The organism is Geminocystis sp. (assembly GCF_041753295.1).
Lineage (GTDB): Bacteria > Cyanobacteriota > Cyanobacteriia > Cyanobacteriales > Cyanobacteriaceae > Geminocystis.
The window spans coordinates 1-53,090 of the sequence record NZ_JBGSUU010000091.1 but is presented as its reverse complement, the minus strand read 5'-3'; the positions used below and the strand labels follow the sequence as shown (position 1 = coordinate 53,090).

The 53,090-nt window shown below is 31.6% G+C and carries 44 protein-coding genes, 1 tRNA gene and 2 pseudogenes; 22 read left to right on the top strand and 25 right to left on the bottom strand.

Translation table 11 applies throughout. From position 1 onward, the window contains the following. Positions 1–174: 174 nt before the first annotated feature. Positions 175–1,341, bottom strand: a complete 1,167-nt coding sequence (locus ACEW8E_RS10585) for a branched-chain amino acid ABC transporter permease (RefSeq protein ID WP_373480311.1) — start codon at positions 1,339–1,341, stop codon at positions 175–177. 151 nt (positions 1,342–1,492) lie between these two features. Here ACEW8E_RS10585 and ACEW8E_RS10580 point away from each other — a divergent pair, with 151 nt between their 5' ends. Beyond that, a complete protein-coding gene (locus ACEW8E_RS10580; protein WP_373480310.1) occupies positions 1,493–2,023 on the top strand; it encodes a DUF4330 domain-containing protein in 531 nt (176 codons plus the stop codon). Positions 2,024–2,082: 59 nt separating this feature from the next. Further along, a pseudogene (locus tag ACEW8E_RS10575) lies at positions 2,083–2,565 on the top strand (Tic20 family protein); the annotation flags it as partial. Between the two features lie 27 nt (positions 2,566–2,592). Here the strand turns inward: ACEW8E_RS10575 and ACEW8E_RS10570 are convergent. Beyond that, a complete protein-coding gene (locus tag ACEW8E_RS10570) occupies positions 2,593–3,378 on the bottom strand; it encodes a fumarylacetoacetate hydrolase family protein (protein WP_373480309.1) in 786 nt (261 codons plus the stop codon). 179 nt (positions 3,379–3,557) lie between these two features. Between ACEW8E_RS10570 and rpsF the strand changes: the two genes are divergently transcribed. From rpsF to ACEW8E_RS10545, 5 genes are all read left to right on the top strand, one after another. Further along, a complete protein-coding gene (gene rpsF, locus ACEW8E_RS10565) occupies positions 3,558–4,022 on the top strand; it encodes a 30S ribosomal protein S6 (RefSeq protein ID WP_373480308.1) in 465 nt (154 codons plus the stop codon). Between the two features lie 322 nt (positions 4,023–4,344). Next, positions 4,345–4,701 carry a DUF1818 family protein gene (locus ACEW8E_RS10560; RefSeq protein WP_373480307.1) on the top strand — a complete coding sequence of 119 codons (357 nt, stop codon included), beginning with the start codon at positions 4,345–4,347 and terminating at the stop codon, positions 4,699–4,701. A gap of 47 nt (positions 4,702–4,748) precedes the next feature. Further along, positions 4,749–4,822: transfer RNA gene (locus ACEW8E_RS10555), tRNA-Pro, on the top strand. A gap of 564 nt (positions 4,823–5,386) precedes the next feature. Next, positions 5,387–6,778 (top strand): NAD-dependent malic enzyme, encoded by a 1,392-nt coding sequence (locus ACEW8E_RS10550; protein WP_373480306.1) that lies wholly within the window; start codon positions 5,387–5,389, stop codon positions 6,776–6,778. Positions 6,779–7,051: 273 nt separating this feature from the next. Further along, complete coding sequence (locus tag ACEW8E_RS10545; protein ID WP_373480305.1) at positions 7,052–7,357, top strand: hypothetical protein; 306 nt, start codon at positions 7,052–7,054, stop codon at positions 7,355–7,357. Positions 7,358–7,404: 47 nt separating this feature from the next. On the opposite strand, the gene ACEW8E_RS10540 is transcribed toward ACEW8E_RS10545, so the two are convergent. After that, positions 7,405–8,205, bottom strand: coding sequence for a creatininase family protein (locus ACEW8E_RS10540; RefSeq protein ID WP_373480304.1), 801 nt, complete (start codon positions 8,203–8,205; stop codon positions 7,405–7,407). A gap of 151 nt (positions 8,206–8,356) precedes the next feature. Between ACEW8E_RS10540 and phoU the strand changes: the two genes are divergently transcribed. Together phoU and ACEW8E_RS10530 are read left to right on the top strand one after the other, a co-directional pair. After that, complete coding sequence (phoU, locus tag ACEW8E_RS10535) at positions 8,357–9,001, top strand: phosphate signaling complex protein PhoU (protein ID WP_373480312.1); 645 nt, start codon at positions 8,357–8,359, stop codon at positions 8,999–9,001. A gap of 312 nt (positions 9,002–9,313) precedes the next feature. Further along, on the top strand, positions 9,314–10,915 hold the full coding sequence (locus ACEW8E_RS10530) for an iron uptake porin (protein ID WP_373480303.1): 1,602 nt from the start codon (positions 9,314–9,316) through the stop codon (positions 10,913–10,915). 83 nt (positions 10,916–10,998) lie between these two features. Here ACEW8E_RS10530 and priA read toward each other — a convergent pair whose 3' ends face one another. Both priA and ACEW8E_RS10520 read right to left on the bottom strand, forming a co-directional pair. Next, entirely contained in the window at positions 10,999–13,614 is a 2,616-nt protein-coding gene (priA, locus tag ACEW8E_RS10525) for a primosomal protein N' (protein WP_373480302.1), read from the bottom strand. A 37-nt stretch (positions 13,615–13,651) separates the two neighbouring features. Next, positions 13,652–14,833 (bottom strand): response regulator, encoded by a 1,182-nt coding sequence (locus ACEW8E_RS10520; protein WP_373480301.1) that lies wholly within the window; start codon positions 14,831–14,833, stop codon positions 13,652–13,654. A 161-nt stretch (positions 14,834–14,994) separates the two neighbouring features. Here ACEW8E_RS10520 and glyQ point away from each other — a divergent pair, with 161 nt between their 5' ends. The 3 genes from glyQ (at position 14,995) to mscL (ending at position 17,600) form a co-directional block, all read left to right on the top strand. Continuing rightward, a complete protein-coding gene (glyQ, locus tag ACEW8E_RS10515; RefSeq protein WP_373480300.1) occupies positions 14,995–15,897 on the top strand; it encodes a glycine--tRNA ligase subunit alpha in 903 nt (300 codons plus the stop codon). A 70-nt stretch (positions 15,898–15,967) separates the two neighbouring features. Next, the gene (locus ACEW8E_RS10510) at positions 15,968–17,098 is read left to right on the top strand and encodes a histidinol-phosphate transaminase (RefSeq protein WP_373480299.1); all 1,131 of its coding nucleotides are present in this window, start codon (positions 15,968–15,970) and stop codon (positions 17,096–17,098) included. A 52-nt stretch (positions 17,099–17,150) separates the two neighbouring features. Next, entirely contained in the window at positions 17,151–17,600 is a 450-nt protein-coding gene (gene mscL / locus ACEW8E_RS10505; RefSeq protein ID WP_373480298.1) for a large conductance mechanosensitive channel protein MscL, read from the top strand. Between the two features lie 154 nt (positions 17,601–17,754). Here mscL and ACEW8E_RS10500 read toward each other — a convergent pair whose 3' ends face one another. Both ACEW8E_RS10500 and ACEW8E_RS10495 read right to left on the bottom strand, forming a co-directional pair. Beyond that, on the bottom strand, positions 17,755–18,396 hold the full coding sequence (locus ACEW8E_RS10500; RefSeq protein ID WP_373480297.1) for a class I SAM-dependent methyltransferase: 642 nt from the start codon (positions 18,394–18,396) through the stop codon (positions 17,755–17,757). 12 nt (positions 18,397–18,408) lie between these two features. Beyond that, positions 18,409–18,702 carry a hypothetical protein gene (locus ACEW8E_RS10495; RefSeq protein WP_373480296.1) on the bottom strand — a complete coding sequence of 98 codons (294 nt, stop codon included), beginning with the start codon at positions 18,700–18,702 and terminating at the stop codon, positions 18,409–18,411. A 373-nt stretch (positions 18,703–19,075) separates the two neighbouring features. Between ACEW8E_RS10495 and menD the strand changes: the two genes are divergently transcribed. Beyond that, positions 19,076–20,821 (top strand): 2-succinyl-5-enolpyruvyl-6-hydroxy-3-cyclohexene-1-carboxylic-acid synthase, encoded by a 1,746-nt coding sequence (gene menD / locus ACEW8E_RS10490; RefSeq protein ID WP_373480295.1) that lies wholly within the window; start codon positions 19,076–19,078, stop codon positions 20,819–20,821. A gap of 71 nt (positions 20,822–20,892) precedes the next feature. Here the strand turns inward: menD and ACEW8E_RS10485 are convergent, their stop codons facing one another. From ACEW8E_RS10485 to hmpF, 5 genes are all read right to left on the bottom strand, one after another. Beyond that, positions 20,893–22,323, bottom strand: coding sequence for a sensor histidine kinase (locus ACEW8E_RS10485; RefSeq protein ID WP_373480294.1), 1,431 nt, complete (start codon positions 22,321–22,323; stop codon positions 20,893–20,895). Between the two features lie 120 nt (positions 22,324–22,443). Beyond that, positions 22,444–24,045: an FHA domain-containing protein gene (locus ACEW8E_RS10480; protein WP_373480293.1), complete on the bottom strand. Its 1,602-nt coding sequence runs from the start codon at positions 24,043–24,045 to the stop codon at positions 22,444–22,446. Positions 24,046–24,065: 20 nt separating this feature from the next. After that, positions 24,066–25,745 carry a transglutaminase family protein gene (locus tag ACEW8E_RS10475; RefSeq protein WP_373480292.1) on the bottom strand — a complete coding sequence of 560 codons (1,680 nt, stop codon included), beginning with the start codon at positions 25,743–25,745 and terminating at the stop codon, positions 24,066–24,068. Between the two features lie 379 nt (positions 25,746–26,124). Beyond that, on the bottom strand, positions 26,125–26,805 hold the full coding sequence (locus ACEW8E_RS10470; RefSeq protein WP_373480291.1) for a hypothetical protein: 681 nt from the start codon (positions 26,803–26,805) through the stop codon (positions 26,125–26,127). A 56-nt stretch (positions 26,806–26,861) separates the two neighbouring features. Continuing rightward, positions 26,862–28,457, bottom strand: coding sequence for a pilus motility taxis protein HmpF (hmpF, locus tag ACEW8E_RS10465; RefSeq protein ID WP_373480290.1), 1,596 nt, complete (start codon positions 28,455–28,457; stop codon positions 26,862–26,864). Positions 28,458–28,717: 260 nt separating this feature from the next. Here hmpF and ACEW8E_RS10460 point away from each other — a divergent pair, with 260 nt between their 5' ends. Then, positions 28,718–29,503, top strand: a complete 786-nt coding sequence (locus ACEW8E_RS10460; protein ID WP_373480289.1) for an ABC transporter ATP-binding protein — start codon at positions 28,718–28,720, stop codon at positions 29,501–29,503. Positions 29,504–29,531: 28 nt separating this feature from the next. Here the strand turns inward: ACEW8E_RS10460 and ACEW8E_RS10455 are convergent, their stop codons facing one another. Next, the gene (locus tag ACEW8E_RS10455) at positions 29,532–29,888 is read right to left on the bottom strand and encodes a hypothetical protein (RefSeq protein WP_373480288.1); all 357 of its coding nucleotides are present in this window, start codon (positions 29,886–29,888) and stop codon (positions 29,532–29,534) included. Between the two features lie 262 nt (positions 29,889–30,150). Here ACEW8E_RS10455 and ACEW8E_RS10450 point away from each other — a divergent pair, with 262 nt between their 5' ends. Together ACEW8E_RS10450 and ACEW8E_RS10445 are read left to right on the top strand one after the other, a co-directional pair. Further along, positions 30,151–30,795 carry a histidine phosphatase family protein gene (locus tag ACEW8E_RS10450; RefSeq protein WP_373480287.1) on the top strand — a complete coding sequence of 215 codons (645 nt, stop codon included), beginning with the start codon at positions 30,151–30,153 and terminating at the stop codon, positions 30,793–30,795. A 95-nt stretch (positions 30,796–30,890) separates the two neighbouring features. Continuing rightward, positions 30,891–31,577, top strand: coding sequence for a lysophospholipid acyltransferase family protein (locus ACEW8E_RS10445; protein ID WP_373480286.1), 687 nt, complete (start codon positions 30,891–30,893; stop codon positions 31,575–31,577). A gap of 22 nt (positions 31,578–31,599) precedes the next feature. On the opposite strand, the gene ACEW8E_RS10440 is transcribed toward ACEW8E_RS10445, so the two are convergent. From ACEW8E_RS10440 to ACEW8E_RS10395, 10 genes are all read right to left on the bottom strand, one after another. Further along, a complete protein-coding gene (locus tag ACEW8E_RS10440) occupies positions 31,600–31,761 on the bottom strand; it encodes a hypothetical protein (protein ID WP_373480285.1) in 162 nt (53 codons plus the stop codon). A gap of 44 nt (positions 31,762–31,805) precedes the next feature. After that, entirely contained in the window at positions 31,806–32,633 is an 828-nt protein-coding gene (locus ACEW8E_RS10435; protein ID WP_373480284.1) for a CIA30 family protein, read from the bottom strand. 239 nt (positions 32,634–32,872) lie between these two features. Continuing rightward, positions 32,873–33,901 carry a pyruvate dehydrogenase (acetyl-transferring) E1 component subunit alpha gene (pdhA, locus tag ACEW8E_RS10430; protein ID WP_373480283.1) on the bottom strand — a complete coding sequence of 343 codons (1,029 nt, stop codon included), beginning with the start codon at positions 33,899–33,901 and terminating at the stop codon, positions 32,873–32,875. 92 nt (positions 33,902–33,993) lie between these two features. After that, positions 33,994–34,536 (bottom strand): rhodanese-like domain-containing protein, encoded by a 543-nt coding sequence (locus ACEW8E_RS10425; RefSeq protein ID WP_373480282.1) that lies wholly within the window; start codon positions 34,534–34,536, stop codon positions 33,994–33,996. A gap of 25 nt (positions 34,537–34,561) precedes the next feature. Further along, the gene (locus tag ACEW8E_RS10420; RefSeq protein ID WP_373480281.1) at positions 34,562–35,029 is read right to left on the bottom strand and encodes a DUF2214 family protein; all 468 of its coding nucleotides are present in this window, start codon (positions 35,027–35,029) and stop codon (positions 34,562–34,564) included. A gap of 465 nt (positions 35,030–35,494) precedes the next feature. Then, the gene (locus ACEW8E_RS10415) at positions 35,495–36,331 is read right to left on the bottom strand and encodes an FkbM family methyltransferase (protein WP_373480280.1); all 837 of its coding nucleotides are present in this window, start codon (positions 36,329–36,331) and stop codon (positions 35,495–35,497) included. Between the two features lie 265 nt (positions 36,332–36,596). Next, a complete protein-coding gene (gene aroA, locus ACEW8E_RS10410) occupies positions 36,597–37,925 on the bottom strand; it encodes a 3-phosphoshikimate 1-carboxyvinyltransferase (protein WP_373480279.1) in 1,329 nt (442 codons plus the stop codon). Between the two features lie 336 nt (positions 37,926–38,261). Further along, the gene (locus ACEW8E_RS10405) at positions 38,262–39,629 is read right to left on the bottom strand and encodes a DUF1822 family protein (protein WP_373480278.1); all 1,368 of its coding nucleotides are present in this window, start codon (positions 39,627–39,629) and stop codon (positions 38,262–38,264) included. A 109-nt stretch (positions 39,630–39,738) separates the two neighbouring features. Next, positions 39,739–41,157 (bottom strand): hypothetical protein, encoded by a 1,419-nt coding sequence (locus ACEW8E_RS10400; RefSeq protein ID WP_373480277.1) that lies wholly within the window; start codon positions 41,155–41,157, stop codon positions 39,739–39,741. 75 nt (positions 41,158–41,232) lie between these two features. Next, a complete protein-coding gene (locus ACEW8E_RS10395) occupies positions 41,233–41,520 on the bottom strand; it encodes a hypothetical protein (protein ID WP_373480276.1) in 288 nt (95 codons plus the stop codon). Between the two features lie 169 nt (positions 41,521–41,689). Here ACEW8E_RS10395 and ACEW8E_RS10390 point away from each other — a divergent pair, with 169 nt between their 5' ends. The 3 genes from ACEW8E_RS10390 to hemH all read left to right on the top strand — a co-directional run bounded on the left by ACEW8E_RS10390 (position 41,690) and on the right by hemH (position 44,845). Beyond that, entirely contained in the window at positions 41,690–42,646 is a 957-nt protein-coding gene (locus tag ACEW8E_RS10390; RefSeq protein WP_373480275.1) for a PhoH family protein, read from the top strand. A gap of 182 nt (positions 42,647–42,828) precedes the next feature. Next, entirely contained in the window at positions 42,829–43,428 is a 600-nt protein-coding gene (locus tag ACEW8E_RS10385) for a DedA family protein (protein ID WP_373480274.1), read from the top strand. A gap of 253 nt (positions 43,429–43,681) precedes the next feature. Further along, on the top strand, positions 43,682–44,845 hold the full coding sequence (gene hemH / locus ACEW8E_RS10380) for a ferrochelatase (RefSeq protein ID WP_373480273.1): 1,164 nt from the start codon (positions 43,682–43,684) through the stop codon (positions 44,843–44,845). Positions 44,846–45,004: 159 nt separating this feature from the next. On the opposite strand, the gene lpxB is transcribed toward hemH, so the two are convergent. Beyond that, positions 45,005–46,183: a lipid-A-disaccharide synthase gene (gene lpxB / locus ACEW8E_RS10375; RefSeq protein ID WP_373480272.1), complete on the bottom strand. Its 1,179-nt coding sequence runs from the start codon at positions 46,181–46,183 to the stop codon at positions 45,005–45,007. Between the two features lie 322 nt (positions 46,184–46,505). On the opposite strand from lpxB, the gene ACEW8E_RS10370 reads away from it, so the two are divergent. The 3 genes from ACEW8E_RS10370 to ACEW8E_RS10360 all read left to right on the top strand — a co-directional run bounded on the left by ACEW8E_RS10370 (position 46,506) and on the right by ACEW8E_RS10360 (position 51,943). Further along, complete coding sequence (locus tag ACEW8E_RS10370) at positions 46,506–47,063, top strand: adenylate kinase family protein (protein ID WP_373480271.1); 558 nt, start codon at positions 46,506–46,508, stop codon at positions 47,061–47,063. 153 nt (positions 47,064–47,216) lie between these two features. After that, positions 47,217–50,459: an efflux RND transporter permease subunit gene (locus ACEW8E_RS10365; RefSeq protein WP_373480270.1), complete on the top strand. Its 3,243-nt coding sequence runs from the start codon at positions 47,217–47,219 to the stop codon at positions 50,457–50,459. 230 nt (positions 50,460–50,689) lie between these two features. Next, positions 50,690–51,943, top strand: a complete 1,254-nt coding sequence (locus ACEW8E_RS10360) for an aspartate aminotransferase family protein (protein WP_373480269.1) — start codon at positions 50,690–50,692, stop codon at positions 51,941–51,943. Positions 51,944–52,071: 128 nt separating this feature from the next. Here the strand turns inward: ACEW8E_RS10360 and ACEW8E_RS10355 are convergent. Beyond that, a pseudogene (locus tag ACEW8E_RS10355) lies at positions 52,072–52,942 on the bottom strand (type ISP restriction/modification enzyme); the annotation flags it as partial. Between the last annotated feature and the right edge of the window lie 148 nt (positions 52,943–53,090).

The window sequence follows — 53,090 nt, the reverse complement described above, 5'->3', positions numbered from 1 at the left end:
TCCTAACTCCTATCTCCTAACTCCTATCTCCTAACTCCTAACTCCTAACTCCTATCTCCTAACTCCTATCTCCTAACTCCTAACTCCTAACTCCTATCTCCTAACTCCTATCTCCTAACTCCTATCTCCTAACTCCTATCTCCTAACTCCTATCTCCCAACTCCTATCTCCTAACTATAATTCAGCAGTACGACCTTTTTGAGGAAAAATCCCAGAGGGTTTTATTTGTAAAAAGGCGATAATTAGCACAAATACTAATACTTTTGCCATACTGGTAGTTGCAAAGAAATTTATGACATCCACTATGGGAGTTAAAGAATCTTGAGACATAAGCACTAATCCTAAACTACCAGAACCAATGATATAAGTTACAATACCGATGGCTAAAGCCGCAATAATTGAACCTAATAAATTACCAACTCCCCCCACAACTACCACCATAAAGGTATCAACAATATAGTTTTGCCCTGTATTTGGTCCCACTGAACCCAGTAAGCTAATAGCTACACCAGCAATACCAGCTAACCCCGAACCTAATGCAAAAGTAAGAGCGTCAACGGTAGCGGTAGGAATACCTAAACATGAACTCATGGTACGATTTTGGGTAACTGCCCTAATTTTTAATCCCCAATCTGAACCATTTAAAAACCAATATACGGCTAAAATACATAAAATGGTCAAGATAATAATAAAAACTCGTGCCATAGGAAATTGAAATGCACCTAATGGAATTCCTCCTCTTAACCACGATGGAGCGGTTACATCTACATTTCTCGCACTAAACCACGCTTTTGTTAAGGTTTCGTTTTTACTGTTGTTAATTAATATTCCTGTTAAAACAGCGATGGCACTAGCTAAGGGTAAGGAAATATAAAAAAACTTAGGGCGGATTTGTTGCCAATTTTGTTGACGGGATAAAAACCACATTCCACCGAAAAACAAAAGAGAAAATAAAAGTAAGCTAATAGTCATTGACCAACTTACGCTACGCACGAATTGACGCAGAATTAAACTTACTCCCCATGTGGCTAAAAGGGTTTCTAATGGCCTTCCATAAAGAAAACGGATTACACCCCTTTCTAAAATTATCCCAGCTATAGCAGCAACGACAAAAGCCACAGGAATAGCTACAAATATATAAATATTAAACCAAGGTTCGCCCAATGGCTTAAAAATATTCTGAACAACAAACGTGCTATAAGCTCCTAACATCATCAATTCACCATGGGCGAGATTAATAACTCCCATTAAACCGAAGACGATAGCCAATCCCAGAGCGGCAATTAATAACACTGAACCAATACTGATACCATTTAAAAAGCCTTCTATTAGAGGTAACATTTTTTCTTAAGTTATCTTTTAAAAAGATTATGACTATTAATTACCTTTACTATTAGTATCAAAATTAACATTTATCTTTGACGGTTAAACTCTCCAGTCTCTCCTATTTGGTGCTATATTTTGAAAAGTCTATTTTTATCACAAAATTTCTATGAAAATTGTTGACTCTAAAGGTCGTTTATTCGGAAAAGTAAATATTTTAGATTTAGGTGCGATCGCCGTTATTATTCTTGTCTTAATTGGTATTTTTGTTGTACCCGGTCCGAAAGGTTCTATCGCTCAAGTCGGTGCAGGTAATACTGACACCATCGAATTAAATCTATTAGTTAGAGGTTTAAGTGTTAAAGATCCTGATAGTTTATTAAAACAATTTAATCAACAAGCTAATATTAATATTATTGTCCGTAACGAACCAGCAGGTCAATTAACCGTTGAATCTGCCGAAAGATTAAAAAATTATGTCATTGTTCCTCAACCTGATGGTAGTGTAAAAGCATTATTAGATCCTCGTCCTGAAACCTTTAGTCTTGATATGATGCTATTATTGACTGGTAAAGGACAAATGACTGATGATGGTGCAATCTTAGCAAACCAAAAAATTAAAATCGGTACAGTCTTAGAGTTAGATGGTACTAATTATAATTTCAGAGGTAGCGTTATCGGTGTCAATAAAAAACAATAAACAAAAAACCACCGTGCTTTTAATTAAAAGATCTAAAATATAGTTTACTCAATAAATTTAATTATATGAATTGGCGTAATACAACAAACTGGAAAGATAAACTATTTGCCGCTCTTGTTTACCTTTTTCCCCTATATTCAGCATTACAATTCGGAGTTTTTTTATTCCGACAATTCCCTGTACTGCAATTAATTACTATTCCACTTACTCCCCTAATCATTATCAATCAAATTCCTTTTGGTGGTTTTATTCTCTTTATTGTCTTATTTTCCGCCGTTGTTAGAAACTCTAATATCAGTCATTTTATTCGCTTCAATACCATGCAATCAATACTCATGGAAATCTTATTAATTTTAGTTAGTCTAATTTTTAATATCTTTTCTGGAGTATTAGAAGGATCATTAATTATGGAAACCATTTTTAATACAATCTTTATCGGTACTCTCGTTGCTTGTCTTTATGGCATGATACAATCCGCTTCGGGAAAATATCCAGAGATTCCCCTCATATCTGAAGCAGCTTCAGGTCAAGTTCCTTGGTAATCAAAAACTAACAATTAGTAATTAATTTTATTCTATATCTGGACTGGCTTCTACTTCATTTGTTAACATTCCAATACTTTCAATCTCCACCGTCACAGTATCCCCTATTTTTAAAGGTGCAATACCTTCTGGTGTGCCTGTTAGAATTACATCTCCGGGTAATAAAGTCATAATCTGAGAGATATAGGCTACTAATTCTTCGGGAGAAAAAACCATATTAGACAGTAAACTACACTGTTTTGGAGGATACTCTTCGTTAACAATTGTTTTTAATTTTGCCTCAGAGGTTAATTCTCGCACAATCCAAGGACCTAAAGGGCAAAACGTGTCAAATCCTTTCGCTCTTGTCCATTGTCCGTCTTTTTTCTGCAAATCTCTAGCTGTTACATCATTAGCAATAGTGTAACCCCAGATTTTTCCATGAGCTTCTTCTACAGTACATTTTTTTGTGCGATCGCCAATAATTAAAGCCAATTCTCCTTCAAAATCCACGCGCTGAGATTGTTTAGGGTAAATAATTTTTTGCCCATGAGCAATAACCGCCGAAGAAGGCTTCAAAAAAATTAAAGGCTCTTTTGGAACATCTCCACCCATTTCCGCCGCATGAGCCGCATAGTTTTTCCCTACAGCTACAATTTTAGACGGGGCACAAGGTGCTAATAAATGATACTCAGACTCGTTTAAAACTTGATCAGTAATCTTTCCATTTAACCAAGGAGGTGCATCTAATATCCCTACCGTGCGATTAAGTTGCAACTTACCATAATAAATTTGTCCACTGGTAGTTTTGACCCTTACATAACGTTGTGCCATAATAATAAGTTTTATTAATTATAAATAATTTTGCAATAATTACTTTTTCTGTTATAAATATATAAGCACTATTGCCAAAAAGTATCAATCAATTTCTTTGAAGAAATACTCTCAGGCATTAAAAACCTTGCTTCTCAAACTGTGGGAAGCCATTTTAGTCCAAAAGGAGAAAAATAGAAATGTCCAATACTTATGAAATGATGTTTATTTTGCGTCCTGATTTAACCCATGACCAAGTAAATAAACAATTACACAAATATAATAATTTGCTCAAACAAAATGGAGCTGGAAAAGTCTCTATGGAAATTTGGGGTAAACGTCGTTTAGCATATCAAATCAAAAAATTTCAAGATGGTATTTATATCTTGACTTATTACACTGGAGATGGTACTCAAGTAGCTATCATTGAAAGAGATATGCGTCTGAGTGATGATGTAATTCGTTACCTCACAATGAAACTCGATAATAAATTTCAATTTGAAGAAAAAGACATTCCTGAATTACAACAATCAACTCCTGTAATCTCTCCTGTCGAATCCTCTGAGGAAGAAGTTTCTACTCCCGAAGTAGAAGAATCTATAGTAAATGAAGACTCAACTACCGAAGTTCATGAGGAAACTCAACCAGTACCTGTAGAAGTATAATATTTCTATTTAAGAAACATAAAATAATGTATTAATATATCGTTAAATTTTCTACATTATGTTATTATCTTAAGGATAAATAAATTCAATTTTTATTAAGTTAAAAATTATTATTGGTAAATATTTACCAATGTTACTCATATTTTAATTAATTAAAATAAAGAAAGAAGTAACAAAAGTAGTTGGGAACTTTACTAAAAACTTTAGTAAAAACTCAATATTGAGGCCTGTAGTTAGCCCAGTAAGATTATCCTTACAGAGCTAGAAATATTTGACTATATTTTTAGTAACTATAAAATATGGTTGATTGAGGATAAATAGCTTGATCAAAAAAGGTAAGGGATGGCGTATTGGATGGCAAGAAAAAGCAGTTACTTACAAAGGCTTAATCGGTTCTGATGATTGGGCTTTTGAATTGACTGCTATTGAAATGCAAGATTTTTGCCGTCTTCTCTTACAAATTCATCAAGCAATAATAGACATCAATGAACATCTCATGGAAGAAGAAACTATCACCTGTGAGATGGAAAGTGATTTAATGTGGCTTGGAGCGCAAGGATACCCTAATAACTATTCTCTAAGCATTATTCTTCATCATCATCGAGGATGTGAGGGTACTTGGAAAGAAAATATAACCAAAGATTTCATTCAAGCTACCCAATCTTTAATGCTTTTTTAACTTGACAATTACTTAAAATATTGCTATGATAGATGATTGTTGAATAACGGGGCGTAGCGCAGCTTGGTAGCGCACCACTTTGGGGTAGTGGGGGTCGTGGGTTCAAATCCCGCCGCTCCGATTTTTTGTTTTCGTTGTTTTGATTAAGGTTTACCCCTTTTTTCACTTTTGATAATATTGATAATGCTACTGACAACATCGGCAAAAGTATTCTTATTCTCATTTCTTCCTGTCAGTTTACTTAATGGCATTTTCTCCACCCAAATAATAGACCTCTTGCAAAATAAAAAGTAAAATCTATTTTAGGATGGAAAACGTTAATTTCTTAACTCATTACTCATTACTCATTACTCATTACTCATTACTCCACTTCTGCAAGAAGTCTAATCCATATTGCACTAACAAATCTTAAATAATTCTCATCATTCAAGATTTGTTTTAATGCCACTTCTTGAATTGTACCAGTTATGCTAATTGTCGTTCTCTCAAGGAAAATATTACTATCTTCACTAGCACGGGTTTTGATTAATGGTTTACCTTTGCCATAAGAGAGGTTAATTTGTGTACAAAGGTTTTAAACCCAAAATTTTTTGATAAAAAATAGTGATTTCGTAACAAATAGAGTCAAATGCTAGTCATGGTTCACGATACAATTTAAACGATATTTATATTTATATTCTCAAAAATGGCAGATTTAACTCCTAATTCTAGTTTTAGTTTAACAGTCCGCTTAGAATTATTAAACCGTGCAGGTACATTAGCCAAAGTTACCAAAGCCATTGCCGAAGTTGGTGGTAGTTTAGGGCAAGTTTCCCTGATTGAGCGTAATTTGAAAACCATCAAACGAGAATTGACTATTGATGCTTTCAGTACTGAACACGCAGAAAAAATTGTGGCTGCCATTAAATCTGTTGCGGAAGTTAATATTTTGAATGTAAGCGATCGCACTTTTGACATTCATAGAGGAGGAAAAATTCATATTCAAAGTCGAATCCAGATAACTTCTTCCTCTGATTTAGCTATGGCTTATACCCCCGGAGTTGGTAGAATTTGTAAAGCTATTCATGAAGATCCTGAAAATGTATATTCTTTGACAATCAAAAGTAATAGTGTTGCAATTGTTACAGATGGTAGTGCAGTATTAGGATTGGGTAATTTAGGTCCAGAAGCCGCTTTACCCGTAATGGAAGGAAAATCAATGTTATTCAAAGAATTTGGAGATATTGATGCTTTTCCCGTGTGTTTAGCTACTCAAGATGTAGAAGAAATTATTAAAACCGTTAAAAATATTGCCCCTGTTTTTGGTGGTATTAACCTCGAAGATATTGCTGCACCCCGTTGTTTTGAAATTGAAAAAAGATTACAGGAAGAATTAGACATTCCCATTTTTCATGATGATCAACATGGTACTGCTATTGTAACTATTGCTGCTTTAATTAATGCTTTGAAACTTGTCAAAAAAGAAATAGAAACTATCCGAGTTGTTATTAATGGTGCTGGTGCGGCAGGTATTGCCATCGCCCGTTTATTAAATAAAGCCAATTGTAGTTATATTACGATTTGTGACTCTAAAGGTATTATAAGTAAAGATCGAGAAAATTTAACTAACGAAAAACAATTTTTTGCAGTGGAAAAAGGCGGTTTATTGAAAGATGCTTTAATAGACGCTGATGTGTTTATCGGAGTTAGTGTTCCTAAAATTCTAACACCTGAGATGGTCAAAACTATGGCAAAAGATCCTATTATTTTTGCTATGGCTAATCCTACTCCTGAAATTCAACCTGAATTAATCCAAGACATTGCCGCCGTCATTGCCACTGGTAGAAGCGATTATCCTAATCAAATTAATAATGTTTTGGCTTTCCCCGGTTTATTTCGAGGTGCTTTAGATTGTCGTGCCACTGCTTTAACTACCGAAATGTATCTCCAAGCTGCTAAGGCGATCGCCTCTTTAGTATCTCCTAATGTATTAGATAAAGAGCATATTATTCCCTCGGTATTTGATAATCGAGTGGCAACAACAGTTTCAGCAGCGGTACAACAAGCCGCTAGGGAAGCAGGGGTTGCCAAACTTTAAATAATTCCAAATTAGATTTTTTTTGTTATTTTTACTAATTGAAAATAAAGCCAATTTTTTTTAGAAAAAGGGTTGACAATTAAGATTATTTTTTGTTATAATAGAGTTAATAAACAAAGCCACCTTTTCTTGACCCGTTGCGGTCGGGGAGGGGTCTCTTGTGTCTATTTGTAAAAAATTATTAGAAAAAAGAAAGTATAAATAAGTATTGATAAGGAAAATTGATGATCTCTTAATTGAGATCAAATATACAATTAACTTTATTTACCTAATATGAAATATTTTTTTTTGGCGGATGGATGGACTTATAATCGTATTTGGGAAAGAGGCGGAATTTGGAATGAAAATGCTTGGCGCAGAAAACCTCATATTCAATGTTTACCTTTAGGGATGATTGAAAATAATCAAGTTTTATGGTTACATGAAGTAGAAGACACCATTATCATGGTAGAGGTTATTCCCATAGATGAAAATGCCAAATTATCTTCAACGATAGGTCAAGTAATGCTAAAAAGATTAATAGACACCGAACAAGTAATTCAATCTCTTCTCAAAGCACAACAAATTTTTAAATCATAAATGTGAATTGACAATTAACAATTAAGACTGCTAATTTTATAATTCACTTAGGTTATCTTAGGTGAAAATTGATACACTTCTTCAATAACTTTTACCCAACCTTGTGCTAAAGATGCTAGGATTTGATAGCCTTTTTCTTGAGTAGCGACGGTGGCATCACCCATAACGCCAGTTTCACTAACTTCTCTGGTTAACCATGCAAAGGGTAAATTTCCTTCCATAGATAATAAATTAGAGGATAAATTTCGAGGATATTCTTTGACGGCTAAATCCATTTTTACCTGATGAGGTAATAAAGCTAACATCAAACTGGTTTCCGCATCTCCTGCATGGATTCCTAATTCTTTTTCTTCTGGGGTTAACAATTCATTGGTAATATTAGGTACTTTCCAAGTAAAAAGAGGAAAAATAGAGAAATCTGGAAATTTTTGGTGTAAATCACGGGCAACAATCTCCATTATCTGTGGTTGTCCTCCATGAGAGTTCATTAGTATTAGTTTACGAAAACCAGCTTGATAAATACTGATGGCGGTTTCTTCAATTAAAGAGTATAGTGTATGAGCAGATAAACTAATTGTACCAGCAAAACCATCATGCTCATTAGATTTACCATAATAAAGAGTGGGTAAGCTATAGGCTGGAATTGTAGGATTTAATAAACTTAAAGCCTTGCCTAATACACCCTGACTGATAGCGGCATCCACAATTAAAGGTAAATGATAACCATGTTGTTCAATAGCACCAATGGGTTGGATAATAACAGTATTTTCTTTTTCTGTCATCATTTCAATGTCTTGCCATGTTAAATAAGCAAAAAATCTTTCGGGGGGAATAAAACCATGAATCATAATTAATTAATTTATTACAAAAATTTTTATTTCAAGATAAAATGAGAATCTAAGAAATAGGATAAGACTTTTTAATTTATATATCCTAAAATTATCGTCTGTTTTGCTGTAAATAGGGGCATAGTAAATAGTGGCATTATCACATCAACTCATGGGGGATGGTAGTCAACTACAAAAACAAACAAGTAAGGTAGCTCAAGATGTATTAAGAATGGGTGCATTAGTAGAGGATTCCTTTCGTTATAGTCATCAAGCATTATTTGAAGGGGAATTGGAAGCAGTGGAAATTATTACCATTCAAGATAAAGAAATTGATAGATATTACCGAGAAATTGAACTACACTGTGCCAGTATTTTAACATTACAATCTCCTGTAGCTCAAGATTTAAGAATATTAAGTGCTTTTATGCAATTGGTGCGAGATTTAGAAAGAATAGGAGATTATGCCGAGGATTTGGGTAAAATTGCTCTTAAACTAACTATTTATCCTCGTCATCCTTGTATGCCAGAGTTAGCAGTTATGTCAAAACAAGCACAAATGATGTTAGCAAAAACCATGGTAGCTTTAAGTGAGTTAGATAGTGAAGCAGGGCAAAAAATCCAACTCTTAGATGATACGGTTGATTATGCTTATGAACGTCTTTATAATACTTTAGCTTATCAAACGGATATAAAAGGGGTAGTTGAGCCTATAGTATTACTAACTCTTGCAATTCGTCATTTAGAAAGAATGGCTGATCATGCTACTAACATAGCCCAAAGAGTTTCTTATATTGTAACAGGGCATCGTAATTAATCAGAAAAAGGAGTAAGGAGTAATGAGTAATGAGTAATTCTTCAAAGATAGGAGATAGGAGATAGGAGTAATATTGAATTATCTATAAACGGATGATTTAAAATCCGAAGCCTAATACCTTATATAAAGATAACTTATCAGCATCAGAAGTAGAAGAGCCAGTATTTATAATTAAAATTTTGGGATAATATTCGATATACACATAAAATTTATTCGATTATTGTGATTAAGAATACTAAGAAAGTTGTTAAAACGTAAAGATTTGTGATACTATCTTGAAAATATAAAAGGTGTGAGAAATTTTTTAAAAATATGTTAAAATCAGTCAAAAGCTACAGTATCGCTACTCCTGCTATTATCGCCTTAGCAATGGTAGCTAACGGTGTAAGTACTAATTCCGCTAATGCTAACGAAATCGCTAATACTAATTCTAGTTTAGAGCAGATTTCTGAGTATAACCAAACTCAACCCATGGGTCAAGTTACATCAGTTTCTCAATTAAGAGACGTTTCCCCTACAGATTGGGCTTTTGAAGCTCTCCGTAGTTTAGTTGAGCGTTACGGTTGTATAGTGGGTTATCCTGATCGTACATTTAGAGGAAATCGTGCTTTAAGTCGTTATGAATTTGCAGCAGGTTTAAACGCTTGTATGCAACAAATGGAACGCTTAATTGCGGCTAGTGAAGCTGTCACCAGAGAAGACATCGAAAAATTAAAACGTTTGATGGCAGAATTTGAAACAGAATTAGCGGCTTTAGGTGCAAGAGTTGATAACTTAGAAGGTAGAGTTGCTTTCTTAGAAGATCATCAGTTCTCTACAACTACCAAGTTGAAAGGGGAAGTTATTATGGCATTTACTGGTTTTGGTTCTAATAGTCAAGGAAATGATCAATTCACTTTAAGTGATCGTGTTCGTTTAACTTTAGATACTTCTTTCACTGGAAAAGATAGATTAAGAACTCGTTTAGCCGCAGGAAATGTACCTCGTATTAGAACTCAAACTGGTAATCAGACAGCTAGTACTCAAGCAAGACTTAACTTTGAACAGTTTACTGGGGACGCTGGGAATGACGTAGTTCTTGATCGTGTTTACTACACTACTCCTATTGGTGATAAATTCAAGTTTTGGGTTGGTACTGCTATGCTTTCTGAGGACATTTATGAAACCTTCTCACCTTATACCGAAAGTAGTGGTACAGGTTCTTTATCTCGTGCTTTACGTTTTAACCCTGTTCTTTATCGTAACTCAGGGGAAGCGGGTATCGGTGTTAAATATAAATTTAACAAAACCTTTGATGTTACCGCATCTTATTTAGCAGGTAATAATAATAGTGCAGCTAATCCTAACCAAGGAAATGGTTTATTTAACGGTGTTTACAGTGCTGGGGTTCAATTTGGCATTCATCCTAGTAAAAACCTTGACTTTGGTATTGGTTATATGTTTGCTTATGATAATGCCAATAACGTTGGTGGTGGCTTAACTCCTGTTGGTGCTTTAAACAATGAACTTCGTGGGGTATTTGTAGAAAGTCATAATGTGGGTCTTCAAGGTAACTGGCGTATTTCTCCGAAGTTTAATGTATCTGGTTGGGGTGGTTACAGTGACTTAAATGATCCTAGTAATGGTGGTGCTAATGCCGACTTATGGACATTTGCTTTAAATTTATCTATGCTTGATTTATTGAAAGAAGGTGCTGTCTTAACTGTAGGTGGTGGAATGTTACCTTATATTAATGATGTAGGTAATGCCACATTAGGTGGTACAACATCTTGGATTGTGGAAGGTAATTATAACTATCCTGTCACTGATAATATTTCTATCACTCCGGGTGTTTATGCTGTATTTAATCCTAACCAAAATAGTAGTAATGATACTGCAGTGGTTGGTGTAATACGCAGTGTATTCAAATTCTAATTTGATTGGTTAAGGGATAAAAATTATTCTTTAAATCAAAGTTAAATAGTGGATCAACTTTTCGGAGTTTGATTCACTTTTTTTTATTCTATCCTAAGAGGATCAACGTCAATAATTAAAGAGACAGTGCCATGACAATATTGTTTTAGAGTGAGTAATTTTTCTTTGATTTCTTCAGTAACAATATTTGAGGATTTAAGTAATATTTGCCAACGATAACGCCTTGCTACTCTCATAACGTTAGCTGGGGCTGCCCCTAATATTTCGATATAATCTGGTAATAAATTAGCGCAAATATCAGCGATAGTATCAGCACAGTCTCGAACTTTATCGCCGTCAATACCACTAAACCGCAGTAAAATTAAATTGCCATAGGGAGGATAATTTAAACTCTGTCTTTCTGGTAATTCTCGTTGACAAAAACTCAAATAATCGTGATTTTTAACCGCTTGAATTACAGGATGTTCGGGGGAATAGGTTTGAATAATAACTTTTCCTGCATCATCCCCTCTACCTGCACGCCCTGCTACTTGGGTTAAAGTTTGAAAAGCTCGTTCACTAGCTCTATAATCAGAATGAAATAGTAAACCGTCAGCAGAAACGACTCCTACCAGAGTTACTTGGGCTAAATCGATGCCTTTAGTTAACATTTGAGTACCTATTAATACATCTGCTTTACCTGCTCCAAACTCTTCTAAAATACGTCTATGGGCATTTTTAGTACTGGTGGTGTCACTATCGAAACGCAAGATTTTTAAATCAGGAAATTCTTTTTCTAATTCTAATAGTACTTTTTGAGTACCTGTGCCGAAAAATTTTAAGTAAGGGGAAAAACACTGAGGACATTTTTTTGGATGCAATTCTGTATGGTTACAGTAATGACATCGTAATAATTCTGTTGCTCCTTCGTGGGTGTAATGATAAGATAAGGAGACATCACAATGGGGACATTCCATAACATAACCACAACTACGACAAGACACAAATGTACTGTGCCCTCGACGAGATATAAATAAAATCGCTTGTTTTCCTTGAGGTTTAAGGTTATTAAGGGCATCTCGAAGGCTATGACTAAAAATACTGCGATTGCCTTTTCGTAATTCTTGTCGCATATCCACGATTTCTACGGGGGGTAATGGGCGATTTTGGATGCGATTAGGTAAGGATAAGTAATAATTTTGCCCTTTTATTTGCAATTCTGGGGGAGAAGAAAGTCCCCAATTTTGGGGATTTAGGGGCGAATTTTGTTTTAAGTCTGAGAGATTTCGCCCCCCTTCCCCCAATTCTGGGGGAGAAGAAAGTTTCCAATTTTGGGAATTTAGAGAGTTATTTTCCGTAGCTAAACGCCAAGATTCGAGGGATGGGGTGGCAGAGCCTAAAATAAGAGGACAATTGACTAATTCTGCTCGATATTGGGCTATTTTGACGGCGTGATAGGTGGGTATGGGTTGATGTTGTTTGAAACTTGTATCATGTTCTTCGTCTAAGATTATCATGGCAATATTTGGTAAGGGTGCAAAAACTGCACTTCTTGTGCCGATAATAACTTGAGATTCTCCTGTTAACATTTGTCGCCAAGTATCATATCTTTCTCCGTCGCTTAAGGCACTGTGATATACACATACTTTATCCCCGAATCTTGCCCTAAATCTGTCGGTTAGTTGCGGTGTTAAGCCGATTTCTGGTACTAATACTAAGGCTGATTTTCCTATTTTTAGAAGTGGTGCGATGGCCTGTAAATATACTTCGGTTTTTCCTGAGCCTGTCACTCCGTGTAATAATACTGTAGAATAACAATCTAAACTATTAATAATTTCTAATGCACGAGCTTGATCTTTTGTCAAGGTTTTAGGTAGATCTTTTTGAGGAGAAGAATCCTGTAATAAACGCAAAGTCTCTCTTTCTTGAATCACTACACAACCTTTTTTAGCAAGGGTATTAACCACCGAGTTACTATTTAATTCACAAATTTTGAGTAATTGTGGTAAAGGTAATTCACCGTCATGATTTTTGACAATAGTTAAGACATCTCGTTGTTTTTGGGTAAGTTGACTATCTTCATTTTCCCCAAGAAAGGTGACAATTTTAGTTAATTTGGGAGTTGCTTTTGAAGGAGATTGCAAAAAAATTTCTAGCCATTGTTTTTTGACTAATCCCTTAATGGCATTTCTAGCGTTTTTGATTTTTTGATTGATGAAGCTATAGGTATAATCTCCTGTTTTGCTTTGTTTTAGTAGTTTAATTACTTCTATCTGACTAATAGTACAATCATTATCAATATCATCAGGAATATTTTGGGTTAATAATCTTACTCGTCGTTGAGATTTGCCTAATAATTTCGGCGGTAAAGCAACCCTAACGACATTAATTAAATCTGTTAAATAATATTGTGCAGTGAGTTCGAGTAATTGCCAATAAGATTCAGGAAAAAAGCCTGTAGTGATAACTTCCTCTATTTCTTTAATTTTCTCGATTTCTAAATTTTCGGGAGGTTGAAATAATAATTTAATGACAATACCGCCAACGATGGCATTTCCGAAAGGAATACTAACAATATCTCCTGCTTTGATAATTGTATCTGGTTTAATTTTATAAGTATATAATCCTTCTGCATAAATGCAATCTACTAAAATTTCTACCCATTGAGGAGATGGTATTTTTTCCACTTGATAAGTATATATTGGTTCAGCTACTTTCATACTTGTTAGATTTTTTTGGAGAAATGGAGAGTATTTATCAATTACTCAAATATTTATTAAGAATATTAGTTACATCTTCAGGTTTAATCGGTTTGGCGATAAAATCTGACGCACCTACCATTTTTGTACGCATTCTTTCAATCATACCGTCATTAGAAGTTACAATAATAATTGGTGTTTGGCGAAACATAGATAATTTTCTTAAACTGCCACAAATTTCATAACCATTGGTATTAGGCATAATCAAATCTAAAAAGATTAAATCGGGTTTAACTGCTAAAATTTTAGCAATGGCTTTGAGTGGTTCAGTAATACCAACAAATTGAAATCCTGCTTTTTTAACAATGGTTGCCATAGTTTCGCATATCATGGGGCTATCATCAATACAAGCAATTAAGGGACTTTTTTCATCGGGTTGAATTACTGTGGGGGGAGAAATAGGTGCGGGTAAATCCGCAACGGAAACTAAATCAATATAACCTTGTTGAATATAGGGTAATAATGAACTACTAAACTGACTTAAATCTCTTTTTAGTTGTATCGATAAATCTCGCAGGGTGTTTCTACCGTTAAATAATTTACTAAAAGCTGCATAGGTTTTCGGTGAAATACTTTCTTGTAACTTTTCTCCAGAGCGGATTACAGGGGCTTTATTAGGGGAGCGATCGCCAAGTCTAATACCAATCCAGCCTTGCCATTGTTGCCATGCAGGTACAATAACTTGATTAGCATCGAGAAGAAACATTTGTTCAGAGATAGGCACATTTACGGCATTATCAAGATGAAAAGTAATTTCCACAGTTTGATTAAGATCGAAGAAAATTTCACCAAGAATATTATTAACCATTTTAATAACGGATTCTCGATCAGCTTTACCATTTAAAAGCCAATTGCGTAATAACTCATATTCCCAACAAAACTTGATATTATCATGGGAAATAGATTGAATTTGTTGCTCTAAATACAAAGAATCTGTAGCGATGCTAGGAAGATAAGCAACTAAATTACGGCGCCATCGTCTAACGGAATGTTCTCCTCCTGTACCATAGATCAAACGTCCCATATAAAGATAAAAACGCCATTCTGTCCTACCCGGATAAACCAATTTGACTTCACCCGTAAATTGATGTTTTTTGAGGGTATTAAAAAGATAAGTTTGTTTTGATGCCACAAACCCCTTGATTGGCACACTATAGTTTTCTTTATTAGGCGTATCCATCAATGATAAATTAGAAGTAAGGTGGTAATCTTTGTTTAGATCATAATATAAAATTTACTAATTTTATGATTTATGCTTCGTTACTGTCATAGCAGTGATTTTATTTTAACTATTTTTGCTATATATTAAAGGTATATTTAAACATCTTAGTTTTATCGTTCATGAGTATTAATTTTCAAACTATTGTTGCCACTTTAAATAATTTTTGGAGTGAGAGAAACTGTCTAATAACTCAACCTTACGACACAGAAAAGGGTGCTGGTACAATGAATCATAATACCTTTTTACGAGCTATTGGACCTGAACCTTGGTCTGTAGCATATATAGAGCCTTGTAGAAGACCAACTGACGGGCGTTACGGAGAGAATCCGAATCGAGTACAACATTATTATCAATATCAAGTATTAATCAAACCTTCTCCTGAGAATATTCAAGAGATATATTTAGATTCATTAAAAGCGTTAGGAATCCGTCCTGAAGATCATGATATAAGATTTGTAGAAGATAACTGGGAATCTCCCACTCTTGGCGCTTGGGGTGTAGGTTGGGAAGTATGGTTAGATGGTATGGAAATTACTCAATTTACTTATTTTCAACAGTGTGGCGGTATTGACTGTCATCCAGTTTCCATTGAAATTACCTACGGTTTAGAAAGATTAGCTATGTATCTTCAAGATGTCGATAGTATTTATGAAATTCGGTGGAATAATCACATAAAATACGGCGATATTTTTCTTCAAGCAGAAATTGAGCAATGTACTTATAATTTTGAGGCTTCAAATCCTGATTTATTGTTTAAATTATTTAGTTTATATGAAGAAGAAGCTAAACAATTAATTGAAAAAAATCTGGTTTTACCTAGTTTAGATTATGTTTTAAAATGTTCTCATTGTTTTAATTTACTCGATGCTAGAGGAGTTATTGCGGTAACAGAAAGAACAAGATATATTGGTAGAATTCGTAATTTAGCTCGTCAAGTTGCCCACCAATATCTAACTCAAAGAGAATCTTTAAACTTTCCTTTAATCAAAGATAATTCAGCCAAAATTTTAGTTAATAATTAAGCAGTTTTATAACCATCATTCACCTTACCTTATAGATAAATCATACATTATTATTTGATTAGTAATAAAAATGACCAAATTAAAGTTACCTTTTATAAGAGAAGATTTATTAAATTTATCAGCTTATATTCCTACTCCTATCAGTGAAAATTATCAACAATTAACTCGTTTAGATGCTAACGAAAGTCCTTATAATTTACCATTAGAATTAAAAATAAAATTAGCTTCTTTTTATGAAGAAAAAATAGAAACGAATCGTTATCCTGATGGTAGTCATCTTAAGTTAAAAAATCTCATTGCTAATTATGTTAATGAAACGGTAAATTTACCCCAACTTATTGATAATCATAACATTTCCATTGGCAATGGTTCAGATGAGTTAATTCGCTCAATTTTAATTGCTACTTGTCTTAACAATAAAGGCAGTGTTTTAGTCGCTAATCCCACTTTTTCTATGTATGGAATTTTAGCTCAAAGTTTAGGAATTATTACCCATACTATTGCAAGAAATGACATTGATTTTTCTTGGAATTTAGACTTAGCTAATGAAGTAATTAATAACCAGAATAATCCTCCCGTAAAAGTTATTTTTATGGTGCATCCAAATTCCCCAACGGCTAACGTTTTAAATGCTGATGAAATTAAGTGGTTAAAAAATTTACCTTCAGATATTTTAGTAGTTATTGATGAGGCTTATTATGAGTTTAGTCAACAAACTTTAGTGTCAGAATTACCTAATCATTTTAATTGGTTAATTTTACGCACTTTTTCTAAGGCTTTTCGTTTAGCCGCTCATCGTGTTGGTTACGCTATAGCCTCTAGTGATATAATTAAGGTATTAGAAAAAATCCGTTTACCTTATAATTTACCGACATTTTCTCAACTTGCTACGGAATTAGTCTTAGAAAATCGAGACATAATTTTACCTTCTGTTAAAGAGGTAATGAAAGAAAAAGAAAGGGTTTATCAAGCATTAATTAAAAATCCTCTTTTTAAAGTATGGAAAAGCGATGCTAATTTTATTTATTTGCGATTAACTAATAATCCTACTTCTGAAAATCATAATTATTTTATGGAGCAATTAAAAGATAATAATATTATTATTAGACATACAGGCAATGGTTTAAGAATATCTATTGGCACTGTGGCAGAAAATGATTATTTATTAAGTAAAATAACAAAAATTACCGATAAAATCTAAAATAAATAAAGTAGGTAAATAATGTTGTTTAAATTTAGACAAAGTAAAATTAATGATAGCAAATAGAGGAAGAACTTTTTTAGCTGATTTTCGAGATTTTATCCTGCGCGGTAACGTCATTGATTTAGCCATTGCGGTGGTGATTGGCGGTGCATTTAATGGTATTGTTAATTCTTTAGTAGGAGATATTATTACCCCAGCTATTTTATCCCCAGCCATTAAAGCCGCAGGAGTAGATAAATTAGCAGATTTAAGTATTTCTGGTATTAAATATGGTTTGTTTTTGTCATCGGTTATCAATTTTCTAGTAATTGCTTTTTGTTTATTCTTAATCATTCGTAGTTTTGAAGCCATTAAACAAAAGTTAATTCGTCAACAGGAATTGCAAGATGCTGAAAATGCTGCTAGTCAAGCAGAAAAAGTTGACAAAGCAATCATTGCCCAAGAAAATTTAACTAAAGCTATAGAAACTTTAACGGAAGTTATCAATCAAAAGTCTTAATTGTCAGAATTAAACTCCATTTTCTCCCCATTTTTGAGACAATAAAAACTTTGCTCATTATTGGGGGATTCAAGGTTATATTTGACTTAGGGTTTGGGTAAAGGAATTAGAAGAAGATTAAAATAAATGGTTTTTACATAATACCTGATTAGCTTTATGATTGATCTTTGATGGATTTTTGTGCTTGAATTACTTGTAAACTACCACCACCATAGAGTTGAGTATCAAGAATACTAAAACCAGCGTTTGTGAGTTTATTGGCTAAATCCGTTTTTAATAACTGCCATGCGGTTTCCGTTTCAAATAACCACATAAAAACTGCTAGAGGTGGAATGAATAACAAATTTTGTGGTTGATGTAAATCGATAAAAGTAAAAATTCCCTTCGGTTTTAAGACTCTATATACTTCTTGGAAAATTTCTTCTAATTCTGTTGTCGTCATTTCATGTAAAGCGACGCTAGTGTGAATAAAGTCAAAGGAGTTATCGCTAAATGGCATTTTTTGAGCAAATCCTTCGATAAATTTCCCTTGGGGTACATTTTTTTTCGCTTTTTCTAAAGAAACTGTCGATATATCTAAACCCGTGACTTGTTGAGAATAGTTGATTAAAAATTTCGTAGTTTGCCCAGCACCACAACATAAATCTAGTATTTTACTATCAGGGAGAATGTCAAGATTTTTTAACGCCAATTGTCGAAACCTTTTTTCACCCCCAACGGGTATCGCCGCCAATGTTGCAATGGTATCATATAGCCATTGATATTTATAACTTAAAGGACGCAAAAATGTTGCCATTGTACAAAATATCTATAATTTAGTAGAAATTGATCGCAAAACATCAGGAATTAAAGTATCATCACTAAATTCTAACATAGTTTCTCGATAACCTAAATAGCCAGAGTTGGTAAAAAATAACAACATTCGACTCAATGCCACCCAAACTTCGGAAGCAAATTCCCAATTTCCATTCATCGGCGTATAATCACTGATAGATTTTAATGCCCAAAAATAATTATTCCGCACGATAGATTTTCCTTTTTGATATTGGGGTAAATCTTCTTTATCAATGTAAAGAATGTCATTTTCTATAAATGCTTTCATGTTTTTTCTGATGTTTAAAAATATTTTCTTAATTTTTATTCTTCTCTCTTAAAAATGCAAAGCCATAGAAAAGAGAAGAAGATTTGTTTATTTTTTTATCCATTACTTTAACCTTAAAATGATCATCGCAATAATGATAATAAATAGTAAACTTGAGTAAAAACCAAGAATAAGTTATGATGTTTCCTGTTTTTATAATTTTACTTATTAATTATTCTATAATACTATTTTTATATAACAAATGTAATTTAATTTATAAATTATTCAACATTTTCTTAATTTTTAAATTTTACTATAGCTAAAAGCTAATAACTAATACCTCTAAAAATATAACGTAAAAAAATTACTATATTAACTTAATTTAATTTTAAAAATGACCTTAGATTTTCGTAATATTAACACTCTTTGGAGTTCCATAATTGTTGAAACTTTAGCTAAATTAGGGTTAAAAAATGCTATAATAAGCCCGGGTTCAAGATCAACTCCTTTAACCCTTGCTTTTGCTCAAAATAATTTCATTAATTCTATACCTATTTTAGACGAAAGATCTGCTTCTTTTTTTGCTTTAGGATTAGCTAAAAAAAATAAAATTCCTACCGTTTTAATTTGTACTTCTGGCACAGCAGGAGCTAATTTTTATCCTGCTATTATTGAAGCTAAATATAGTAATATTCCTTTAATTATTTTAACAGCAGATCGTCCTCCTGAGCTAAGAAATTCCCATAGTGGGCAAACTATTAATCAAGTTAATTTATATGGTAATTATCCTAATTGGCACACAGAATTATCATTACCATCTAATGATTTAGAAAGATTATTTTATCTACGTCAAAATATTATTTATAGTTGGGAAAAATCTTGTTTTCCTTCTAGGGGAATTGTTCATATTAATATACCATTTAGAGAACCTCTTGCTCCTGTTTCTGAGTTAGAAATTAGTGAAGAAAAAAAAACTTTTATCTATCAACAATTATTTACTAATTTTACTCCTGTTAATCATAGTTTAAAAAAAAATCATCTGGATTTAAAGAAATATTTAAAATTATGGCAAAGTCACTCTAAAGGTATTATTATCGCTGGGATAGATTCTCCCGATAATCCTCAATTATACTCAGAAGCGATCGCCTTTTTATCTCAATCATTAAATTTTCCTGTGTTGGGAGAGGCTTTATCTCCCGTGAGAAATTTTAGTATTATAAATGAGCATTTAATTATTAACTATGATGTAATTTTAAGAAATCTTGAAAATGCAAATAATTTAATACCAGAAATAGTTATTTTATTTGGCGAATATCCCACCAGTAAACAATTAAGAAATTGGTTAAATGATCATAAAATTCCAACATATATTATTACCACCTCTGAGGATAATTTAGATGCTTTACATACTAACTCAATTCACCTGAGAATTAATCCAGAAAATTTTAGTAAATATTTGACAAATTTTGATAAAAAAGCTACTTCAAATTATCTTTATCAATGGTTAAAAATTGACGAAAAAATAACCATCAATCTCAATGAAATGATGAATGAAAAAGAAGAAATATTTGAAGCAAAAGTTGCTTGGATGTTATCTCAATATCTTCCTGAAAAAACCCCTATTTTTATCGCTAATAGTATGTCAGTGAGATATGCCGAATTTTTCTGGCAAAAAAATAATCGTCAAATACAAACTTATTTTAGTAGAGGTACAAATGGAATTGAAGGCACTTTATCGACAGCTTTAGGTATCGCTTACCAAAATAAACCCACTGTTTTATTAACAGGAGATTTAGCCCTTTTACATGATACCAATGGTTTTTTAATTAATCAATATTTAGAAGGAAGTTTAACGATTATTTTAATTAATAATAACGGCGGTGGAATTTTTGAAATGTTACCTATTGCTGATTGTCAACCTTTATTTGAAAAATATTTTGCAACTCCTCAATTAATAGATTTTACTAACTTAACCAAAACTTATAATGTTGATTATAAACTGATAAATAATTGGCAACAATTACAAAATTTATTAACTAATTTACCAGAAAAAGGTATAAATCTATGGGAAATAAAAACTAATCGAAAAAATGATACTATTTGGCTAAAAGATTATCTTTCATTCTTTATTGATAGTTAATTAAACAGTTTAATTTCTATAACTTTGATTTTAATAATTTTTCTCTTTTAGTAATTAATAAAAACTGAAATTTATACTGCTTGATTGATGCAGTTTTTGCTATTACCTAAAGGTAAAAATATGGTTAAAATTTCTCCTTTATCTTGTGTTTGTTTCATCGTTAATTTACCTCCTAAAGCATGAAAAATATTTTTAGTTACGTCATAACTTAAAGATAAACTACCTGTTTCTGGTTGAAATAATAATAGTTTACCTAAACATTTAACATGATCATTATTAAAATTAGATTCAGATAAAAACTGTAATTTTAATTGATTTCCAGCAGGTAAAATTAATACTTGAAAATTGCCTCCACTGGGTAAATTTCGGATAAATTTTTCCATCAACCCACCTAAAATTTGAGTTAAGATTGCAGGATCACTAACAATTTGTGGTAACTTGTGAGGTATAATAATATCGAGAATAATATTACGTCTTTGAGCTTGTTTTTTCCAAGTAGGAATTGTTTGATTTAAAATTTCTTCTAAGGAAGTAGAAATTAACTTTACTTGTTCTTGTTTTATCGGTTTTGACTCTAATTCTGCTGCCCTAAAAATCAACTCCATACGGTTAATTTGTTCGATACATTCTTGTTCAATTAATTCTAAATACTTAACTATATCTGGGGTTAATTTAGCTCTTTTTAATAATAATTTTGTAGTAGTTTTAATAGTAGTTAAAGGAGTTCTAATTTCGTGAGTTAATGCTTGTAATAATTCAAACTCTGGATAAGGTGGTAAAGGAGTTTTTTTGAGAGAAATACTTTGACTTTGACGAGGAATTTGATTAATTTCAACTAATTTTATTTTTTCTAATTCTTTCAATAAATAACGAGTAAATTGAGTAATTATTTTATAATTAGGATTAATAGAAATAAATTTATTAACTAATTTATCTAAATATTCCGTATGATAATTTTGACTGATAATCATTCTTTCTTTTAATAATAACCATACTTTTTTGATAATTTCTGGAGTAAAAGAAAATTGAAATTTTGAGTTATGATTTTTATCAATACTTTTGAGGATTAAACAAGTAAATTTACTTGTCAAAACTAAACAAAATTGCTCTTTATTTAAAATATCATTAATATCTAAAGATACATCGATAAAAGATAGTCGAGAAATAGGCTGAATTTTATTTTTAAAATCACAAGGCATTAATGCCATTTTTTCCCCATGAAAAGAAGAAAAAACCACTGTTTCTAACTGAGAAACTAATTTTACATCCTTCATCATGGGAGTCGGTGAAGAAATAACGATGCCTTGTATTAATTTATTTTCGTTTTTCTCAATCATGAGACTCAACAATTTTTCTAAAGAAGCTACTCCAGCATTCCATTCATGTTGCGATCTAATAATTGTATTGTGGTTGTCATCGGCGAAATTATCTAACTCATCATCCCAATTATCTTCTGCTAAAATATCACTTAATTTAATTTTTAAAACCTCAGATAAAATCATAATTTAATCATTAAAAATATTCCCCTCATGAAGAATTATCATAACCTGTTTATTAATCTTATAAAAGCGTTATAACCGAACAATAAAGATGTTGATTTCCTTTAAAATAGTAAAAAATCTTTAAATTTTCCATATCACAACATTTTTATCTTCTTTGATACTAATAAAACAACTTCCATCTAAACTAATCACGGTTAAACCAAAAAATTGAGAAGGAATATGAAAACTAAATAATTCTACTTCCGTATCCAAATTTATCAAACTAATTTTCTGATCTAGTTGACTAATACACAAAATTGATTCATTATTAGGATGGAACAGTAAACCTGTAATAGCTGATTTAAAATCTGTTTTAATACTTTTTTCTTCAATCTCTTTTTCTATACTCCATAACTTAATTAATTTATCACCACCACCACTAGCTATTAAGGCGTTATCATTACTTAAAGTAACAGCATTTATGCCCATTTTATGCCCAGCAAAAGACGCTATTTCTTTCTCTTCTTTTACACTCCATAACTTAACTAATTTATCACTTCCACCACTAGCTATTAAGGTGTTATCATTACTTAAAGTAACAGCATTTATGCCCATTTTATGCCCAGCAAAAGATGCTATTTCTTTCTCTTCTTTTACACTCCATAACTTAACTAATTTATCACTTCCACCACTAGCTATTAAGGCGTTATCATTACTTAAAGTGACAGCATTTATACCCATTTTATGCCCAGCAAAAGACGCTATTTCTTTCTCTTCTTTTACACTCCATAACTTAACTAATTTATCACTTCCACCACTAACTATTAAGGCGTTGTCATTACCACTACTAAAACTCAAACTTTGAATAGTATCAATTTTCGTATTGATATAGTTTATTTCTTGATAATTAATTAAATTCCAAATATTTTTCTCTAATAACGCTACACTATTAATAGTTTTTTTACTCTCAAAAATAGTATTTTTATCAACGTCTAAAGGTTTATTAATAACATCATTATTATTATCAATAATTTCTGTGGGTAAAATTTCTTTTTTAACTTCTTTCTCGACAATATCAACTTCACTTTTTTCATTAGAAATAATTTCAGTTTTGCTTATTTCTTGAGTTTGTTCTGATAAAATTTCAGTATTATTATCTTCGGTATTTATCTCTAAAATTTCTTCGTGAATTGTTACTTTTTTTTCTGCTATATCATCAGATTTAGTCGTGGAATTTATCTCAACATTAGACTCTAAAATATAAACACTATTCTCTATTACTTTTTCTTCTATGATTTCCTCTATAATCTCGTCATTATCTTTGACATCATTGTCTTTCTCACTAGGTATTTCTAAAATAGTAGTTTCATTTTCGGAAATTTCTACTAACACCGTGGGATTCAAAATTTCTGTTTCAAATATAAATTGAGGGCCTTTTAACCCTAACATAATAACATCGCCAGAATGTAAAATATAAGAATTTTTAATCTTTTCTCCATTAACTAATGTACCATTAGTATTACTAACATCCGTCACTTGCCAATAAATCTTATCCCCTTCAGAAACTAACTCAATTTGAGCATGAAAACGAGAAACCGTTACAAATTCTTGTGGATTTAAAACTACTTGACATTCGGGAGAACGACCTAGTAAATTAATCTCCTTAGTAGAAAGAATATAATCCCTATCTAATCCAGATTTTGAAGATATTAAACGTAAACTACCAGAAGAATAATTACTCATTATTTGATTATCAATATTTATTACTCAGGATGCAATTCTTTTAGTATAGTAAAAGAAACATGATTAATGGCTAATTGACCAATAGAAGTTTTTTCTTTACTTATAGGTACACCTTCACTCATTAAAGTCTCAAAAGGTACATCTTTTGCCATTTCAACATGATACCATGATAATCCCATAAAAAATCTAGTGGGATAAGGGCCGCCATCATCTAAATCATCAGGATTAGACTCCATAGGCAACCAGCCAATACTAGGTAAATAAAACTCCATCCAAACATGATTAAAATCTGGGGTTAAAGGCAATCCAAAATTTAATACTTTTAAAGGACATTTATATCTTCCGACTGTGCGACAAGCAATTCCATTTAACCGTGATAAAGCTAATAATAACCCTAAATATTCACCACAAGAACCAACACCACGTTTTAAAACAATATCAGGGGTATCAATATGAGGTTTAATGCCATAACTGAGATGATCATAAACATAATTACGAATGTTATACATTTTTCTTAAAATGTTCGTTTCTGTACCTCTAGCTTCTTCCGCACCCTTTAAAATAATATCTGTATTCATAGATAAATTATCATCATCTAACAAATACTTAGTTTCTTCCTCCGCCGATAAAGGAGGTAAACTCTCACAATCACGAGGCTTAAGTTGATATTTTATACTCCATACTTCTAAAATTACTCGCCATCCAAAAACAAAACGCTTGGAGGAGGTAAACTCAGGAAACTTAAATAAAGCTACCTTATGCCCATTATAATCTTCTTCCACATAAGGCAACCCCACTGCTTCAATACTTTTGATTTTTTGTCTATCACTTTCTGTGGGTAAGGCAATTCGCCATTCTAAATCCTTCAATTTAATCGAATTTAAAGGAGAAATTTCCTCCAGATAACTCATCTCTAACAGAAATCCATTAGACAAAGTATATTTATTCTCCTCATCATATTTAAAATATAAAGGATGAATAAAAGTACGATCACGATATAATAATTCATGATTAGGTTCAGCATTGGGATTATCTCGAATATAAGGCTCTTGATCACTATAAGCTATATATAAAATATCTTGATTTGTTTCTTGATCATGATAAAAACTTAAAGCACTAGGATATTCAAAAGGAGTTAACATATGATATTTAACTTTTCCTGTTACCTTATCCAAACAATAAACTGTTTGCTCTAAATTATCACATAACCAAATTTCTTCACCTTTTACCGTAATATTTTCATTGCCGATACCAGGGGCATAAAACTTTGTAATAACTTCTCCAGTTTTAGAATAAACTAAGATATGACCCATTTTTTCACAAGTAATATAAATAGTATTTTCCCAAATAGCAATACCATTGCCTGTATAGGATAAGTTAAAGCAAAATCTAGGAGAAGAAGTCACTGTAGCCATCCCCTCTTGCCATTCAATTAAACAACAAAAAACGCTATCCCGACTAATAAACCAAACTTCATTATCCGTAACACATAAACCTTTCGCACCGATAAAATCTTGCCAACAGGAATTATTAATTATCCTCGTAACACTATTCAAAGGATTAATTTGTAATAAATAACCATTTCGAGAATCAATAGCAAAAAGAGTTTCATTTTTAAAAGCAATTCCATCAAGAGAAGTAGCAATAATCGGGCGGATTGTAGAGTAAGTCTTGTTTTCGGTATGAGAATTTGAATTCATGGCTCGAATTAATTCCTTGAGTGCAATAATAATAACTAACTGAAATTATGTATGTTAATCTAAAATATAGAAGAGAAAATTATACATAAGCTAATCAATCATATCGTAACTATTAGCAGACAATAACAAAATACAGTCTTGATAATTTGCTTATAGTGAACATTTAAGGAAAATCTTATGGTATTTTAGTTTAAGGAAAGAATATCGTATTTAGGCAGGTTTTAGGTTTAATACCCTCGAAATCAGGTTGCTATGAATAATAATTACAAAAAAATTTTATGGAGAGAATCGTCTCAAAAGTGTTGAGTTTTTGAATAAATATTGTTAAAACTGCGCATTTTTTTTGCCTTTGACGAAGTAAACAAACAATTAATTTTGCCTACGGCATCCACTCAAAACCAATACTAATTTGAGAGTCATTTTGTTTGATAGAATTTTGCCAACCAATTTCTGTGGATAAACGTATATTTTTAGTTAAAGCATATCCTACATTTATTTCTGTAATACCAACTTCTTCTTTACTATTAGGAGAAACAAAACTTTGGGTTAAAAAAATATCCGCCGCACCTTGAGGTGAAAGAATCAACGCAAATTTTACTCCCACATTTAAACCGTCTGTATTATAACCATTGGTTTCTATATATTTATATCCTACCATGGGAGCTATATTAATGTAGTTTCCTAATGGTAAAACATAATATTGTAGATTACCAGATAAACTTATTCGATTATCTTTAGAAGAATTACTTATATCTGTACTATATTTTGCACTAAAAGTTAAGGGAGTATTACCAATAAAAAAATCTTCTACCCCTATAAAAACACCACCAATATTATTATTAGAAGGAAATTGAGTGTAACCAAAACGGTATCTAGTGCGAAAACTAGGTTGATAAAGAATTTTAGCACCTACATCAGGAATTTCTTGTATCCATTCTTGAATCACAGGACTATTTTCGATAATAGCAGGATCTAGATCAAATTCTTGACTTTTTTCAGGAATATTAATCTCTTCCGCCATACCCTTTGTAATCACTAAGGTTAAGTTAATTACTGTCAATAAAATAAATAGACATTGATGAATTGCATTCACAGAAAATTAATGAGGTAAAAAGATTAAAACATTGATTGTAGTTGATGAAAACCATGACCGAATTTTTGAGTTAATTGTTCCAAAGATTGTAAATGATTTCGGATAATATTCACTTGTTCTTGAATAGGATGTAATAATTGTTCTAAAAGGTTAATTTGAGCTTGAGTTTGAGTAACTTCACCATATAAATTTAACCATTTATCTTCTTCGTGTTTCAATTGTGCTTGTTTGTGAGAATATTGTTGTTGCTGCTCAGAAACATGAGCCTCAATGTGATGATTACTTTGACGCAAAGCATTAATTTCAGCATTGAGCTTATCTTTTTGTTGTTGCATTAATTTCTGTTGCGTTTCAATTTCTGCTAAAACGGGACGTAGATTAATGGTATCAGAAAAATCAAGATCAATTATTCCTTTACGACGACTAAAAATCCTGAGATGTTGATTGAGCATTTTTTGTTGTCTTTTGAGAGTTCGTCTTTGTCCGACTAATGTCTCATTTAATAATTTCATAGCTTCTTGAGAATCGGCTAATTCTGTTTCTAAACTGAATTTTTCTACGTCACTAGCTTGATTAAGTTTAGCTTGAATTTGTTTAACATCATCGCTTTGTAAAGTTAATTCTTCTTCCTGTAAATTAACGAAATTAACCAGTTTAGCCGTTTCTTGTTGAATCTGATTAACAGTATCTTCTAATTTACCTAAAGGCATACTTTCTAAAGCACTAAAATCTATTTCAATATCTTCGCTATCATCAGCTAAAAATGAAACTTCTAAATCAAGGCGACTGAGACTTTCTAAATTTAAGTTTAATTGCCCTAAAGAATATTCCTTTTCTGCTAATAAAATTTGATCAGATTGTAAACCAGTTAAGGCTTTTTGTAAGTTATTTTGCTGAGTTTCCATATCTTGACGAAGTTGCTCAATATAGTGTTTCTTGCCGTCTAATTCCTGTTGTTTTTGTTGTAATGTACTTTTATGAGCTTCTAATTGTTGCCAATAATTATTTAATACGTTTTGTTGATTATTCAGCCCTGCAAAAGCCTGATGTAAATTTTCAGGATTAAAACCACTCTCACCAATGTCTGACAATATATTTTGTAATTTTCCCTTAATTTCCCCTTGATTAGTCTGATTATCTACTAATCTTCTTTGTTCTTCTCTAAGTTGCTCCCATGCTCCATTTAACTTATTTTTTTCTTCTTCTAATTTGACTAATTCTTCCTGTTGTTGTTGTAATATTTGCTGTTGTTGATCAAGCTCTGCTTGTCGGCGCCCAATTTCTTCTCCTTGTATTTTTAAAGAAGTTTTCCATTCTTCTATTTCTTCTTCTTGAGATTTGGACTTTTCTAAAGTGCGGGAAAAATGACGTAAATAATTAACAATACGAGAACCAGCCAATTCTGGTGTACCCTGAAGTTGTTTATTGTTATCTAAGTTGATAATGTAAAGAGTTCCTTTTCCTGTTTGATCTGCGATAAGATCCGTAGCAATAATATCTTCTCCTCCTAAGGTATTCCAAGTTTGATCAACACCTTGAGAAGCCAAGAGTTTTAACTCAGTTTTATAGCCACCAACAAATCCTCTATTTTGATTTTTTACTTCTGCCAGATATAACACAAATCTTAATCCCTTTATGGTTAATCTTTAAATACTGCTTATTCTAATGATAAATGATAATAGAATAGAAATTTATTTTGCCACTAAAATACTCAATTAATTCTGTGCAAAATAAGCAACAGTATTATTTTAACCTTTTTTTTCAGAAACACTAAATTTTATTATTAACCAATTTGATTGATTTATTGTCTTATCCGATCTAGCTTCTGCTATATTTAAAGATTGCTATATAGAAAAATAATCATTTCCTTAGTCAAAACATGGAGCAAAATAATCATTCTATATCCAGAAATTTTATTTTAGAAGCCGTTAATTTATCTAAAAGTTTTGGAGGCTTAAAAGCTGTAAATAATGCTAATCTTCAAGTCCAACATAACAGCATTACTGGATTAATTGGCCCTAATGGAGCAGGAAAAAGTACTTTATTTAATTTATTATCTAATTTTCTCAAAGCTGACACAGGGAAAGTATTATTTGAAGGAAAACCTGTACAAGATTTACCTCCTCATCAAATCGCTACTCTAGGTTTTATTCGCACTTTTCAGGTTGCGAGGGTTTTATCTCGTTTAACGGTATTAGAGAATATGTTATTAGCTACTCAAAATCAAACAGGAGAACATTTATTTTCCGTCATCTTACATCAGGGTAAAATTCGCCTACAAGAAAAGGAAAATCGAGAAAAAGCCATGACTATTTTAGAATCGGTTGGATTGGCTCAAAAAGCCTATGATTATGCTGGAGCGTTATCTGGAGGGCAACGTAAGCTATTAGAAATGGCTAGAACTTTAATGACTAATCCTAAATTAATTTTACTAGATGAACCTGCTGCTGGAGTTAATCCTACTTTAATTAATCAAATTTGTGAACATATTATTAACTGGAATAAGCAGGGTATTTCTTTTCTAATTATTGAACATAATATGGATGTAATCATGTCTTTATGTAGTCATGTTTGGGTATTAGCTGAGGGGACAAATTTAGCTGATGGTACTCCTTTAGAAATACAAAACAATTCTCAAGTTTTAAATGCTTATTTGGGTGAGTAAAACCTATTATACTTGTAACTATTTAACTTTATTTATGAGTAATTCTAATTTTGGACATCATTTCAGGTACTTTGTGAGGATGCCATGAAGAGTTCGCTTTAAGAAGAATGCGATGGCGATAAAAATTTAAAGTCTCGAATAAACATCCGACAACAGCACAAGTAGCGGCAATTGTCAATATCCCTATACTACCAGAACCTTCTCCAAAAACCGCTAAAAAATTCCAAATTTGCTCATAGATATTCTCTGCCCATACATTAGTAAAGGGAACGTAAGACACTAGGGCAAAACTTCCTAAGATTAAGGTGAAAAATACTACGGGAGCGGCAAAACTAACTAAGGTAGTTAATAATAGAGAAAAGAAGAAAGATAACCATATATTCATTGTTTTAACTCCTCAACTGGAGTTCTAAGATAAATGTTAAAAAATTTTAATATTCATAAAACCTTGTTTTTTTTAACTATCTTTAGAGTAATAGGAAAATCTCGATTTGTCATCATTTTGTCAAGAATCTTAAAAAAACATTAAAAAACTTGTCAATATAACCTTAATAGTGTATATGAAAGTTTATTTTGCTTTACATAACATTATCATTGTTGATAAATCAAACAAAGATGTCATTTAATTTGAATAAATATAAAGATTCATGTCTTCTAAGGTTTTAATTGCTAGACACGGAAATAGATTCGATTTTGTTTATCCACAGTGGTTTAATACGGCTGTAAGACGTTATGATCCTCCTTTGTCAGAAGATGGAATTATTCAGTCGTCAGAATTAGCAGAGAGGTTAAAATGTGAGAATATTGATCATATTATCGCTTCACCCTTTTTACGCACCATTCAAACAGCACATCCTGTGGCACAACTACTTAATTTACCGATAAAGTTAGAAGCAGGTTTAGGAGAATGGCATAATCCTGATTGGATGACGGAAAAACCTCAAATTCATCCCCGAAAAGAATTAGATTATATCTATGATTATATTGACTGGAGTTATACCTCTCAAATTATTCCGATTTATCCTGAAACCGAAGCAATGGTTTTAGAAAGAATGGAAAAAGTTACACAGTTATTAATAAAACAATTTAGTGGTAATTTATTATTAATTGGTCATGGAATTTCTGTACTTGGTATCATTAGAAGTTTATTAAAAAATAATATTGACATAAAAGCCTCTTTATGCTCCCTTACCATTTTAGTTAATAACGGTCATTATTGGCAATTAGAGTTAGAAGCGGATACTTCACATTTAACAAATTCTCAGAAAAAATCATTTTTCATTAAAGAATAATTGACAGATTAAAAAGTGTCACTAGAGATAAAAATTCAACGGCAATTAGTTTTAAGCTATAAATAGAATAAAACACAAATTTTTGCACAAATATTATGATGATTAAATCACCAATAAGTCACCATGAAAGTCATATTACTTCACATATTTCTCCTTTTCTGATTCAATTAGTTTATCCTTTAACTACTAAATTAATTTTTCCTTTTTTCTTTAAAGAAATTACCATTATTGGTAAGGAAAATGTACCTAAAAATGGCGGATTAATTATTGCGCCTACTCATCGCTCTCGCTGGGATGCTTTAATAGTTCCTTATGCTACAGGAAAATTGGTTAGCGGTAGAAATCCTCATTTTATGGTGTCGGCTAACGAAATGAAAGGTATTCAAGGTTGGGTTATCAGAAGTTTAGGTGGTTTTCCTGTTAATACGGATAAACCGGGTTTAGATAGTTTACGTCATAGTTTTGATTTGTTGTGTCAGGAGGAGATGGTGGTTATTTTCCCTGAAGGTAATATCTTTCGTACAGATGAAGTGCAACCTTTGAAAAGAGGTGTTGCCAAAATTGCTTTAGAGGTAGAAATCACGAATCCTGAAGTTGAAGTCAAAATTTTACCCGTCAGTATTAAATATAGTCAACCTATACCTAGTCGTGGCTGTAGCGTTACAGTTACCCTTGGTGAATGTTTGAAAGTTAGGGAATATCAAGGCAAATCTACCAGAGAGAATAGTTTGATTTTAACGGCTGATTTAACTAAATCTCTCCAAAAAATTCACGAGAATTAATAATTTACTAAAAATTTATGCCCTAATTTTGATAAAATATTTTTTCGATTAATCCATAGGATTTATATTCTTTTATTAAAATGGCGATCGCATCGTTTAATTGTACATCTAAATCGCCTTCTTGAATATCAATAATTAGCTTATAAATTAACTCGAAAATAACTCGATTTTGTTTATCTATCATGACAAATTCGCCATTTTTTGTATAGTTAAGTTTTGACAAATAATTTAACTAAGTTTTCCATAAACTTTAATATTTTCAATTTCTAAAGAAAATCCTCCTGCTTCAAAATGAGGATTATAACCGCCGTCATATTCAAATTTACTTAACATTAATTGTAAAGAATAGACTTTATTAGAATCAAATTTTGGTGCATCTTTTAAAGTTTTAGCACGGAATACGGGGATTAATTCATCAAAAGGAATATCAACGGTTATCCACTGATTATCAATGGTATCGAAAGAATAACAATAACTAATACCATCCCATTTGCTTTCACATCGACTAATAAATTTATATCTTTTACCATCGCCTTTAACTTTTAAGCGAATGCCTTGATAAGGGGATAAATCCCATTCAGGGATAAAATTTTTACTTCTCACGGAAACAAAACCACCGTTATTATTAGTAGAAACAATGCCCGTAAAAATCGCTTTATTATCCCTTAAAATTAAATTACTGCTACTAACTCCCCCCATTACGACATCATCTACTGCGCCCCAAATAGTACGCAAGTTATCATTAGCGATGGTAAAATCAAATAAAATCATTTCGCCAATTTGTAAATTATTATTCATGAATTCTCTTAATTTATCTATGCCATTTTGAGGGAAAAAAATCACTTCATTAACTCTTTCAAATAATGAAGAAAGAAGTATATCTTTATCTAAATCCATAACCATAATTTCTGTTAAAGGAGAAGAAAAAGCGGTATTAGGGGAAGACGTAATAATTCTTAAAGGGGTGTTTTTCTTTTGTAAAGAATCGATGGTTTCTTGGGCTAAATTACTGTTATCATCAGCAATTAAAGTTATATTAATCATTAATGAAGGCATATTTTTTGAGTTAAATAACTTTAGGAAACAAGAAGGAATTGGAAATACATTAAAATAAACTAAAGTATCCCAAAGACGTTTTAATTCCATGATATTTTTAATATTATAAATAGATAATTTATTTTGTTTATCTACCTATAGTATAGGATAAAAAAAATATAATTTTTAAAGGTTTTTGCATACCATAAAATCAGTAAAATATCAAGTAAAATTGTTAATTGTTAATTAGATTTTATTAATTAATCTTCGGCGAAAATATAACGATATAATTCGCTAGGATCAGGTTCTGGACTAGCTTCTGCAAATTCTACTGCTTCGTCAATATTCTGTTGTACTTTTTTATCAATAGCGTCTAATTCTCCTTGAGAAACGATGTTATTTTCTGTTAAATAAGTAGCGAATTTTTTGATAGGATCTCTAGCATTCCAAAATTCTTTTTCGGCTGGATCTCTTAATTCATCAGGATCTGCTAAAGAATGACCCCGGAAACGATAGGTTAAGGCTTCGATTAATGTTGGTCCTTCTCCCGCCCTAGCTCGTGCGATCGCCTTTTGTGCGACATCTCGTACAGCTAATAAATCCATGCCGTCAACCTCATAGCCTTCCATGTTAAAAACACTGGCTTTTTTATAGATTTCGATTTGAGAAGTAGCACGTTCATGTTCCATACCGATCGCCCACTTATTATTTTCGACGACATAAAGAATGGGTAATTTCCACAAGGCAGCCATATTTAAACATTCAAAAAATTGACCATTATTACTAGCACCATCACCGAAAAAACACACTGTAACTTGATCAAAATCTTCTCCTAAAGCCTTTTTGCGATACATACTTTGATAAGCTGTACCAGTAGCAACGGGGATACCTTCAGCCACAAAAGCATAACCACCGAGTAATTTATGCGCAGCAGAGAACATGTGCATTGAACCGCCACGACCTTTACTACAACCTGTTACTTTGCCGAAAAGTTCTGCCATAACTTCTGTGGGAGGCACACCACTACTTAAAGCATGAACATGATCTCGGTAAGTGCTACAAACATAATCTTGATCAGGACATAAAGATTTAACAATACCGCTAGAAACCGCTTCTTGTCCGTTATAAAGGTGAACAAAACCAAACATTCTACCACGATAATACATTTCAGCACACTTATCTTCAAATAAGCGCCCTAAAACCATATCTTCATAGTAAATTAAACTTTCTTCTTTAGAGATTTTAACGGTAGAATGGTCAAATTTGGGGAGAGTTCTTTCTTGAGCCATAGTAATTTTTTTAGTTATTCATAAATCATTATTAAGTATCAGTGAATAATAATCAATTTTTTCCGTGAAGATATGTTATTTCGAGGACAATTTTATTCTAATAATTCCCCAGCCGCCTTCCATCCTTCAATACTAGGAGGAAAACCTTTAACGTTGTCATAACCAAGCATTTGTAAAGCCATAACACCCATAGCAGTACGATAACCCGTCGAGCAATAAAGTATTACGGGACGATTTTTAGGAATTTCTTGAAGATGATCTGTTAATGTTCTGATGGGGATATTAATTGCTTGTTTTATATGCCCTGAATCATATTCATTTTTCTCCCTGACATCCACTAATAAAGCCTGTTTTTCTTTGGTTAAAGTCTTAATAGCATTAACTTGTCTAATGGTATAGTAATCCGAAGGAATAGAGGAGAGAAAATTTTTTACAGAGGGTAAAGCTAAATTTTGATAAACCAAATCTACAGGAGAGTCAGGGTTTTTGTCACTAACCATCTCTAATAGTCCGTTATTACCACTGGGAGTAACAAAAGCAATAACTGGATTTACTTCTAAACGAGTACAACCATAAAATAAAATACTTAGTAACAAAACGAATAGGAGTTTTATCATGGGTTTATTTGTGGGCATTGCCCACCCTACTTTTAGAGAATATTTATGACGAAAACCATTGTGTACCGATTCCTCTAGCCATCATTGATGCTAATAAAGGGATAAGAGTAAATCCACATAATTCCACAATAATAATATACTTTAATCTTTTATATTTATTGAGTGTTATTTCTGGAGGTTTTTCCTGTGTTAGAGATTTAATCCAACCTAAAAAAGAAATAGTGGGATATAAAGATAATGTACCTACCACTAAAAATACAGCCATTTTCATCCAAAAAACTGGTTGATTCATATAATAAGCTGTTTCTTTACCGTAATATAAAACCCTTAAAATTCCTGTACCTAATACTGTCAATGCTGCGATACCATAAGCAGTATCAGCCCATAAAATTCTCCAAGCGTCTTTTAAGGTTAATTCTTCCTTAAGGGTAAAAAATTCTGTTATTAAAGTTGCAAAAATAACACCTAAACTTAAATAATGAAAATAGGCGGTAATGGCACTAGCCCACATAAAATTTTCTTATGGATTTTAATTAATTATGAATTTTAATATCATTTTATAGTTAAATAACAGTATAGTCAATTATTTTTGTTTTAAAATCTTACTTAAGTTGGTTAGTTTACATCTAAGTAAGTAGAATAGTGAAGATAGACAACAGGAAACTTTGAGAGTTTTAGTTGCCTGTACAAATTATCAATAATGTGCAATAACGATATTTCGTTATTTGAAATAATTAGTAGTAACTATAGAATATTTGGTAATCATAAAAGATAGTTCTAAAAATGACCTTATAATGTTGGAAAAGTCATACTGATATTTAAGGATTTTTCTCAATGCGTAAGTTCTATGTATTAATAATTATTTACCTTAATCTGTAAATTAGTCAAAGAAGCTAAAACCTAACATAAACAGTTAAGACTAAATTACAAGTATAAGATTTAATGAGTTCAAGGCAAATACGAGAAATTATGATAACTATAATGAATTTATCTTCAATATATTACGACATAAATCTCTAAAATACTTACGACGTTCTGTCGGTACAGCAAAATAATTAGTTGTTCGTCTAGGGTAAAAATGGGATTCGATGAATCCTTCTAAACTTAAAGACGATCCATCATGTGCCATTCTATTAGGTATAATTAATTGATAATCTAAATTGATAAAAAAATTAAAAAGATCTTCTTTTGTGTAACCTAAACCATCATTTTTTTGAGGACCACTTTCAAACATTATTATTGGTCTATTATCCATAATAACTCGTTTCCCTCCTATTAATACTCCTAGTTCTGCACCTTCAACATCTATTTTGATTACGTCAATCAGTTCGGAAGATATAATATTATCTAATGTTGTTAATTTAACTTTTATTTCTACTAAATTTTTATTATCATTATCTAATGATTGTCCTAAAGAACTATATCCAGATTTTATCGTATTAATGTAAAATAAAACTTCTTTTTCTAATTCTCCTAATGCACAATTATATATCTTAACGGAAGGGAATTTACTTTGTAGTTTTTTTGCTTTGGCTGGTATTGGTTCTACCCCGATGACAGTTACACGAGTATCATAATCAAGAACATCTGATATTACTGAACCGATATGTGATCCGATGTCCAGAAAAACTTTATCAGATTTACAAAGTTTTGTTATTAAAAATGTTGCCATTTGATCATTGATTATAGTTCCTATACTTTCTGGATTTTTAAAGAATATAGAAAATACATCATAAAAATTACGTAAATTATTTGCTAATTTCCCGATAAATGTACTAAGAATAGATTGTTTTAGGGTTTCAGTATTTAACATTTTATATTTTTAAAACTAAAAAGGATAATAAAGTTTTGAATTATCAAAGAAAAATTATTGACTAATGGAAAATTGTTAGTTTTCAGCAACATGGATAATTTTCTGTCTTAAATCCACACAATAAGGACTTATTACATTAATGTTAATATTGTTTATATTTTTCAAGAAAAAATACACCTCATCATTTTAACGTCATAAAGTATTTGACGATAAAAAATAGCTAAATCTTTACTTTTAAACCTTGATTTATGATGGTAAAAACTTTTTACTGACTAATTTTGATTAAAGTATCAACAAAACTTGGGTAAGAAATAGAAGCCGCTTCGGCACGATTAATAATGGTTTTTCCTTGGGCATTTAAACCAGCAATAGCTAAACTCATAGCAATACGATGATCTGTAAAACTGTCTAAATCAGCACCATTAAGAAGATCTCCGCCTATAATTTCTAAACCATCCGCAAATTCGCTTATTTTTGCTCCCATTTTACCTAATTCTAAGGCCATAACCTTAAGGCGATCGCTTTCTTTTACCCGTAATTCTTCCGCATCTTTAATAATAGTAGTACCTTGAGCGAAACAAGCCGCTACTGCTAGGATGGGGATTTCATCAATTAAACGAGGAATAATTGAGCCTTCGAGGGTACAAGCCTTAAGTTTACTTGATTTTACCCTTAAATCCGCTACTGGTTCACCGGCTGCCTCCCTTTGATTAAAAATGGTAATATCTGCATCCATCATCTGTAAAGCCTCTAAAATACCTGTGCGAGTAGGATTTATACCTACATTCTCGATGATTAATTCGGAATGGGGTGTAATCGCTCCAGCTACTAACCAGAATGCAGCCGAACTAATATCACCCGGTACTATAACTGTTTGCCCTTGTAATTTCGCCCCACCTTCAATAGTAACGCTATGGGTATCAACATCAATTTCGAGAGTAGCACCAAAAGCTCGTAACATTCTTTCACTATGATCTCTCGACAAAGCTGGTTCGGTAACGGTGGTTTTGCCTTCCGTCATCAATCCTGCCAAGAGAATACAGGATTTAACCTGTGCAGAAGCTATGGGAGAGTGATAATGAATGGGTTTCAAATTCTGCCCCATAACCGCCAAAGGAGCATTTTTGTTGCTATTTCTGCCATAAATAATTGCCCCCATTTGTTGTAAAGGTTGAATTACTCTTGACATAGGACGACTGCGTAAAGAATCATCTCCAGTGACGGTGAAAAATTTGTCAGGTTGGGATGCTAATAAGCCTAACATTAATCGCATGGTTGTGCCTGAATTTCCTGCATCAAGAATACTTGACGGCTCTTGTAACCTTCCTTGTCCGATACCCGTAACAATTACTTTTTCTGTATTTAAGTCAGAAATTTTTGCACCCATTGCCTCAAAACAGTGAGCAGTACTACGAGGATCTTCTCCTAGTAATAATCCTTCAATAGTAGTTTCACCTGATGCCATCGCACCTAACATTAAAGCACGATGAGAAATGGATTTATCTCCGGGTATTGAGATTTTTCCTTGTAAAGAATTAGCTTTTTTTTCGATAACTAATTGATGAGATTGAGGATTTTTAATCAGTTTAATCACGGGGAATAATTATAAATTTTAAAAGATAAAAAAAGACTATATTTAGTTTATCATATTACTGAATTTATTTCATTATTTAATAAGTTACTTAGTATTTCTAAACAACAATAAAATAAATAATTATAAAATTATCTTCCATGATTGAAGTAAGAATTAAAGATAAAATCAACCTTAATTAATAACAAACATTATAGTCTCTTAAAGTTATTGTTTTAAATATATCAATATAGAATTTTTAAATCATTTGTGATAATTTTTGCCCCTATAACTACCCATTTTTTTTTGAAATTAACTTATTAGGAGTTAAATAAGATTACTATAACTGATAAAATAATATTAAATTAAGAAATTTTCCTGAATGTAACTATCATTAATAATCACTTTTATGGCAAATTTTTCTTCTTGACTACCCCAAAACTTATACTGAATAATTTTATCATGATTTTCTGTAATTATTTCTGCAAAAATATTATTATTTTCATCAATTATTTGGCATAGTAAATTTTTAGGTAAATAAGTATCTATATTGATAGAATAAATGCGAATAAAAATATCTATTTGATTATTTGTTTTTGGTAAAATTCCTAGTAATAAACCTAAACTATGATTCTCTAAATTAATGATTTTTCCTCGCCAAATAGCACAAGACGGGTGACTAGAATCTAATATTTGTAAAGCTAAAGCTGCATTCCATCTAGTTTCTTCATCATCGTGATTGTTAATAAATTGAGGTAATATATTAATTATTTCTTCTTTATTATCAATATTACCATCTAAATTAATGATACTTTTAAGTATATTATTAACTTCGGTATTGTTAATGTTATTTTCTAAAATTAATAAAGAATCTGTTAAAGAAAATGAGCGATAAGCCAAGGCAAGATTAAAGCTAAAATCAGGAATAAAATATTGTTGTTTTAAATCTTCAATAGTTTGCCAACTTTTAATTATTGCAGAAGAAAATTGATGATTTAACCATTGATTTAAGTTAACATATTGAAGAGATAAAAATAGTTGATTTCGGATAGAATTATTACTTATAAAACTTAACCAGTCAGAAAAATTAAGAAGAAGACGAGGAGATAAATTATTTTGAATTTCTGTTATTAAACTTTCTTCTATGGAAGCATTAAATGGTAAAGGAGAAATTTGTGGAATTGAATTCCAACCATATTCATATTCTAAGCAGATTATATTTAAGTCATTTTCTAAACATTCAAAAGGAAAATCAATATAGTGATTAAAAGAGTCTAATTTACCATAATTTATTATATCTTCATAAGAAGCATAACCCCAAAAATTAAGATAGTTTTCCTCTAAGTTTACTTCCACTGGGAGATAATAATTTCCTACCCATTGAGGAATTTTTAACCATTCTTCAGGAATAGAAAACTCTGTTTTATCTTGAATTTCTGTAGGTATTAAAACAATGCGACTATCATTAATATCGATAGCATTACCGTTAATAAAATTCCAAATACTCAAGTTATCTTCTAATTTTAAGTTATCAACAAAATTACTTTCTAACATTAAATTAAGCCAGATTAAAAAAGTTTTTCTGACTAATAAATTAAGATAGCCACGAAAAGAAGCAACTTCGTTATTTAACTTACTTATTTGTTGCCAAGTTTCATTTTTTATATCATCATTTAATTTTATTTTGGTTTCGTCTATATTAGTATCAATAAAGTTTAGATAATTCATAGTGTTTGTTTGTTATAACTAAATTAGTTTTTAATTAAAGAATTTTGGTAATAGAGTAAGTTGAGATAAATTAGAAGTGATTAATTTTAGTAATTGTTTTAAATTTTGATTAGATTCCATTAAAATATTGATGACAAAATTTTTCTAACCATAATATAATATTATTTTTAATAATCGGATTATTTTCTAACTGTAAATTTAGTTTATTATTAAACTTTGTTATTAAAACATTAATTAATTCTGGGCAAATATTTTCGATAAAAGAAATATCATTCATGGAATTTTTAAAATAGTTTTCTTGAAGTAATTTTTGTTGATAAATATTAATTTCTAAGAAAGATTTTTGGCATAATAACAATATTTCAGATTCGATATATTCTGTTAACCATCCTTTTAAAATGTCGATTAATACTTCAATTTCCTCCTTAGAAACTTTTTCTCTTTTTCCTTTAATATTTTTAATAACTTCATCTAATAACATTTTTCTAATTTTGTTTTTTTTCTTAGAAAGTTGAGATTGTTCTTTGATAAAATCAGGATTGGTTAATTGAATAGTTTTAATAAGTTGTTGTTGAGTTAACCCTAAACCTTCCCCAAGATAAAAAATACTTTGAGAAGGAAGATTAAGATTATTAAATGTAGTAGTAAGAAGATGATTAATTTGTGGTTTATCTTCATTTTCTTCTAATAAAGTTAAATAATCTTGAGGATTATCATTAATATTAATTTCTTTATCTTCAGGAAAATTAATCGTAATAGGATTTACAAATAATCTGGCTTTTTCTCCACAAAACTTAATTTTGTTTTCAAACTCTTCTATAGTTAATATCGAAGAAAAGTTAAATTGTTTCTCCGCTAAAATATTATATTCTTTCGTCATGATTTTTAATTGAGATATTGAGGGAGGAGATAAAGATTGATTTCGATGAGGAGAAGATGATACATAATTATCGACAAAACATTGCCAAATTAATAAATATTCTTCTAATCTTTCACCTGTTAAACCTCCCATTTTTTTTAAAACTTCTTGTCTTTTAGATTTACTAATTCTTTTTAATAATCCCCAATTAGTTAATAACTTCCATCCTCGACTAAGATAAACTTTGTCTTTAATAATGGTTTTTAATCTAGTTTGTGCATAAGTAGTTATTTTACTTCCTCTATGATTTTGATATTGTCTTAATAATTTTTCTGGTGTAATAATGGCTTCGTTACCCCATAAAAAACATTCTTCAAGAGTTAAAGAGTTAACGGTTTGATGATAATAATAAACTTGTCTTGTTGCCCAATAACAAACTTCTTGCAAGTAAGAGGTAAGATGATAACGTAATATTTTCTGAGGTTTTAATCTAATATTTGTTAAAAATTCATAGGCTAAATTCTCTTCATTAACTTCTTGTATCTTGATAATTTTTTCAATATTGATTTTTAACTGATAATCTCTTTGCCATTGTAAAATAAATTTATAACTGTCAGTGATGGCTAAAAAAGTAGAAAATTTATCGATAATATTTACTCTAGTTATCATATAAAAATATTCAATTATTTATTTAAACAATTATAATGTTAATAAGGCTCTTTTTACCAATTTTAAAATTAAAAATTAACGAATTAAATGATTAATATATTTAGTAGTAATAGGTGAAAAAGGTTTTCTTTGAATACTAGCTTGTTTTCTTTCCTCATAAATTATTTGCTTCTCTTTTATATTAGCTAATTGACATATATTTAAAGGAAAATTGTAATCTTGATAATACTGAAAACGTCCTTTTTTTGTAAATCTAAATTGACGACAAAATATGCGATTGATTTTAATATCAAATACTAAATATAATTTCCCTTTTACTTTGACTGTATCACCGATGTTAATTTTGGGTTCTTGACTGTTCATCTGTACTATTAAATAACTTGATTTTGACTTGGGCTTTTAATAGTACATCCAGATGGTATCCTTAAAATATGCAAAATTCTTAATTTTTCTTAAAATTTCACCATAGATTACGATGGTAAAAATCTCTAAAAACCTTAAACTGATTTACAATCCATCTATATAATTAACTATGACAGAAGATTCTCAAACTATTGCTTTACCTAATATTGCCTCTGCCATTGCCTTAGCTGGTAATCAAGGAGAAAATTTGAAATATATTTCCCGTCATACCGGAGCAAATTTAGTATTGCGAGGACAAGATTTAGTAATTCATGGTAAGGCTAAACCAGTACAAAGAAGTGTAGATGTCATTTATTGTCTTAAGCCTTATTGGAGTGAAGGTAAGTCGTTAACTCAACCTGATATTATGACGGCTTTTCAGGCTTTAGATACAGGAAAAACAGAAGAGTATCAGAATATTCAACAAGAAGTTTTAGCTAAAACTCGTAATGGTGAGTTAATTCGCGCCAAAACTTTTCGTCAACGACAATATATCAAGGCTATTAAAAATCATGATATTACTTTTGGTATCGGTCCTGCCGGTACTGGAAAAACTTTTTTAGCCGCCGTTTTAGCTGTACAAGCCTTACTTAAAGATGAATGCGATCGCCTCATTTTAACACGTCCAGCCGTGGAAGCGGGAGAAAGATTAGGATTTTTACCCGGTGACTTGCAACAAAAAGTAAATCCTTTTTTGCGCCCACTTTATGATGCCTTATATGAGTTTATTGATCCCATGAAAATTCCTGAATTAATGGAAAAAGGCAAAATCGAAGTCGCACCTTTGGCTTATATGAGAGGACGAACCTTGAGTAATGCTTATGTGATAGTTGATGAAGCTCAAAATACTACTCCTGCCCAGTTGAAAATGGTGTTAACTCGTCTTGGTTTTGGTTCAAAAATGATTGTAACAGGAGATATTACTCAAACAGATTTACCCTCCACTCAACAATCAGGGTTAGTAGTAGCTTCTCAAATTCTTAGAAATGTTGAAGGCATCGGTTTTTGTTATTTAACTCAAGCAGACGTAGTCAGGCATCCTTTAGTACAAAAAATTGTCGCAGCCTATGAAGCTAATAGTAATTAGGAGATAGGGAGATAGGAGGTAGAAAGAAGTTGAATAATTTATCAACTAATTATTTAAAACCTGAAACCTGACACCTTCAAATATTTTGCTTTGGGTAACATCAATTAATATTTGATTCATGGATTTTACCCATTAACGTTAAGATTTTTGTTGAATTAAATAAACAAATATCAGGAAAAAATATGACGGAATGGATTACAAATACCATGAATTCTTTGGGATATGTAGGAATTGCTTTATTAATGTTTGCGGAAAATTTATTTCCTCCTATTCCTTCGGAATTGATTATGCCATTGGCAGGTTTTACGGTTTCTCAAGGTAAAATGCATTTAATTCCTGCTATTTTTGCTGGGGTAATCGGTACAATTTTAGGTGCATTCCCTTGGTATTATTTAGGCAAAATTGTTGATGAATCGAGATTAGAAAAATTAGCCGATAAATATGGGAAATGGATTTTTGTGTCAGGAAGTGATATTAATAAAGCCAATAAATGGTTCAATCAATACGGGAATATAGCTGTATTTTTAGGTAGATTAGTACCGGGTGTGCGCACTCTTATCTCTCTTCCTGCGGGGATAAATAACATGAATCTAAGTTCTTTTGTTATCTATTCTACCATCGGAACAATAATTTGGGTATCACTTTTGACCGTTGCAGGTTATGTTTTAGGAGATAATTTTAGTTTAATCGAAAAATATATTGCTCCCTTATCTAAAATTGCTTTACTAAGTATAGGATTTTTATTTGTTATTTGGATAATTAGAAAACAACGGAGAAAATAAACAATATTGATAATTATTAGCAATAAACAACTATACTGATTATTGAGACATCAGAAAAATATATCTCAATTTACCTTTCTATCTCGTCCTTTGCTATATTGTTAAGATAAATTATGAAAATTTTAAATAAATAACTTGTATTTTATCAGAATGATCAGTTAATCATTGGTAAATTGTTAATTTTACGAATAAACTTAAAGCATTAATAAGATATTGTTACACTTAGTAAAGAAAATTTAAAAATATTAAAATTATGGGTCGTACAGGAGTATTGTTGTTAAATTTAGGTGGTCCAGAAAAATTAGAGGATGTACGTCCTTTCCTCTATAATTTATTCTCAGACCCTGAAATTATCCGTTTACCTTCCCCTTGGTTACAAAAACCCCTTGCTTGGTTAATTTCTACCCTCCGCAGTAAAAAATCTGAAGCTAATTATAAAGAAATTGGTGGTGGTTCTCCTTTACTACAAATTACCGAAGCTCAAGCTCAAGCCTTACAATCTCAGCTATTTTCCCAAGGAAAAGATATTCAAGTTTATGTTGGTATGCGTTATTGGCATCCTTTCACCGAAGAAGCCATCGCTAAAATTAAAGAAGATAATATCAAAAAATTAGTTATATTACCTTTATATCCTCAATTTTCTATTAGTACCAGTGGATCTAGTTTTAGAATTATAGAAGAAATGTGGAAAAAAGATCCCGATTTACAAACCATAGAATATACATTAATCCCTTCATGGCACAAGGATCAAGGTTATTTATCTGCAATGGTTGATTTAATTAAACAAGAGTTACAGCATTTTGAAAATCCCGATACTGTACATATCTTTTTTAGCGCCCATGGTGTACCTAAAAGTTATGTTACCGAAGCTGGAGATCCTTATCAAGAGGAAATTGAAGAATGTACTCATTTAATTATGAAAACTCTTAATACAGCTAACCCTCACACTTTAGCATATCAAAGTAAAGTCGGACCAGTGGAATGGTTAAAACCTTATACTGAAGACGCATTAAAAGAATTAGGGGAGAAAAATATCAAAAATTTATTAGTAGTACCTATTAGCTTTGTATCAGAACACATCGAAACTTTACAAGAAATCGACTTAGAATATAGAGAAGTAGCCCAAGAAGCTGGTATTACTAATTTTAAGCGTGTACCAGCTTTAAATACTCACCCAATGTTTATTGAAGCCTTGACTAATTTAACTACCGAAGCCTTAGATAAAAATCCTTTACGTTTTGATGAAGTTACTCACCCGAAAAAAAATATGAAAATGTATCCTCAAGAAAAATGGGAATGGGGATTAACCACCGCCGCCGAAGTCTGGAATGGGCGTTTAGCTATGCTAGGCTTTTTAGGTTTAATGGTAGAAATCATTAGTGGTCAAGGTCCACTACATTATATCGGATTATTGTAAAAAAATAATTAAGTAATAATTAATAAGTAATTGTATGTTTACTTTATGCAAAAGGCAAAAGGCAAGATACAAGAGGCAACAAAAATTATTACTTATTTTATTAATTTTAAAATTCACAATCCCTAAATTATTTAATACTTAAATTAATAATTAATAACTTTATTTTCTTTGAAATTGATTATTAAATTGGATAATTTCTTGAGCAACTTTATCACTAACACCATTAACGCCATTATCTAAAGTTTTGATCATATTTTCATAATCTAATTTTAATTTTTGTTGGCGAGATTCATTAAATAATAATTCTAAAGATAAATTAACAATATTTTCGGATGTAGCTTTTTCTTGTAATAATTCTGGTACTATCTCTTTCATTAAAACTAAATTAACAGGAGACATAAAAGGAATAGAAAACCGTAAAATTTTACGAGCAATCCAAATAGTAAAAGCATTAACTTTATAAATTACTACTTGAGGAATATTTAATAAACCTAATTCTAAATTAACTGTACCAGACTTTGTAATGGCTAAATCAGCCCCTGCTAAAATATCTAAAGTTTCTCCTTCAAAAAGAGTTATATCAACAGGATATTGTTTAATTAAATTTTCAATTTCTAAGCGATATTTAGACAAAGAAATAGGTAAATAAAAACGAGATGATGGTATTTTTGTTTGAATTTTTCCTGCGGATTCAAGCATTACTGGTAATAAATATTTTAATTCTTGCTGACGAGATGCTGGTAATAAAACAATCATTTTTTCTGATTCTTGAATCCCCAATTTTTTCCTCGCTTCTTCTCTTTTTGGTGCATTTTTAATGCGATCTACTAACGGATGACCTACATAAGTACTGCTTAACCCTTTTTCTTGATAAAATTTGGCTTCTTCAGGAAAAATTGCGAGTAATTTATCAGTAACGGCTACTAATTGCTTAACATCTTGCCCTAATGGTGTCCAAACCCAGAATTGTGGACCAATATACCAAATTATGGGGATTTTTGGAAATTTTTGTTTAACATAGGATGCAATGGCTAAATTAGGACCTAAATAATCAATTAAGACGATAATATCAGGTAAATTAGCTTCTAAATATTTTTTAGTTTGTTGTTGAATTTTCCATGTAGGAATAATAAAAGGTAAAGATTCTAACAAACCCACTGAACCGATAGCGGTAGTATCAGCGATAATATTTGCCCCTGCACATTGCATTTTTTTTCCTCCTAAACCTTCAACATTTACAGGAATATTGAGTATTTTTCCTTGTCGATAAAGTGCTTCTACTAATAAACCTCCTTGTAAATCTCCTGAAACTTCTCCCGTACTAACAAATATTCGCATAGTATTGCCCACTGTAAATCATCATTGATTTTATCTTAAATTGTTCTATGAATACAGAAGACAGGAGATAGGGAGATAGGGAGATAGGGAGATAGGGAGATAGGGAGATAGGGAGATAGGGAGATATATTAAGCCCATATAATTGATTAAAAATGATAATTATTTTTTTTTATATTTACTTTTGTTTAATGCTTATTTCTGCCTTGATTTTCTCTGGTAACATATCTTTTATTAATTAAACTTTCTTATCTCGAACTCAGATATTATCAATTATCATTGTTATATTTATTAGCCAAACTTTTATTTACAAATCAAAAAAAATATGATTAGATTGATTATGCTAGGAGGCCCCGGTTCAGGAAAAGGCACTCAAGGGATTAAAATAGCTAAGGATTTAGATATTACGATGATTTCCACGGGAGATATTTTCAGAAATGCTATGGCGACAGGGGATGAATTAGCCATAAAAGCAAGAGAATATGTCGAAAAAGGGGAATTAGTACCTGATATGATGATGATAAAATTCATGAGAAAACGACTTTTACAAGAAGATGTCGCTAAAGGTTGGGTTTTAGAAGGTTATCCTCGCACAGCATTTCAAGCAGAAGAATTAGATTTTTTATTAGAAGAATTTGAGCAAAAAATTACCTATGCAATTTACTTAAATGTTAGTGAAGAAACCATGATAAAACGTTCTTTATTAAGGGGAAAAGTTGATGATGAATTAGAAGTTATCAAGAAAAGAATTGAGTTATTTAAACAAAGAACAACTCCCATTTTAGAATATTATGAATATAAACATACATTAATTTCTATTTCGGGAGAGAATAGTATTGAAGAAGTAGAAAAAGAAATTTTTAGACAAACAAATATTATCTAACATAGCAATTTTTCCTATCATTGATCAATAATTATGTTTAATTAGTAGTCAGTTATTGGCTATTAAATCTAATAAATATTTTACAAATACTACATCCTGTATTTTTAAAATTATGTTACCGTAATTCTAATTAAAATAAGTGCTTTTTTAATCATGAAATCATCATTTTCTAGTGGGATAGGAAAATTTAGTATCAGTGGTTTATCTATACGCCGTCATATCGCCACTATTATGTTAACTTTGGCGTTAATGGTAATTGGTATCTTTTTTGTTACTACTATTAGTGTAGATTTGTTACCGTCTATCACTTATCCTCGTATTGGAGTAAGAATTGATACTGAAGGCATTGTACCAGAAATTGCCGTAGAAGAAATTACACGCCCTTTAGAAGAAGCATTTTCTGCCACCGAAGGAGTGGAATTAGTTTATTCTCAAACCAGAGAAAATAGCATTAGCTTGGACTTATTTTTCAAAGTTGGTGGTAATATTGATCAAGCATTGAATGACGCTACAGCTTCTCTTAACCGTGCTAGAAGTCGTTTACCTGATGATATTGATAACCCTCGTTTATTCAAATTTGAGCCTTCTCAGTTACCAGTATATGAGTTTGCCCTTACTTCCGATGTTAGAGATATTTTAGATTTAAGGGTGTTTGCTAGGGAAGAATTAGCCAGAGAATTAACCGTTGTGGATGGTGTTGCGGTAGTTGATGTTTCTGGAGGTGTAGAAGAAGAAGTTAGAGTCGAAATTGATTTACAGCGTTTACAGTCATTAGGAATCAGTTTAAATGATGTTTTAGATAATATTCGAGATACTAACCAAGATATAACAGGAGGACGTTTATTAGGGGAAAATAATGAATCTTTAACTCGTGTAGTGAGTAAATTTACCAACGCCGATGAATTAAATAATTTATCCTTTACTATTCCTAATTCCGAAAATCCTATTTATTTAAACGAATTTGCTAATGTTATTGATGATGCCCAAAATCAACGTATTTTTGTATCTCTTAATGGTACACCTGCGGTAAAAGTTAGTATTCAAAAACAAGCTAATGCAAACACTATCGAGGTGGTAAACGCTGTTAAAGCTAAAATCGAGGAGTTAAAGAAAGCTAATACCATTCCTAATGATTTAACTTTATTACCAACCCTTGATGAATCCGTATTTATTCGTAACGCCATCAATAATGTTATCACTTCAGGATTAATTGGCACAGGTTTAGCCGCTATTGCCGTATTATTATTTTTAGGCTCTATTCGTCAAACTATTATTATCGTCATCTCTATCCCTTTAGCTACATTGGCGGCGGTAATTATGATGAAAATATTTGGTTTAACCTTAAATGTTTTTAGTTTAGGAGGTTTAGCTTTAGGAGTTGGTATCGTCGTTGATAACTCTATTGTGATGCTAGAAACTATTATAGAAGGTACAGATAATATTATCCATGAAGGAAGTTCGGAAAAGGGAGTTTATCGGCGACAAATTATTACTCAATCCATCCAAAGCGCTTCGGAAGTAGAATCAGCATTAATTGCCTCCACTAGCACCAATTTAGTGGCAGTATTACCATTTCTGATGATTGGCGGTTTTATTTCCTTACTATTTAGTGAATTAGTTTTAACTATTAGTTTTGCGGTAGGGGCTTCCATTGTGGTAGCTTTAACTATTGTGCCAATGCTAACTTCTCGTTTATTAGCTATCAAATTCTCTAGTCAACTGAGACGATTTTTTATTATTTCATGGTTTAACAAGGCTTTTAATGGGGCTAATATTAGTTATACTTTTTTTTTGAGTTTTTTGATCAAAATTCGTTGGGTTGTTATTCTTGTCATCTTTTTATTTTTAGGTACAACTAGCTTAAGTTTAGCCCAACAATTACCTCAAGAAATTTTACCAACTATCAACACAGGGCAAGTTAATTTATTCGCACAATTTCCTACCAATACAACCCTTGCCACTAATCGTCAAGTCATGGCATTAGTTGATGAAGTTATTTTACAACAACCGAACACAAAATATACTTTTAGCACCTCTGGCGGTGCATTATTTGCTACTAATACCAATGAAAATGTGTTGCGAGGCTCAAGTAATATTACCCTAAAATCAGGCACAAATGTTGATGAATATATCATTAAACTTAATCAAGCCTTAGACAAACTCAACTTAGTAAATATTCGTTTAAGAATTACCCCCGGCACAGTTAGAGGTTTAATTCTTAATAATTCTCCTGTTAGGGCAGATGTTGATATTATTTTACAGGGCAATGATCAAAATTTACTCGAAGAGACAGGAAGACAAGTTGTTAATATCCTTGATGAAAAAGCAAAAAAAGTCAAATTTCGCCCTGATGCGGATGTTAGTCAACCAGAAATTGTGATTCAACCTGATGTGCAAAGATTAGCTGATTTAAACCTCAATATTACCGATATTCGTGATTCCTTGCAAACCACCGTTAGCGGTTTAGTTATTTCTCAATTACAAAGAGAGGATCGTTTAGTTGATATTCGAGTACAATTAGATTCAAACTTGGTAAAATCTGCCAATGATTTATTAAATGTACCTTTATTTAGTGATAATAATCGCTTAATTCGTCTAGGAGAAGTCGCCACTATTACCACAGGAGTAGCACCTTCACAAATTCAACGCATTAACCAACGACAAGTATTTATCATCACGGGAAACCTAGAGGAAATGGTATCTTTAGGGGATGGTTTAAAAGAAGTAGAAAGTATTTTAGATACCATTGATTTACCTGAAGGAATACGTATTTTACCCAGTATTGCCGCCGAAAGTAACAGACAATTACAAGCATCTTTGCCCATTTTAGGAAGTTTAGCTGCTTTTCTGGTTTTCGTGGTTATGGCAGTGCAGTATAATTCTTTAATTGATCCTTTGATAATAATGTTTACTTTACCCTTAGCCTTGTCAGGAGGAATTATCGGTTTATACGTCACAAAAACGCCCATCGGTGCAACAGTAATAGTTGGTGCAGTATTATTAATCGGTATTGTGGTAAATAATGCCATCGTCATGGTTGAGTTAGCCAATCAAATTTATGAAAAACAACAAAACAACCCCGATATTCTCAAACCAAGCCGTTATATAGCCATTCTTCAAGCCTCGGGAATACGATTACGCCCAATTTTAATGACAACAATTACTACGGTATTAGGGATGTATCCTTTAGCTTTAGGTTTAGGAGAAGGAGGGGAATTTTTACAACCTTTAGGCATAGTGGTATTTTGGGGTTTATCGTTAGCAACCTTATTAACCTTATTCTTAATTCCTTGCCTTTATTTATTACTTCATCAACCTTTTACCTTCTCAACTCCTCCGATTATCTTCAAAACCGACAATAAACCTCAAACACGAGAAAAACAGTTTATTTCCTGATGATAAAATGTGATGTCAAATTTCAGGTTTCAGCTATTCATAAAAAATATTGTTGAAGTTAATTTTCCTAAGTTTGATGTCATGATTCCCAACTTTTCGTTGTCAATTCTTAAATTGTCTAGGTTTCCTTATATTAATTCTCGGTGTGCAATGAATATGACAGAATAGAAAATAATTATTTGATACAAGAGTTAATAATATCCTTTAGATACATTTAACATAAAAAAAATATGAGCACAGCAACATTAGACGCAAACGTAAATATAGGTTTTAATCAAGATACTTTTAACACCTATGTCATGAATACCTATGGGCGTTTTCCCATTACCATCGAAAAAGGAGAAGGATGTAAACTTTGGGATACCAACGGTAAAGAATATCTCGATTTTGTGGCGGGTATTGCAACTTGTACTCTCGGACACGCTCACCCTGCTATGATTGAAGCTGTCACTAAACAAATAAAGAAGCTACATCATATCTCAAACTTTTACTATATCCCAGAACAAGGAGCTTTAGCAAAATGGATTGTTGATCATTCTTGTGCTGATAAAGTCTTTTTCTGTAATTCGGGTGCAGAAGCCAATGAAGCTGCCATTAAGTTAGTGCGTAAATATGCCCATACTGTTTTAGAATTTTTAGAACAACCTGTGATTCTCACTGCTAAATCTAGCTTTCATGGTCGTACTTTAGCAACCGTAACAGCTACAGGACAACCAAAATACCAAAAACATTTTCAACCCCTAGTCCCCGGATTTGAATATGTAACTTATAATGATATTACCGCCATCGAAGAAGCTATTACTAATATTGATGAAGGCGATCGCCGTGTAGCTGCTATAATGATAGAGCCATTACAAGGAGAAGGAGGAGTGCGCCCCGGAGATTTAGACTACTTCTTAAGATTAAGAAAAATTTGTGATGAAACAGGGATTTTATTAGTTTTTGATGAAGTGCAGACAGGAGTAGGTAGAACTGGTAAAATGTGGGGATATGAAAATTTAGGCGTTGAACCTGATATATTTACAAGTGCAAAAGGTTTAGCAGGAGGTATTCCCATCGGTGCGATGATGTGTAAAGCTAAATGTGATGTATTTGAACCGGGTAATCATGCTAGTACTTTTGGTGGGAATCCTTTTGTATGTGGAACTTCTTTAGCTGTTTTACAAACGTTAGAAGAAGAAAACATATTACAGAATGTTCAAGGCAGAGGAGAACAATTACGAACAAGACTCAGAGCTATTACTAAAAAATATCCTCAATTATTCACCGAAGTGCGAGGCTGGGGTTTAATTAACGGTATGGAAATCAACGCCGATATTGAATTAACTTCCATTGATATTGTCAAAAAAGCCATGGAAAAAGGCTTATTATTAGCACCAGCAGGACCTAAAGTAATACGTTTTGTACCACCTTTAATTGTTTCTGCTACAGAAATTGATCAAGCTATGAATATTTTAGAAGAAGCGATCGCCTTTTTTAAATAAAAATTTAGGAGTTAAAAAGGAAACGGGGAATACTGTAGGGGTGAATTGCTTTCACCCTCTTAAGGGGAATAAAAAATCTTTTTTGGATAAGTCTATTACTCTATTAGTACACCTTAAACACATTTTATTTAATTGTCCATATTTTGCATTTCGTTAATTATTTTCATAGTTTCTACACTGACAGTTGTTACTCTTATTAACAAGTCAATAACTTTGTCTTTATAGTCAGCAAAACGATAATTATTAAACTTTTCTGCGATGGTTTTATCCTTTGATTTTTTTTCCTTATATTGATCTAAAATCCATTCTAAAGCGCTACGATTTCCTAACTTATATTCCCAAGCCATAGACGGAATTTCTGTTAAAATTGTTACCTCATCAATGATAATTTGATGTTTAATTTTATCCGCTTTTAACTTGGGTTTAACTGGGAATCGCCCCCCTGCCCCCAATTCTGGGGGAGTAAGAGAAGGTTTGGAAGTCCCCAATGTTGGGGATTTAGGGGCGTAATTTTGCTCCCCTGCTTCTAATTCTGGGGGAGATTTATCCATATCAATTCTTTTCAAATTATGAGGCTCAATTTCCTCATAATTAAGGTGTAAATTCATCAACTTTTTACCCCAATTTACCCATTGATAAAAGTCATTATAAAAAGGGATTCTCGGAAACTCTCTCTTTAAATTTAACTTGTATTTTTCTCGATATTTAGGGTTATGTAAAACAGCATAAACATAATAAAAAATATCTTCTTTTTCAATATTATTATCTCCCCTCGTAAAACAGGCATCCTGCCTGTTAGCCTCAGACGGGCTAGAAGCCCGTTTTACGTTATAGTATTCTTTGAATTGTGCTAACCGCCCAATCGGTGATATTTTCTTCTCTTTTTCCCTCTTTATCATAAGTATATAACGGCAAACATTGAATCGGATCAGTAACAAATAATCCTAAATCTGTAATTCTATCACTAATAATTGTTGAAAACGGTAATCTTTGCCCTACTAAAAAATTAGGCGTTGCTGAATTAAGGTATGATTTTTAGATAAAGGGGTCAAATTATCAAAAATAAAAAAATGATACAATGTCCAGAGTGCGGGTCTAAACATATTCACAAAAATGGAATTAAAAAAGGAAAGCAAAATCATCTTTG

Bases quoted from the DNA above. Each gene is read 5' to 3' on its own strand.
- ACEW8E_RS10400 (WP_373480277.1), bottom strand. From the start codon at position 41,157: ATGATAACTAGAGTAAATATTATCGATAAATTTTCTACTTTTTTAGCC.
- ACEW8E_RS10550 (WP_373480306.1), top strand. From the start codon at position 5,387: ATGGCAGATTTAACTCCTAATTCTAGTTTTAGTTTAACAGTCCGCTTA.
- ACEW8E_RS10455 (WP_373480288.1), bottom strand. From the start codon at position 29,888: ATGAATATATGGTTATCTTTCTTCTTTTCTCTATTATTAACTACCTTA.
- ACEW8E_RS10540 (WP_373480304.1), bottom strand. From the start codon at position 8,205: ATGATTCATGGTTTTATTCCCCCCGAAAGATTTTTTGCTTATTTAACA.
- ACEW8E_RS10395 (WP_373480276.1), bottom strand. From the start codon at position 41,520: ATGAACAGTCAAGAACCCAAAATTAACATCGGTGATACAGTCAAAGTA.
- lpxB (WP_373480272.1), bottom strand. From the start codon at position 46,183: ATGCGAATATTTGTTAGTACGGGAGAAGTTTCAGGAGATTTACAAGGA.
- ACEW8E_RS10435 (WP_373480284.1), bottom strand. From the start codon at position 32,633: ATGCCTTCATTAATGATTAATATAACTTTAATTGCTGATGATAACAGT.
- ACEW8E_RS10580 (WP_373480310.1), top strand. From the start codon at position 1,493: ATGAAAATTGTTGACTCTAAAGGTCGTTTATTCGGAAAAGTAAATATT.
- priA (WP_373480302.1), bottom strand. From the start codon at position 13,614: ATGAAAGTAGCTGAACCAATATATACTTATCAAGTGGAAAAAATACCA.
- ACEW8E_RS10545 (WP_373480305.1), top strand. From the start codon at position 7,052: ATGAAATATTTTTTTTTGGCGGATGGATGGACTTATAATCGTATTTGG.
- ACEW8E_RS10420 (WP_373480281.1), bottom strand. From the start codon at position 35,029: ATGTGGGCTAGTGCCATTACCGCCTATTTTCATTATTTAAGTTTAGGT.
- ACEW8E_RS10450 (WP_373480287.1), top strand. From the start codon at position 30,151: ATGTCTTCTAAGGTTTTAATTGCTAGACACGGAAATAGATTCGATTTT.
- ACEW8E_RS10460 (WP_373480289.1), top strand. From the start codon at position 28,718: ATGGAGCAAAATAATCATTCTATATCCAGAAATTTTATTTTAGAAGCC.
- ACEW8E_RS10585 (WP_373480311.1), bottom strand. From the start codon at position 1,341: ATGTTACCTCTAATAGAAGGCTTTTTAAATGGTATCAGTATTGGTTCA.
- ACEW8E_RS10520 (WP_373480301.1), bottom strand. From the start codon at position 14,833: ATGGATACGCCTAATAAAGAAAACTATAGTGTGCCAATCAAGGGGTTT.
- mscL (WP_373480298.1), top strand. From the start codon at position 17,151: ATGATAGCAAATAGAGGAAGAACTTTTTTAGCTGATTTTCGAGATTTT.
- ACEW8E_RS10415 (WP_373480280.1), bottom strand. From the start codon at position 36,331: ATGTTAAATACTGAAACCCTAAAACAATCTATTCTTAGTACATTTATC.
- ACEW8E_RS10390 (WP_373480275.1), top strand. From the start codon at position 41,690: ATGACAGAAGATTCTCAAACTATTGCTTTACCTAATATTGCCTCTGCC.
- ACEW8E_RS10365 (WP_373480270.1), top strand. From the start codon at position 47,217: ATGAAATCATCATTTTCTAGTGGGATAGGAAAATTTAGTATCAGTGGT.
- ACEW8E_RS10500 (WP_373480297.1), bottom strand. From the start codon at position 18,396: ATGGCAACATTTTTGCGTCCTTTAAGTTATAAATATCAATGGCTATAT.
- ACEW8E_RS10360 (WP_373480269.1), top strand. From the start codon at position 50,690: ATGAGCACAGCAACATTAGACGCAAACGTAAATATAGGTTTTAATCAA.
- ACEW8E_RS10370 (WP_373480271.1), top strand. From the start codon at position 46,506: ATGATTAGATTGATTATGCTAGGAGGCCCCGGTTCAGGAAAAGGCACT.
- ACEW8E_RS10495 (WP_373480296.1), bottom strand. From the start codon at position 18,702: ATGAAAGCATTTATAGAAAATGACATTCTTTACATTGATAAAGAAGAT.
- ACEW8E_RS10485 (WP_373480294.1), bottom strand. From the start codon at position 22,323: ATGATTTTATCTGAGGTTTTAAAAATTAAATTAAGTGATATTTTAGCA.
- ACEW8E_RS10405 (WP_373480278.1), bottom strand. From the start codon at position 39,629: ATGAATTATCTAAACTTTATTGATACTAATATAGACGAAACCAAAATA.
- ACEW8E_RS10385 (WP_373480274.1), top strand. From the start codon at position 42,829: ATGACGGAATGGATTACAAATACCATGAATTCTTTGGGATATGTAGGA.
- ACEW8E_RS10510 (WP_373480299.1), top strand. From the start codon at position 15,968: ATGACCAAATTAAAGTTACCTTTTATAAGAGAAGATTTATTAAATTTA.
- ACEW8E_RS10480 (WP_373480293.1), bottom strand. From the start codon at position 24,045: ATGAGTAATTATTCTTCTGGTAGTTTACGTTTAATATCTTCAAAATCT.
- ACEW8E_RS10445 (WP_373480286.1), top strand. From the start codon at position 30,891: ATGATGATTAAATCACCAATAAGTCACCATGAAAGTCATATTACTTCA.
- phoU (WP_373480312.1), top strand. From the start codon at position 8,357: ATGGGGGATGGTAGTCAACTACAAAAACAAACAAGTAAGGTAGCTCAA.
- ACEW8E_RS10530 (WP_373480303.1), top strand. From the start codon at position 9,314: ATGTTAAAATCAGTCAAAAGCTACAGTATCGCTACTCCTGCTATTATC.
- menD (WP_373480295.1), top strand. From the start codon at position 19,076: ATGACCTTAGATTTTCGTAATATTAACACTCTTTGGAGTTCCATAATT.
- ACEW8E_RS10570 (WP_373480309.1), bottom strand. From the start codon at position 3,378: ATGGCACAACGTTATGTAAGGGTCAAAACTACCAGTGGACAAATTTAT.
- glyQ (WP_373480300.1), top strand. From the start codon at position 14,995: ATGAGTATTAATTTTCAAACTATTGTTGCCACTTTAAATAATTTTTGG.
- hemH (WP_373480273.1), top strand. From the start codon at position 43,682: ATGGGTCGTACAGGAGTATTGTTGTTAAATTTAGGTGGTCCAGAAAAA.
- ACEW8E_RS10475 (WP_373480292.1), bottom strand. From the start codon at position 25,745: ATGAATTCAAATTCTCATACCGAAAACAAGACTTACTCTACAATCCGC.
- ACEW8E_RS10425 (WP_373480282.1), bottom strand. From the start codon at position 34,536: ATGCCCACAAATAAACCCATGATAAAACTCCTATTCGTTTTGTTACTA.
- pdhA (WP_373480283.1), bottom strand. From the start codon at position 33,901: ATGGCTCAAGAAAGAACTCTCCCCAAATTTGACCATTCTACCGTTAAA.
- rpsF (WP_373480308.1), top strand. From the start codon at position 3,558: ATGTCCAATACTTATGAAATGATGTTTATTTTGCGTCCTGATTTAACC.
- ACEW8E_RS10440 (WP_373480285.1), bottom strand. From the start codon at position 31,761: ATGATAGATAAACAAAATCGAGTTATTTTCGAGTTAATTTATAAGCTA.